We start from the raw sequence: 56213 nt of genomic DNA on the forward strand, positions 1-56213 counted from the left end.
CCCTGCGCCTCAAGCGCGACAGGAAGCACCGGCCCCGAACCGGCCAGCGGTCCTGACCGACTTCATCCGAAGTCCGCTCAACCATCCCCGTTTTCACCCCCCTTGGGACATGCCCGTCCCCCTGCCCATCTCAGGTGATGCCCATGAACCCCAGCACGCCCCAACTCGTCCTCGCCCAGGACCTGTTGACCCTCCTGCGCACGACCACCACCGAGCCCCGCCCCGACGAGCAGCTCGAAGCGCTCGCGCTCGCCGTCGCGGCCGATCTGCCCGTCCTGCTGTGGGGCGAGCCCGGCATCGGCAAGACCGCCGCCCTGACCCAGCTCGCCGACACCCTCGAACTGCCCCTGACGACCGTGATCGCCAGCGTCCACGAGCCGTCCGACTTCTCCGGGCTGCCCGTCCTGGGCGAGGACCCGGAGGTGCGCGGGGTGCCGATGGCGCCGCCGCAGTGGGCGGTCGAACTGGTGCGGGCCGGAAGGGGATTGCTGTTCCTCGACGAACTGTCCACCGCCACCCCGGCCGTGCAGGCCGCGCTGCTCCGGGTCGTCCTGGAGCGCAGGGTCGGCACGCTCCAACTCCCTTCGGGCGTACGGATCGTGGCCGCCGCCAACCCCCGCGCGTCGGCGGCGGACGGCTGGGAGCTGAGCCCGCCGCTGGCCAACCGGTTCGTGCATCTGCACTGGACGCACGACCGCGAGGTGGTGGTGCGCGGGCTGGGCGGCGTCTGGCCCCACGCCGAACTTCCGCGCCTCGTACCGGAGTTGCTGCCGGATGCCGTCGCTCTCGCACGGCGCACCGTCACCAGCTTCCTGCATGCCCGCCCGACCCTGATCCACCGCCTGCCCACCACCGAAACCCGGCGCGGCGGCGCCTGGCCCTCGCCCCGCAGCTGGGAGGCCGCGCTGACCCTGCTGGCCTTCGGTACGGCGGCGTCCGTCTCCCGCGACGTGCTGGCGCTGCTCGTACGGGGCGCGGTCGGGGACGGTCCCGGGCTCGAACTCCTCGCCCACATGGACCGGTTGGACCTCCCCGACCCGGAGACCCTGCTCGCCGACCCGGCCCGTGCCGAGCTTCCGGAGCGGGGCGATCTGCGGCAGGCGGCGCTGGAGGCGGTGGTCGCCGCCGTGGGGGCCCGGCCGGAACGGCCGCGCTGGGAGGCCGCCTGGGCGGTCCTGGTCCGGGCGCTGGAGACCGGCGCCCCCGACCTCCTGGTCGCTCCGGCTACGACCCTGGCCGCGCTCCGGCGCGACGACTGGGACGTACCGGACGCGGTGGAGCGGCTGGCCGGGGTGATCGGCCTCGCCCGAGGGGCCGACCGGTCGGTGGAGCGGGTGGCCGTGGCGGCGGGGGCGCGGAGCGCTGCGGGGGCACGCCGATGACGGGGGCCGCGAAGAGCCCGAGGACCGGCACGAACGCCGCGTCCGCCGCCGCGAAGCGCCCCGTACCGCGCCCGATGCCCCCGCCACCCCGTCCCGTGAACCCCGTAAGCCCCACGAACCCCGCACCCCCCACCGACCCCGCGCTCTCCCTCCCCCTGGACCTGCCCAAACTCCTCACCGCCCGCCTCCACGCGGTCAAGGTCCGCCCCTATCTCGCCGACGCCCTCTTCGCGCTGCATGTCGTGGCGGACCGCTCGGTGCCGACCATGGCGGTGGACCCGCACTGGCGCTGCTACGTCTCCCCCGCCTTCGTGGCGCGCACCCCCGTGGAGGAGCTGGCCGGGGTCTGGGTGCACGAGGTCTCCCATCTGCTCCGGGACCACCACGCCCGGGGTGAGCGGTACGCGCGGGAGCACGAGGCGCACGGCCCTGGCGAGCCGCTGCGGCGGAACATCGCCGCCGACTTCGAGATCAACGACGACATCTACGGCGAAGGGCTCCCGAAACCCGCCGGGGCCGTGCTCCCTGGACTGCTGGACCTGCCCGCCGATCTGCTGATGGAGGAGTATCTGCGCACGGCCTCGCTGTCCGGGCTCACCTCGGATCTGGCCTGGCTGGACTGCGGCAGCGGTGCCGACGGGCGGGTGCGGCCGTGGGATCTGGGGCCCGACGGGGCGTACGGGCTGAGCCGACAGCAGCGGGACGCGGTGCGGTTCCGGGTCGCGGAGGGGATCAAGGGCAGGCCGGGCACCGCGCCGGACGGCTGGCGCCGGTGGGCGGACGAGGCGTTCCATCCGCCGCAGCCGTGGCGGCAGTTGCTGGGGGCGGCGGTCCGCTCGGCGGCCTCCGCGCCGGGCGTGGGCGAGAACCACACCTACCGGCGTCCCTCCCGCCGCTCGGCCAGTGTCCCCGGGGTGGTGCTGCCGAGTCTGCGCCGTACGCCGCCCCGGGTCTGCGTGGTGATCGACACCTCCGGGTCGGTGAGCGACACCGAGCTGGGCAGTGCGCTCCTCGAGGTGGCGGCGATCTCCCGCGCGGTGGGCGGCCGGCGCGACCTGGTCTCGGTGATCTCCTGCGACGCGGCGGCCGGGATCGCCGTACCGCTCTGCCGTGCCGAGAGCATCGAGCTGATGGGCGGTGGCGGTACGGATCTGCGGTCCGGGTTCGCCCGGGCGCTGCGCGCGCGACCGCGCCCGGACGTGATCGTGGCCCTGACCGACGGCCAGACTCCCTGGCCGTCGGCCCCGCCGCCGTGCCGTACCGTCGTCGGCCTGTTCCCGCGCCCGCCCCGGGCGCAGGACGAGAAGGACCCCGACTACGTCCCGGAGGGGCCGCCCGCGTGGGCCCGGGTGGTCACCATCGGATGACGGTGACCGGGCCTCGGTGACGGCTCAGCCGACCGTCAGGTTCTGCGCGACCGTGTTCCCGGCGAAGCCGTTCACCCCGAACAGCCCACTGGCGTACGTCGAGTCGGTCGCGTCGATGACCGGATCGGTGCCGTTGCCGAGCCAGACACGGATGCGGGCGCCGTTCGTCTGCACCTTGAGGTGATAGGTGCGGCCCTCGACGACGGTGGTCTTGTACGTGGCGATGTCCTTGCCGGGGCGCCAGAGTTTGACGACGCCGCTGGTGTCGATGTTCGCGGTGTACCCGGCGCCGGACGCGTCCGCGCGGAAAGTGAGCCCGGTGGCGGTGCCGTTGGTGACGGACAGGTCGCCCTGGTAGGTGAAGTCGGTGCCGGTGCGGTCGCTGAGGTAGAAGCCGTCCTGGGCGGTGCGGCCGTGCAGCCCGTCGGGGCCGGTCGTCCAGGTGCCGCCGCGCGGTGTCCACCGTCCGGCGGGGAAGGAACTGAAGCCGCCCGTGCCGGTGTTGAGGTTCTGCACGGTGGCGGTGCCGCTGTAGACGTTCGCGCCGAACACCCCGCTGGCGTACGTCCCGTCGGTCGCGTCGATGACGGGGTCGGAGCCGTTGTCGAGCCAGACGCGGATGCGGTCGCCGTTCGTCTGCACCTTCAGATGGTGGGTGCTCCCGGCCGCGATGGGCGTGGCGTACGTCGCGATGTCCCGGCCGGGGCGCCAGAGTTTGACCACTCCGCTGGTGTCGATGTTCGCCGTGTACCCGGCGCCGGAGGCGTCCGCGCGGAAGGTGAGGCCGCCCGCCCGGGCGGAGTCGAGGCTGATGTCGCCCTGGTAGACCGCGTCCCCCGCGCTGGTGGCGCTGAGGTAGAAGGCGTCGCCGGAGGCGGAGGCCCGCTTGCCGCCGCCGACGTCGCTCCAGGTGCCGCCGGAGGCGTGCCAGGGGCCCTTGAGGTTGCTCAGGAGGGTGGACTGGCCGGTGCCCCAACTGGTGTTGAGGCGGGTGAAGGTCGCGCTGTCCAGGGTGACCTTGCCGTCGAGCGCGAAGAGTCCGATGCCCTGGCTGTCGGCGCCGGAGTCGAAGTAGGCGTTGTCGGACAGGGAGTAGAGACCGCCGTCGGCGAACAGCTCCAACTGGCCCCGGTCCACGAGGAGTCGCAGGGTGACCTTGCCGTTCCGCGGCTTGAGCGGCTTGCCCTGGAGCGTCTGGGCCTTGAGGTCGTAGACGACCCGGCGGTCGGCGGAGCCGTCCGAGCGCAGATGCAGATCGAAGCCGAACCGGGAGGCGGTGGCGCCCTTGACGTCGAACTGCGCGGTCAGTTCGTAGGTGTCGGCCTTGATGCCGTCGAGCAGGTTGCCGGACCTGGCGGTGTCGATCGTCCGGTTCTTCCAACTGCGGCTGTCCGAGGCGAGGGTGGACAGTTCGGTGACCGGGGTGCGGGTGATGCGGGGTCCGTCGGGGGTGGTCACCAGGGCCAGGGTCGCGGGGAAGGTCGCGTTGCCGGTCCAGGTGCTGCCGTAGTTGCCGCCCTGCCAGGCCATCTGCACGGTACGGCCGTCGGGGGTGTTGGTGAAGGTCTCCGCGGCGTAGAAGCTGCCGCCCGCGTAGGTGGTGCCGAGGTCCATCTGCTGGGGCTGGGTCCAGTCGGTGCTGAAGGTCTTGCCGTCGAAGGAGCCGACGACGTACTGGCTGGAGGCGGAGGTGAGGATCCACTTCTGCTGGCCGGACTTGCCGTCCAGGTTCAGCGGGTACATGTCCGGGCACTCGAAGAGCCAGGGCGCGCTGAAGCGGCTGGCGAACGTCCAGTCCAGGAGGTTGGGCGACGTGTAGATGTTCACGCCGTTGCCGCCCTGCGAGGACCACACCACCATGGCCCAGCGGTGCCGGGCCGCGTCCCAGAACACCTTGGGGTCACGGCTCTCGTCCGGGATGTCGATGACCTTGCGGCCCTTGTCGTAGGACTGGAAGCTGCGCCCGTCGTCGTTGCTGTAGAAGACGCTGACGCCGTTGGTGTTGGAGAAGACCACAATCGGGTCCAGTGAACCTGTCTTCAGGCCCGAGGTGTTGTCCTTGTCGACGACACCGCCGCCGGAGAAGAGCGTGCCGGGGTGGACGCCCGGCTCCAGCGCGATCGGCTTCTGGGTCCAGTGGACCAGGTCGGGGCTGGTGGCGTGGCCCCAGTGCATGGTGTCCCAGGCCAGGCCGTGCGGGTTGTGCTGGTAGAAGAAGTGGTAGAGCCCGTTGGCGTAGACGAGGCCGTTGGGGTCGTTCATCCAGCCGGACTGCGAGCTGAAGTGGAACTGGCCCCGGTACGGCTCGCTGTAGGTGGTCGGCGGGTACGGGAACTCCGGGTAGTCCTGCACCGTCCCGGCTGCCGCGGGTGTGCCCGGCAGCATCGCCGCCAGGAGCGCGATCAGGGAGACGAGCAGGGCTGCGGCTCTTCGACGCACGGGAAACCACCCTCACCTGGGGACATGTGCATGTCATCGTTGACATCGTTATCGGCGCGCGGTCGATCAGATGATGGGGCCACGGGGTCAACTCGTCAACGGACAGGGCGAGTTCGGTTCAGCCGACCCTCCAGGCACCGTCCCGCATGAGGACCCTGCCCCGCAGCTCGGACACCCCTCGCCAGGCCAGCACGGTGCCCAACTCGACGCGCACATAGGCGAACGGCCCTTCCTCGCTCCGGGGATCCCACCCGAACTTCCCGGCGAACCCGTCCGCCGCCTCCCCGGGCACCTCGTCGTCCGGGAAACACCGCGCCTCGCCGCGCAGCAGAACGACGTCGAAGCTGTCCGGCAGCGCCAACTGCACGCGTGGCTCCGCACGGAGGTTGCGCACGGTCGCGGAGTCCCCGCTCGTGCACATCCACAGGGCCCGGCCGTCCCACCAGAACCACAACGGCACTTGGTGCGGGCCGTGTTCGGGGTGAGCGGTCGACACCCACACGTCCCGCTCCTCGGTGAGCCGTCTGATCGTGTCGTTCCGTCGCCGCGCCGTGTCCCGGCGGCTGGTGTTCGTGGTCTGCATGCCGATCAACCTAGCCAGCGGTGGGGGCGTGCGCCTGAGGCATTGGGCCTACGACCTGCGACCGAAGGCTGGGCCGAGGTGGCGGGTTCAGGGCGCTCAGGGTGCGGTGAAGAGGGCGGGGAAGCGGGGCGCGAGCCAGGGCTTGCGGCCCCAGGCGAGCACGCCGCCACGCGCCATGGCCTGCCAGGGGCCCAGGCGGCCCAGTGCGATGAGGAGGAAGGTGACCGGCTCGGTGAGGAGGGTGCAGTCGGACCGCTCCGGCGGCCCGGGCAGCACCTCGACCGTGCCGTCGGCGAAGGTGACGCCGAACGCCTCGCCGCCCCGGACGCGCAGGGTGTAGCGGGCCGTCACCCCGGCGGCGGCATTCGCGTCGGCGACGCGCGGCATCGCCGTCTTGAGGAACGGCAGGCACAGGGCGACCCGCGTCCGGTCGATCATGTGCGGGCGGCGCAGGGCGCGGGCGAGGTCGTAGCCGTGGCCGAGCATGTGGGTCAGCAGGTAGGAGGCGAGGACGGCCTGGTTCATGGGCCCGAGCGGGGTCAGGAGCGTCCGGCCGGCGGTCCCGTCCGGCGCCCCGCGCTCCACCGCGTCCAGGAACGCCTCGGCCCGCTCCACGATCATCGTGGCCAGCGGCTCCGCCCCGCGCTCGGGGAACTCGGCCAGGCTCCGCGCGTTGGCCGCCGCGAGGCTCTGCGGGGTGCCGTCCCCGTAGCGCCGTTCCTGCCCGGACGCGAGGTCGGCCATCAGCCCGTTGGCCAGCGCGAGGTGCGCGGCCGTCTCCCCGACGGTCCACTCCAGGCCCGGCACCGGCCCGGCCATGTCCGTCGCGCCGTCCAGGAGCGCGGCGATGTCCCCGGCGGTCTCCCGTATCGCCCGCCCGAGCCCTTCCGGCAGGGCGCCCCCGGTGCCCGTCTCCGCTTCCCGCTCCACGCCGTCCGCTCTCCTCGTCGCTCCGTGATCACGCCCTCGTAGCGCGGTACAGAACCAGACGGCACCGGGCCGGGACAAGGGCGCGGGGCGGTGAGGTGGTCCGGCGTGGTCGGCGGTACGGCTCAGACCGCCCGCAGGGCGCCGGGGCGGCGGCCGGTGAGCCGGTCGAGTGCGGCGGCGCTCGCTTCGTCGGCCGGCAGATGGACGACGAGCTGCTGGTCGTCGTCGGCGGTCAGGCCGAGCGTTTCGTACCACAGCCGCAGCTCCCCCGCCTTGGGGTGGACCATGCGCACCACGCCGTTCGCCCGGGGCAGCCCCGGCAGGGTCCGCAGCCGGGCGGCGAAGGGTTCCCCGGCGGACACCGTCAACTCGTCCATCAGGGCGCCGACATGGACATCGCTCTGCCCAGGACCCTGCTTGAGGGCCGCGACCTGTTCGTCGGCGACCGTGTCCCAGTCGGGGTAGACCGTGCGGGCCCGTGGGTCGGTGAAGACGAAGCGGGCGAGGCTGGGCCGCACGCCGTCCAGCAGGCCGAGCGGTCCGGCCAGCCGCCGGTAGCCGTCCGTGTGGGCCAGGATCTCGCTCAGCCGGTTCACCAGGACGGCGGGCGTCGGTTCCAGCCGGTCGAGGAGCGCCCGCATCGTGGGCCGGACCGCCCGGTTCGGTCCCGCCGCACCCCGGCAGCTGAAGCCGGGGTCGGCGCCCTTGGCGAGCCGGTGCAGATGGACCCGCTCACCGGGGGCGAGCAGCAGCGCGTCCGCCAGGGCCGCCAGCACCTGCACCGAGGGCCTGCGGTCACGCCCCTGCTCCAGCCTGGTGACGTACTCGACGCTCACTCCGGCGAGCGTGGCGAGTTCCGCGCGGCGCAGTCCCGGCGTACGGCGACGCGGCCCGGCGGGCAGTCCCACCTGGGCCGGGGCGACGGCCTCCCGGCGCAGGCGCAGGAAGAGGCCCAGCTCGTTGTCGCTCATTCCTCGAACGTAACACCGGCGGCGACGGCGGATCGTGGCCCTGCCCCTACCACCCTTCGCCCGGTCTCCCTCGTCCGCCGCGCGCCCGGCACCGTGGAGCGCACGTCCCGTCGGCCCGTCCTCAGGAGAAGCCCCGCATGTCCAGTGCACGACTGAATCTCGTGGTGATCATCAGCAGTGTCCGGGAGGGCCGCTTCGGCCCGGTGGTGGCCAACTGGTTCGTCGAACAGGCCAAGCGTCACGACCAGTTCACGGTCGACCTGGTCGATCTGGCGGACATCGACCTCCCGCTCGCGCTGCCGCCCACCTCACCGGCCCGGCAGCCCGACCCGGAACGGCCCGCGGGCATGGCCGAGTTGACCCGGCGGCTCGACGCCGCCGACGCGGTCGTCATCGTGACGCCCGACTACAACCGCAGCTTCCCGGCCTCCCTCAAGGCGGCCATCGACTGGCACTACACCCAGTGGAAGGCCAAGCCGATCGGCTTCGTCGGCTACAGCGGTCTCAGCGGCGGCCTGCTGGCGATCGAGCAACTGCGGCAGGTCTTCAACGAGTTGCATGCCCACACCGTGCGCGACTACGTCTCCTTCCCCCGCTACTACCTCCTCTTCGCCCCCGACGGCACGCTCCAGGACCCGCAGGGCCCCGAGGACGCCGCCAGGGCCATGCTCGATCAGCTGCTCTGGTGGGGCGCGGTGCTGCACGACGCCCGTCGGGACCGCCCGCTGTAGCGCCTACGGGTGGGCGGCGTCAGCGCGTGGCGTCCGATGCCTACGGGTGCGCGGCGTCCGGTGCCGGGAAGCCCGTGAGGGCCGCCGCTCGGGTCAGCAGGGAGGCGTGCAGAGCGCGGACGGCTCTCGGCACGTCGCCCTTGCGGCGTTGCAGGACGACTACGACGTGTGTGGTCTCGCCGAGAAGCGGGCGATAGGTGATCAGCCCCGCCCGCTCCAGCGGGTCTCCCGCCACGCTGAAGTCCGGCAGCAGTGTGGCGCCCAGGCCCTCGGCGACCAGGACCTTGCCGAGTTCGGCGCCGTCCGTGGAGTAGGCGAACCGGGGGGCGGTGCCGCTGAACAGGCGGTGGGCGTAGCGGTGCATGGCGTATCCCGCGCGCATCCCGATCAGCGGTACGCCCGCCAGGTCGGCGGGGGTGAGGGCGCTCCGCTCGGCCAGGGGGTGGTCGGTGCGCAGGCACACGACCGGGCGGCCCCGCAGCAGTTCGGTGGTCTGGAGGTCGGGCGGGGTGTCGTCGCCGTCGAGGTAGTTGACGAGTCCCAGGTCGAAGCGGCCTTCGCGCAGGCCCCGGTGGATGTCGTCCTGCTGTGAACCGACCATCTCGACCTGGGTCGCCGGGTGCTCCGCGCGGAAGTCGCGGACCGCGGGCACCAGGAGCGGGACCGTCGCCGCGTTCACGGTGCCGACGCGGACCATCCGGCTGCTGTGGTGCTGGTCGTGGGCCGCGCGGCGCAGCCGGTCCACGGATTCCAGGACGCCGATGATGTGGGGCAGCAGCTCGCGCCCCTCGTCGCTGACCTTGGCGCCCGAGCGGTGCCGGTCGAGCAGTTCGACGCCCAGCTCGCGCTCCAGATTGCGGACGGTCTCGCTCAACGCGGGCTGGGAGATGTGCAGTTCGGATGCCGCGCGGCGCAGCGAGCCGAGCCGGGTGACCGCCTCGATGTACTCCAGCTGTTCGGTCCGCACTCCGGATCCCCTCACCGTCGCAGGCGCACAGCCACTCTCACTCTGACCCGCATGAAAGGGAAACCCTATCAGGGTCTCGTGATTACCGACTCGACGGACCGGCCGGACGGCTGCTTGAATCGAGTCATGGACGCAGGGCGACAGAACCTCACGCGGCGACGTCACGTCGACCTCGCGCGGGTCTGCAGTGCCACCTGTCGCCGCTCCCGCTGAGCCCTTTCGCGGCTTCTCGCACCCGAACCCCTCCCGCTCGTGCGGCGGTCGAGGCCGACCCTGTGTGCGACTCGATCCTCTGCCGCTGACTGCCGCGGCGTACCCGCAACCGCCCCCGTCGCGTACGCCACGCGCTCCGACTCGCTGATTCAGCAAAGGACTTACCGTGGCCTTTCTCCTCACCCGCACAGCCCATCTCGTCGCGCACCTGGGGCGGCGCTTCGTCGACGACGGCCACGAGGTGCGCCACGTCGACGTACGCAATCTGCCCGCCGAGGCACTGCTGCCGCTGGCCACCGGCGGCTCCCCCGCGCACGTCCTCGCCGTGGACTACGCGCTGCGCCCCGTCCTCACCTCGCTGGGCGCGGAGGTCGCGCACGGCTGGTTCGTCCTGGACCGGCACATCGGCGTCGACGCCGACCGCGCCGTCACGCTCGCGCCCGAGGCGCACGACGCGCTCACCCCGGTCGTCGAGCGGTTCCGCGCGGCGCTGCCCGGCCGCTCCCGGCTCGCCGCCGCCTGATCATGGCTATCGGCTTTCCCTTTCACCTCGCCGTCCCCCATTCCGCGGAAGGGCCCCCGCCATGACCACCGCCACCCGCTCCACCGGCTCCCCTCGTGTCACGCCGTTCGGGCCGGACACCACGGACGCCGAAGTACTGTCCGTCGTACGCGAGTTGGCCGCCGCGTTCCGTACGCGGGACGCCCGGCGCGACGCCGAGCGGATCCTGCCGTACGACGAGATCCGCACCCTGGGCGAGGCGGGCCTGTTCACGCTGACCGTGCCCAAGGCGCACGGCGGCCCCGAGCTGTCGACGCGCACGCTGGGCGAGGTGTTCACCGAGCTGACCGCGGGGGACGCCAGCATCGGGCAGATCCCGCAGAACCACTACTTCTTCGTCAACGTCCTTGCCTCGGCCGGGACTCCGGAGCAGCAGGCGTTCTTCTACGAGGAGATCCTCCAGGGGCGCCACTTCGGCAACGCGCTGTCCGAGCGCGGCTCGCGCACCGCCCGCGGCTTCGAGATCGGCTTCGCCCGGCAGCCCGACGGCAGCCGCATCGTGCACGGCACCAAGTACTACGCCACCGGCGCCCTGTTCGCCCACTGGATCCCCGTCTACGCCACCGACGAGGAGGGCCGGGTGCACGCGGCCTGGATACCGGCCGACGATCCCGGCGTCAGCGTCGAGGACGACTGGAACGGCATGGGGCAGCGCACCACCGGCAGCGGCACCGTCCGCTTCGAGCACGTCCGGGTGGCCGCCGAGCGGATCGTGCCGGTGTACACGATCTTCGAGAGGGACGAGGTGTTCGGTGCGTTCGGGCAGTATCTGCACGCGGCCATCGACACCGGTATCGCGGTCGCGGCGCTGCGCGACGGCAAGCGGCTCATCCACGAACTGGCGCGCCCCCGCAAGGAGACCGGTCTCGACCGGGCCGCCGACGAGGAGGCGGTCATCGACCTCTTCGGCGAGCTGGCGCTGCGGGTGCGCACGGCCCGCGCCCTGCTGCGGGAGGCGGGCGAGGCCGTGGACGCGGCCCGCGCCGACCTCAACACCCGTACGGCGGCGGAGGCTTCGGCCGCCGTCGCCGCGGCCCGTGCCCACTCCGACGAGGTGTCCCTGAAGGTCTCCAGCGGCATCTTCGAACTCATCGGCACCCGCGCCGCCGACCGCGCCCTGCGTCTGGACCGGCACTGGCGCAACGCCCGCACCCACACCCTGCACGACCCCCGCCGCCTGAAGTTGCGCCATCTCGGCGGCTGGGAGCTGAACGACACCCCGCCGCCCGCCAACGGCCTGGTCTGATCGGCCCCGCACAGGACTGAGGATCACCATGTCCCTGACCTTCCACTGGTTCCTGCCCACGAACGGCGACAGCCGCCACATCGTCGGCGGCGGCCACGGCGTCCCCACCGGCTCGGCCGGCGGCGACCGTCCCGCCTCACTCGCCTACCTCGGTCAAGTCGCCCGCACCGCAGAACAGTTGGGCTTCGAGGGCGCGCTCACCCCGACCGGCGCCTGGTGCGAGGACGCCTGGCTGACGACGGCGATGCTCGTCCAGCAGACCGAACGTCTGAAGTTCCTGGTCGCGTTCCGCCCCGGCCTGGTCTCCCCCGCGCTCGCGGCGCAGATGGCCGCCACCTATCAACGGCACTCGGGCGGGCGGCTGTTGCTCAACGTCGTCACCGGCGGCGAGGACCACGAGCAGCGCGCGTACGGCGACTTCCTCGACAAGGAGGCCCGCTACGCGCGCACCGACGAGTTCCTGCACATCACCCGGGCGCTGTGGCGCGGCGAGACGGTCGACTTCGACGGCGTCCACGAGCGGGTCGCCGACGCCCGGCTGACCCGCCTGCCCGACCCGGTGCCGCCCGTCTACTTCGGCGGTTCCTCGAAGGCGGCGGGCCCGGTCGCCGCCTGCCACAGCGACGTCTACCTCACCTGGGGCGAGCCGCCCGCGCAGGTCGCCGAGAAGATCGGCTGGATCCGGACGCTGGCGCGGGCCGAGGGCCGCGAGGTGCGCTTCGGGATCCGGCTGCACGTCATCGCCCGCGACACGGCCGAGGAGGCGTGGGCGCAGGCCGGGCGGCTGCTGTCCGGCATCGATCCGCAGGTCATCGCCAACGTCCAGGCGGGGCTTGCCCGTTCGGGCTCCGAGGGGCAGAAGCGGATGCTCGCGCTGCACGGCGGTTCCACGGACGGTCTGGAGATCTACCCGAACCTGTGGGCCGGGGTCGGCCTGGTACGCGGCGGCGCGGGCACCGCCCTCGTCGGCTCGCACACCGAGATCGCGGACCGGATCGCCGAGTACCACGCCCTGGGCATCGACGAGTTCGTGCTGTCCGGCTACCCGCACATCGAGGAGGCGTACTGGTTCGGCGAGGGTGTCCTGCCGGTCCTCGCCGAGCGCGGCCTGTGGCGCCACCCGGACGCGGCGGCCCTGGACCGGACACCGTCGGCGGTGCCCTTCGCCTCGTGACCCGCGTGTGAGGCCCCCGGGCGGCTCCGGGGGCCTTTCGCGTGCCGTCGGCCGCATCGGTGCCGCGCCGAAGGTTCCGCACCAGCCCCTCGGGGCGCCACGGAAGGCATGCGCTGCTGACCGAAGCGGCGCCGCCGAGCCCACAGGGGGCCACCCGTGTGAATCCCGTGCGGAATTCCGGTCGGCAGGAATCGACGCGGGACCGTGAGTCGTTGGCCCGGGTATGAAGGCAATCACCGTCGCCGCTCCTGGCGACACACCACAGCTCACCGAACAGCCGGACCCCAAGGTCGGCCCGGACACCGTGCTCGTACGCGTCAAGATCGCCGGAGTCAACCCGGTGGACTGGAAGGTCGCGGCGGGCCGTCTCGACCCGATCCTGTACGTCTACCTTCCGCTGATCCCCGGCTGGGACGTGGCGGGGGTCGTGGAGCGGGTGGGCCCTGCCGTGACGGAGTACGCGCCCGGTGACGAGGTGATCGCCTACGCCCGGACGGACACGGCGCAGCACGGTACGTACGCCGAGCTGGTACCGGCGCCCGTCCGTTCGGTCGCCCGCAAGCCCGCCTCGCTCACCTGGCAGCAGGCGGGAGGGCTGCCGCTGGCGGGGCTGACCGCCCTCCAGTCGTTGCAGGCCGCGGAGGTCACCAAGGGCGACACCGTGCTGGTGAGCAACGCGGCCGGTGGCGTCGGTTCCTTCGCCCTTCAGATCGCGGCGGCCACCGGGGTCCGCGTCATCGGTACGGCGAGCGAGGCCAAGGCCGACTACCTGCGCTCGCTGGGCGCGGAGCCCGTGACGTACGGCGAGGGGCTCGTCGAGCGCGTACGGGCGCTGGCACCCGAAGGGGTGGACGCGGCCCTCGACTTCTACGGCGGTCCGGCCACCGTCGCCTCCCTGGAGCTGACCAAGTCCCCGTCCCGGGTCGTGTCCATCGCCGACCCCGGCATCCGCGAGCGGGGCGGCCGTTACGTCTTCGCGCGTCCCGATCACGCCGGGTTGACGAAGCTGGGCGACCTAGCGGACGCCGGGAAGCTCACGGTCCATGTCGACCGTGAACTGCCGCTGGCGGAGGCCGCCCAGGCATGGCGGCTCAGCCAGGAGGGGCACACCACCGGAAAGATCGTCCTGCGGGTCTCCTGACGCGGAAGCCGATCGAAGGCACCAGAGAGCCGGGACAACCGGTTCCCTGCTGCCGAGCTGTCTGATGCCCCCTATCCATCTGATAGGGGGCATCAGACAGCTCGGCGGCAGGTCGGCATGAGTTCTGCTGAACGTGGTTACGGATGACCGCGGGTGCACACGGGCAGGATTCTGTTTCTCCGCGTCGGCCTGCGGGAACTGCGGTCACCAGTGGATCTGCCGAAGTGAGGGACGGGCCGTGTTCTACAACCTGCTCAAGTACGTTCTGCTGGGGCCGCTGCTCAGAGTGGTGTTCCGGCCGCGGATCGAGGGTCTTGAGAACGTCCCCGAGGACGGGGCGGCGATCGTCGCGGGGAATCATCTGTCGTTCTCGGACCATTTTCTGATGCCGGCGATCCTCAAGCGGCGGATCACGTTTCTCGCGAAGGCCGAGTACTTCACCGGGCCGGGGATCAAGGGGCGGCTGACCGCCTTCTTCTTCCGGAGTGCGGGCCAGATCCCGGTGGACCGGTCGGGCAAGGAGGCGGGGCAGGCGGCGATCCGGGAAGGGCTCAAGGTGCTGGGGCGGGGCGAGCTGCTGGGGATCTATCCGGAGGGGACGCGGTCGCACGACGGGCGGCTGTACAAGGGCAAGGTCGGGGTGGCGGTGATGGCCCTGAAGGCGGGGGTGCCGGTCGTGCCGTGCGCGATGATCGGGACCTTCGAGGCGCAGCCGCCCGGCAGGAAGCTCCCCCGGCTGCGGCCGGTGGCGATCCGGTTCGGCAAGCCGATGGACTTCTCCCGCTTCACCGGGATGGAGGGCGAGCGGGCGGTGCTGCGGGCGGTCACGGACGAGATCATGTACGAGATCCTCGCGCTGTCCGGGCAGGAGTACGTCGACGAGTACGCGGCCGTCGTCAAGGAGAGCCAGGGCGAGCGGCAGCGCAGATTCCCCCGCGCACCACTCAGCTGACCCACGCCGCCCGACCGACCCGCGCCACTCAGCTGACCTGCCCCGCTCGGCCCACCCACACCCGCCCCGCCCCCGTCCCGCTTCCGCTGTCGGCGGACTCCGCTCTCGGCGCAAGCACGCGTCAACCCCCCTGCGCACGGCCAAGATCGCCCCATGAAGCGAGCTGTGGTGATCGGTGGCAATGGGCAGATCGGGCGTCCCGTGGTGGACGCGCTGGTCCGGGACGGATGGGAGGTGACGGCCGCCACGCGGAGCGGCGGCCGGAGCGCGGCGTGGGACGCGGGGGTGCGCGCGGTCCCGCTGGACCGTGCCGACGACGCCGCGCTCGGCGCCGTGGTGGGCGACGGCTGCGATCTCGTGGTGGACCTGGTCGGCTACGACGCCGTCCACGCACGGCAGTTGACCGCTCTCGCGGGCCGGATCGGTTCGGCCGTGGTGATCTCCACGGTGGCGGTGTACGCGGACGACGCGGGACGCGGTTTCGACACCATGGACGAGCCGGACGGCTGTCCGGACTTCCCGGTGCCGATCCCGGAGACCCAGCCGACGGTACGGCCCGGCGACGCGACCTACGCCACCCGCAAGTCCGCCCTGGAGCGTGAACTCCTCACCAACGAGGCCGGGTTGCCGGTGACCGTCCTGCGTCCTGGCGCCGTCCACGGGCCGGACAGCCCACTCCCCCGCGAGCTGTACTTCGTCAAGCGCAATCTCGACGGGCGCCGCGCACGCGTGCTGGCCTTCCGGGGCGAGTCCCGGTTCCACACCGCGAGCGTCCACAACATCGCGGAGCTGGTCCGGCTGGCCGCCGCCCGGCCCGGGACGCGGGTGCTCAACGCCTGTGATCCGCAGGCGCCGACGAGCGAGGAGATCGGGGCCGCGATCGACGCGGTCATGGGGGTGAAGACCAGGACGACACGACTCGACGGGCCGCCACGAGAGGGCTCCGTCGGCCTCAACCCGTGGGCGGTCCCCCGGCCGGTGGTGTGCGACATGTCCGCCGCCGAACGGGAGTTGGGCTACCGGCCGGTGGTGTCGTACGAGGACAGCCTGCCGGAGACGGTGGAGTGGCTGACGGCCGAACTGCGCGCCGGTAGCTGGGACGAGCGCTTCCCGCTGCTCGCAGGGGCCTACCCGGAACTCTTCGCCTATGCGGCGGAAGACGCCCTGTCGGGCGCGGAGAAGGCATGAGAAGAGGGGCGGCCGGAAGGCTCCGGCCGCCCCTCCGTCTCGTACCGGGTGTTACGGCTCCGGCGTCGCGTGCGGGGCGCACGTCACGTCGGAGCGGTCCAACTGGCCCTTGAGCAGGTAGGCGTCGACCCGCTCGTTGATGCAGGGGTTGACCAGGCCGGTCACGCCGTGCGAGCCCGCGTCCCGCTCGGTGATCAGGCGCGAGTTCTTGAAGCGCTTGTGCAGCGAGACGGCGCCCTCGTACGGGGTGGCGGCGTCGTTGGTGGACTGCACGATCAGGACCGGCGGAAGACCGCGGTGCGTCGTGACCTCGACCGGGGTGTGCTGCTTGGCCGGCCAGGTGGCGCAGGGCAGGTTCATCCAGGCGTTGGCCCAGGTCATGAACGGGTAGTCCTTGTTGAGCCGGGTGTTGTCCCGGTCCCAGGTCTTCCAGTCCGTGGGCCACTTGGCGTCGGCGCACTCCACGGCGGTGTAGACCGCGTTGCCGTTCTCGGAGGACGCGTTGCCCGCCGTGTCCGACAGGTCCGGGGCCGCCGCGTCGACGAGCGCCTGGGTGTCACCGGCGACGTACTTGCTGAACACCGTGGCGACCGGCACCCACGACGAGTCGTAGTACGGCGCGCTCTGGAAGAAGCCGATCAGCTCGGCCGGGCCGACGACCCCGCCCAGCGGCTGCTTCTTGGCCGTCGCGCGCAGCTTCAGCCACTTGGCCTGGACGGCGGCGCGGGTGGTGCCGAGGTGGAAGGCGGCGTCGTTGGCGGCGACCCAGTCCTCCCAGTCCTTCCAGCGGCCCTCGAACGCGATGTCCTGGTTCAGGTTGGCCTGGTACCAGATGTTGTCGCGGTCCGGGTTGACCACGCTGTCCACGACCATGCGGCGCAGGTGACCCGGGAAGAGGGTGCCGTAGACGGCGCCCAGGTAGGTGCCGTACGAGACGCCGAGGTAGTTCAGCTTCTTCTCACCGAGCGCGGCGCGGATGACGTCCAGGTCGCGGGCGGTGTTCGGCGTGGTCATGTGCGGCAGCATGGCGCCGCTGCGCTCGCCGCAGCCCTCGGCGTACTCGCGGGCCAGCTTGCGCTGGGCACGCTTGTCGGCCTCGGTGTCGGGCACCGGGTCGGCCTTGGGCGCCTTGACGAACTCCTGCGGGTCGACGCAGGAGATCGGCGCGGAGTGGCCGACGCCGCGCGGGTCGAAGCCCACGAAGTCGTACGCCTTGGAGACGTTCGTCCACAGCGGGTTCTTCGTGGTGACGCGGGTCGGGAAGCGCATCCCGGAGCCGCCGGGGCCGCCCGGGTTGTAGACCAGCGCGCCCTGGCGGTCCTGCTTGGTGCCGGTGTTGCCGATGCGGTCCACGGCGAGCTTGATCTGCTTGCCGTGGGGGTGGGCGTAGTCGACCGGCACGGTGACCCAGCCGCACTGGATGGGCTTGGCCAGCCCCCAGTCGGCGGGGCAGTCCTGCCAGTCGATGCCCCGGTGGGCGGCGCGGGCGGCGGCGATCGCGGCACCGCGCGCCTCGCGGTCCTGCCCGTGCCGGCTGTCGGCGGTGGCAGCGGGGGCCGCCACCGCCCCGGCTATCAGGCTGGCGACGAGTGTTCCGGCCGAACTCAGCGCCAGAATAAGGTTCTTCGGTCTGTTCTCCCTCAAGGAGCCCCTCCCCGTGCCTGATGGACATAGTCAGGCGGGGATCCTCTCGGCTGTGAGCCGTCTGAGAACAGGGTCTGCGGATCTTCTTTACCAATCCGATAAACGGATCACCGCATACCGGTGAGCGAGCGACCCCGTGCGCTGCTACGCCAGCACCGCCAGCGCCTCGTCCAGCCGCCGTCGCAGGGCCAGCGCGTCGGGGGCCACGGCGCTGACGAGGACGGCGGGACCGGCGAGCGGCATCAGCGCGGCCCCCTCCCCCAGCAGCCGCGCCTCGGGCCGCTCCTGAGCGAACTCCGGCCGTACGACGACCAGTTGACCGACAGCTCGCATGCCGCCGAGGACCGCGGGGCCGTCCCAGCCACCCGGTGCATCGGGGCCGCAGGACAGCTCCTGATCGAGGACGGTGGTCCCGGCGATCCGTACGGTGAGACGGCTGGTGAGCCTCCCGGGGTCCTCGCCGACGCGGCCGAGTACCTGCTCCTCGCGCAGCACCAGCCGTGCGTCTGGGGCGAGTTGGACGCGCGTGGTGACGTACAGGTCGCTTCCGGCGGCCGAGATCAGCTGTTCGGGGAGCCAGTGCAGCTCGCCGCCGTCGGACACGTCGAGCCGTACGTCGTAGCGCGCCTCGTGCTTCGTCTGGCCGGGCAGCGCGATGGTGGCGGCGGCCGAGCCCAGGTGCAGCCGGGCGCCCTCCCCCACCTCGGCCGCCACGGTGAAGTGGTCGCCGCCGAGGGGGCCGCTCATCGCGCCGACGAGCAGGACACGCGCCTCTCCCCCGCGCGCCCGGGTGCGCCGGAGGGCCAGCGGGCCGTCGCCGTCCAGGACCGGGAGCGCGGTGCCGCCGCGCCCGTCGGCACGGGCGGCGATGCGGGCGTGGGCGCGAACACCATTGGCGCGCAGGCCCGTTGCGGTCGGGCCGCCCACCCCGGCCGCTCTGGTCACCCCGGCCACCTCGGTCGCGGCGTCACGCATCACGCATTCCACGCCGCGAGCCGCCCCCGCACCCACTCCGCCACGTCCGTGACGCCCGCCTCGGTGCGCAACGACTGGAAGACGACCGGCAGTTCGGCACGCTGCGCCTTCGCGTCGGCGGCCATCCGGGCGAGGTCGGACCCCACGTACGGCGCGAGGTCGGTCTTGTTGACGACGAGCAGGTCGGCGGTGGTGACGCCGGGCCCGCCCTTGCGCGGGATGTCGTCGCCGCCCGCCACGTCGATCACGAAGACCTGCGCGTCCACGAGCCCCTTGGAGAAAGTGGCGGTGAGATTGTCGCCGCCGGACTCGACGAGGATGAGGTCCAGTGGCCCCACCGCGTCCTCCAGATCCTCCACGGCTTCCAGGTTGGCGGAGATGTCGTCGCGGATCGCGGTGTGCGGGCAGGCGCCGGTCTCCACGGCCGTGATCCGCTCGGGCGGCAACACGGCCTCCCTGAGCAGGAATTCAGCGTCCTCGCGGGTGTAGATGTCGTTGGTGACGACAGCGAGGGACAGCTCGTCGCGCAGCGCCCGGCACAGCGCGGCGACGGTCGCGGTCTTGCCGGACCCGACGGGACCGCCGAGCCCGATGCGCAGCGCACGCCGCGTGCCGTCGGGCCGTCGGGCGTCGGCGCTGACGGCGGACGGGCCGGTGTGGGTGTGGTCGAGATGCATGAGCGGCTCCAAGTTCGGTGCGGGGTGAGGCGCTAGGAGGCGAAGAGACGGACGGGCCAGGCCGCGTGCCACTCGGCACCGGTCTCCAGCAGGGGTGCCGAGGCGGCGGGCAACGCGTCGGTTCCCTCGGTCACCGCCCGCCGGGCCGCCTCCACCGCCCGGTCCACCACGCGGTCCAACTCCGGTGCCAGGCGGGCCAGTACGCCGGTCGCGTCGAAGGGGTCGAGACTCAGCAGCCGTACGGTGGCCGTCGCGGGGCCGCTCACGCTCTCGTACGCGGCGCAGTACGCGGCGTCCTCGGGCGCGAGACCGGCGGCGCGGGCGGTGAGCCCGAGGACGACCGGTTGATGGGCGCCCTTGGGGAACTCGGCCGCCAGAGCGTCGAGTTCGGGCGACGGCCAGGCGGCACGGGCGGCCCGCGTCAGCTGGCGACCCAGTCGACGTGCGGCGGTGCGCAGCGCGGGCGACGGCGTACGGGCGTCCGCCGCCGCGTCCAACTCCCGCGCGGGCAGCCCCCGTACGGCCGCCGCCGCGAGCGCCGCCGCGACCAGTCCCGAGGTGTGCAGCCGTCCCCGGCAGAACTCCTCCAGGCTCGCGGCCGAGGTGATACGGCCCGCCTTGACCGCGGCCTCGGCCCCGCCGGAGTGCGCGTGCCCTCCGGCGGGGAAGCGGCCGTCGGCCAGGACGAGGAGCGCGGCTCGGGACATCAGAGACCTCAGAAGAGGAAGTAGCGCTGGGCCATGGGCAGTTCGACCGCCGGTGTCGCCTCCACCAGCTCCCCGTCGATGTGCACGGCGAAGCTGTCGGGGTCGATCCGGACGTCCGGCATGGCGTCGTTCTCGCGCAGATCGGCCTTGGTGACCGCGCGGGTGGACTCGATGGCCACGAACCGCTTGCCGAGCCGGAGGCGTTCGGGCAGGCCGTCCTCGATCGCCAACGGGGCCACGAAGTTGACCGAGTTGGCGGCCGGGGCACGCCCGATCGCGCCGTACATCGGGCGGGGCAGGATCGGCTGCGGGGTGGGGATGGAGGCGTTGGCGTCGCCCATCTGCGCGTAGGCGATCTGGCCGCCCTTGAGCACGAGCAGCGGCTTGACCCCGAAGAACGCGGGCTCCCACAGCACCAGGTCGGCGAGCTTGCCGGTCTCGACCGAGCCGATCTCGGCGGCAAGGCCCTGGGCGAGGGCCGGGTTGATCGTGTACTTGGCGACGTAGCGCCGTACCCGGTGGTTGTCGGCGCGGCCGTCGCCGGGGAGCGCCCCGCGCCTGCCCTTCATCACATGCGCGGTCTGCCAGGTACGCAGGATCACCTCGCCGACGCGGCCCATGGCCTGGGAGTCGGAGGAGATGATCGAGATCGCGCCGAGGTCGTGGAGGATGTCCTCCGCGCCGATGGTGGACGGCCGGATGCGGGACTCCGCGAAGGCCAGGTCCTCGGGGACCGCGGGGTTGAGGTGGTGGCAGACCATCAGCATGTCGAGGTGTTCCTCGGCGGTGTTGACGGTGAACGGCCGGGTCGGATTGGTCGAGCTGGGCAGCACGTTGGGCTGCGAGACGACCGTCATGATGTCGGGTGCGTGCCCGCCGCCCGCGCCCTCGGTGTGGTACGAGTGGATGCCCCGGCCCGCGATCGCGGCGAGGGTGTCGCCCACGAAACCGGCCTCGTTGAGGGTGTCGGTGTGGATGGCGACCTGGATGCCGGTGCGGTCGGCCACGGTGAGCGCCGCGTCGATGACGGCCGGGGTGGAGCCCCAGTCCTCGTGCAGCTTGAGGCCGACGGCGCCGCCCCGGATCTGCGAGAGCATCGCGTCCTGCGAGACGGTGTTGCCCTTGCCGAGGAAGCCGACGTTGACGGGGTACGCCTCCATCGCCTCCAGCATCCGGGCCAGGTGCCAGGGGCCGGGGGTGACGGTGGTGGCCTTGGAGCCCTCGGCGGGTCCGGTGCCGCCGCCGACCAGTGTGGTGACGCCGGAGGCCAGCGCCTCGTCCGCGATCTGCGGGCAGATGAAGTGGACGTGCGCGTCGATGGCGCCCGCCGTGAGGATGCGGCCGTTGCCCGCGATGACCTCGGTCTCGGGGCCGATGACGAGGTCGGGGTGGACGCCGTCCATGGTGTCCGGGTTGCCCGCCTTGCCGATGCCGGTGATCCGGCCGTCGCGGATGCCGACGTCGGCCTTGACGACGCCCCAGTGGTCCACGACGACGACACCGGTGATCACGGTGTCCGGGGTGCCGTCGGCACGGGTCGCCCGGGACTGGCCCATGGACTCGCGGATGACCTTGCCGCCGCCGAACACCGCCTCGTCGCCGGAGCGGCCGGGGCCGCCGGAGCGGTCCTCCTCGATCTCGATCAGCAGATCGGTGTCGGCGAGCCGGATGCGGTCGCCGGTGGTGGGGCCGAACAGGTCGGCGTAGGCGGCGCGGGAGATCTCAGGCATCGAGGGCACCTCCGGTCTCGCCGCGCAGTCCGGGGACGATGCGGGCGCCGGTGAGCGGGACGAGTTCGACCTCCACGGGGATGCCGGGCTCGAAGCGGACGGCGGTCCCCGCGGCGACGTTCAGCCGCTTGCCGTGGGCCTGCGGACGGTCGAAGTCCAGGCCGGGGTTGGCCTCGGCGAAGTGGTAGTGGGAGCCGACCTGGACGGGCCGGTCGGCGGCGTTGAGCACGGTGAGCCGGGTGATCTCACGGCCCTCGTTGCAGACGATCGGGCCGTCCGCGAACAGCGTCTCTCCGGGAATCATCGCAGGCCCCCTCAGACGATCGGCTCGTGGACGGTGACGAGCTTGGTGCCGTCCGGGAAGGTCGCCTCGACCTGTACGTCATGGATCATCTCGGGCACGCCCGCCATGACGTCGTCCCTGGTGAGGACCTTGCGCCCGGAGGACATCAGCTCGGCGACGGTGCGGCCGTCGCGGGCGCCCTCCAGGATGTGCGACGTGATGAGCGCGATGGCCTCGGGGTGGTTCAGCTTCAGCCCTCGGGCCCGGCGCCGCTCGGCCACGTCCGCCGCGACATGGATCAGCAGCCGCTCTTGCTCGTGCGGGGTCAGTTGCACGTCCCACCTCACAGTCCTCGCTCCGGACCGTGCGGGGCCCGGTTGCCGCCGCCACCTCGTGGCTCCGCCGGCTCGGCCGGAAAAGCCCTGGTGGCGTGGAGGGGAAGGCTAGTTCGCGAGCGTTTCGGCGAGGTTAACCGGCACCCGTTCGGCGCGTCCGGCCGCACGGCCCCTCACGAGGCCCCCGACCCTCGGTGCTCCGCCGCGATCCCGAACCGCTGCCGCACCCCCGCACCGCCCTCGTGCACCCGCGACACCGAACTGACAACCCGCTCCTGCTCCGCCGCGTCCAGCGCCTCCAGCCGCTCCAGATCAGCGGCCGACACCAACGCGACCAGCGGCTTCCCGTGCCGGGTCACCACCACCCGCTCCCCGCCGTACACCACCCGGTTGATCAGATCTGCCAGCTCAGCCCTGGCTTGCGTCACCGGAATCTCATAGGCCATGGGGGCAAGTGTAGGCACCGCCCGAAATGGGGTGATCAGACGGCGCTCGGTTGACGAGGTCCGCCGGGCGGACTGCCGTGGCTGCGCCGCTCAGCCCCGTGCCGCGTCGGCCCGTGCGCGGAACGTCGTGCGGTACGCCTTCGGGGACACCCCGATCACCGCGTGCAGATGCTGGCGCAGCGAAGCGCCCGTCGCGAACCCGACCTCGCCCGCGATCCGGTCGACGGACAGGTCGGTGGTCTCCAGGAGGTGGCAGGCACGACGCACCCGCTGCTGGATCAGCCAGCGGCCGGGGCTCGTGCCCGTCTCGTCCTGGAAATGCCGGGCGAACGTACGCGGACTTGTGCGCGCGTGCGCCGCCAACTCGGCCAGGGACAAGGGGCGTCGAAGGTTCTCCAGGGCCCATGCCTGGGTGGCGGCGGTGCCGCTGGCGCCCTCCTGCGGCACCGGCTGTTCGATGTACTGGGCCTGGCCGCCCTCCCTCCACGGCGGGACGACGCACTGCCGGGCGACCCGGTTGGCGACGGCGCTGCCGTGGTCGGAGCGGATCAGATGCAGGCAGACGTCGAGTCCGGACGCGGCGCCCGCGGAGGTCAGGAGGTCGCCGTCGTCGACGAACAGCACGTCCGGGTCCAGGGCGATGTGCGGGAACATCCGGCGGAACTGATCGGCCAGCACCCAGTGCGTGGTCGCGGGCCGACCGTCGAGCAGTCCCGCCGCGGCGAGCGTGAACGCCCCGGAGCAGATGGAGACGATGCGCGTGCCGGGCCGGATCCGGGCGAGAGCGGCGCGCACCGGTTCCGGCAACTCGGCCGAGATGCAGGCGGAATCGTAGGGCGGCACGATGACGGTGTCCGCGCTCTCCAGCGCTTCGGGCCCGTGTCCGACGGTGATCGTGAAGTCGGCGTTGGTCAGCACCGTGCGGTCGTCCGTCACCGCGCAGCTCACCACCTCGTACGCGCCCTCGACGTAGGGGAACACCCGGTTCGGGATGCTCAGCTCGAAGGGGTAGACGCCGTCGAGCGCCAGGACGACGACGCGGTGGACGGGGGGCGTACGGAACTCCGTGGCGGCGTCGGCAGTGCGGGGGATCGAGGCCATGTCCTGATTCTATCGTTTACTGTCCATCTTGCCATTGCCCAGGTCAGAGCCACTGCCGCACGCTGATTCCATCCCCTCCCGGAAAGGCGTTTCCCATGGCCAGGCAGATTCAGTTCGACCGGCTCGGCGGCCCCGAGGTTCTTCATGTGCGCGAGGTGGAGACCGGCGCCCCCGGCACCGGGGAGGTGCTTGTCCGCGTGGACGCGATCGGCCTGAACCGGGCCGACGCCATGTTCCGCGAGGGCAGCTACTTCCTCCAGCCGTCCTTCCCCAGCTCCCTCGGCTACGAGGCCGCCGGAACCGTCGAAGCGCTCGGCGAGGGCGTCACCGGCCTCGCCGTCGGCGATCCGGTCGCGGTGGTCCCCGCCTTCTCCCTCACCGACTACGGCACCTACGGCGACCACGTGATCGTCCCCGCCTCCGCTGTCGTCCCCCGCCCGGCGGCCCTCGACCCGGTCACGGCCGCCGCCGTCTGGATGGCGTACCTCACCGCCTACGGCGCGCTCATCGACGAGGGCGGGCTGCGCCCGGGTGACCACGTCCTGCTCACGGCGGCCTCCGGCGGCGTGGGCCTGGCCGCGATCCAGACGGCCCGTCGCATCGGTGTGACACCGATCGCCACCGTCCGCGGCACCTCCAAGCGCCAGGCTCTCCTCGATGCCGGGGCGGCCCATGTCATCGACACCGAGAACGAGGACCTGGTCGCCCGCGTCAAGGAGATCACCGGCGGCCGGGGCGTCCAGCTGGCCTTCGACCCGGTGGCGGGCCCCGGCGTCGACACCCTCGCCCAGGCGATCGCCCCGGGCGGCAAGCTGCTGGTATACGGCGCCCTCGATCCGCGCCCGACCCCGCTGCCCAACGCCGCGTTCTACCCGGACCTGCTCACCGGCATGTTCACCATGTTCCGGATCACCGCGGACCCCGAACGCCTGCGCCGCGCGGTCGCGTTCGTCGACGCGGGCCTGAGCGACGGCTCCCTCGCACCGGTCGTCGACCGCACCTTCGACCTGGACGACGTCGCCGCCGCCCACCGCTACATGGAGTCCAACGCCCAGACGGGCAAGATCGTCCTCACCGTCGGCCATGACACCGACGCCTCCTGACTCCGGTCGTCGTCGCCGGTCACCGCACGACAGGAAGGAGCCCCGGCTCATGCGCGCGATCGTTCAGCACACCTACGGAGGGCCCGACATCCTCACCGAGACCGAGGTGCCGCTTCCCGAGCCCGGCGTGGGTGAGGTCCGCATCCGCGTCGCGGCGGCGGGTGTCAACCCCACCGACTGGAAGCACCGCGACGGCACCATCCCCTACGACCACGGCCTTCCGGCCACCACCGGCTGGGACGTGGCCGGAACCGTCGACAAGACCGGCCCCGGCGTCACGATCTTCGAGGAGGGCGACGAGGTCTTCGGGATGCTGCCCTACCCGTACGCGCCCGGTAGTTACGCCGAGTTCGCGACCGGCCCGGCCCGCGCCTTCGCCGCCAAACCCGGCACCATCGACTTCGCCCAGGCCGCCGCCCTGCCCCTGGCCGCGCTCACCGCCTGGCAGGCGTTGCACGACACCGCCGGGCTGAGAGACGGTCAGCGCGTCCTGATCCAGGGCGCGGCGGGAGGGGTGGGGCACCTCGCCGTGCAGATCGCCCGTCACCTCGGCGCCGAGGTCACCGCCACCGCGTCCGCCGCCGACGCCGACTTCGTACGCTCCCTGGGCGCCGCCCAGGTCTTCGACTACCGCACCACCAGCATCAGCGACGTCCTCTCGGACGCCGACGCGGCCCTGGTCCCCTTCACCGGGCAGACCCGCCTGGACTCCCTGCGCGCCGTTCGTCGCGGCGGTGTCCTCGTCTCCCTGCTGGGGGCCGACGAGGAAGCCCTCACCCTGGCCGGTGAACGCGGCGTGCGCTACCGGAGCCTGATGGTCCAGTCCGACCACGCCGGGATGCGGGCCATCGCCGACCTGGCCGCCGAGGGGGCGCTGCGTGCCAAGATCCACGCGACGCTCCCGTTGTCCCGGGCCGCCGAGGCCCACCGTCTGGGCGAGGACGGGCAGATCGACGGCAAGCTCGTCCTCCTCCCCTGACCGGGGCACACGCGGACCTGCCGACCCCGGGCCGGGGTCGGCAGGTCTTCTCGGCGGGCGGGTGGGTGCGGAGCTACTGCGCGATCCTCACCAACTTGCGGTTGAGGAATTCCCCGATCCCCAGTTCGGCCAGCTCGCGGCCGAATCCGGAGTTCTTGACGCCTCCGAACGGCAGGCTCGGCGAGTCGGCGAAGCAGGAGTTGATGTACACCATCCCCGCTTCGACACGGGCGGCCACCTGCTGGGCGTGCTCGACGTCGGCGTCGAAGACGTAGCCGCCCAGGCCGAACCTGGTCGCGTTGGCCAGCCGTATCGCCTCGTCCTCGCTGTCCACGACGTAGAAGGACAGCACGGGCCCGAAGGCTTCCTCGTGGAAGAGCGGGTTGTCCTCGGTGATGTCCGTGATGATCGTCGGTTCGAGGTAGAAGCCGGGGCGGTCGACCCGGTGGCCGCCGTGCACGATGCGACCGCCCGCCTCCTCGGCCTCCCGGATCTGCCGGAGCAGGCCCTCCAGGGCGCGCTCGCTGGACAGCGGGCCGACCTGGGTCTCCTCGTCCTTCGGGTCGCCCACCTTGATCGCCGCGAAGCGCTCTTCGAGCGCGGCGAGCATCTGCTCGCCTCGGTCCCTGCCGACCACGATCACCCGCTTGATGTTCACGCAGCCCTGACCCGAGTTGTAGGTCCGCCCCCTCACCACCTGCTCGACCGCGTGGTCCAGCGGCGCGCCTTCCAGGATCAGGGCCGGGTCGCTGCCGCCCAGCTCCAGGACCGCCTTCTTGAGGTTGCGGCCTGCGCGCTCGCCGACGGAGGCGCCTGCCCGCTCGCTGCCGGTGAGGGTGACGCCGCGTACCCGGAAGTCGTCGATCAGCCTGCCGATCTGGTCGATGTCGCAGAAGAGGTTCGGGTAGGCCCCCTCCGGCGCGCCCGCCTCCTCGAAGAGACGGGCGAAGGCCAGGGCGGACTGCGGGACGCTCTCGGCGTGCTTCATCAGGACCACGTTCCCCGCCACCAGCTGGGACGCGGCGACCCGGGCCGGCTGGTAGTAGGGGAAGTTCCACGGCTCGATCGCGAGGATGACGCCGATGGGTTCGGTGATCAGCTTCGCGCCGGGCTCACCGGGCAGTTCCTGTGCGGCGAGGAACCTCTCCCCGTGCTCGGCGTAGTAGTCGAGGATGTCGGCGACGAGATCGACCTCGAAAGAGCCGAAGCGGGTGACCTTCCCCATTTCGAGGGTCAGGTATTCCACGTACTCGTCCCGCCTCTCGCGCAGGATCTCCGCCGCGCGGGCGACGATGCGGGCCCGCTCCGCGACCGGCCGGAACCTCCAGTCCTCGCGATAGAGCCGGTCCGCGGTGTCGAGCGCCGCGAACACCTCGTCGTCCGACTGGAACGGGAATTCCTTCACGAATTCACCGGTGGCCGGGTTGATCGTCTGAAAGCTCATGATCTGCTCCTTCGTACCGTGTGGGTCGCGCCGCTCCTTCGCGTCGCCGTCGAACCGCGCCCGGTGCGCGCCCGGCTCGACCCAGTCCTGAGCGCGGCGCAGCCATACCTCGGCGGACGGTTCGAGCCCGGTGGGGTCGTCGAGGGTGCCGGCCTTGACGATCATGAGATCGGGCCTCTCGTGCAGGACGGTGAAGATTGGCGTGCCGCAGTCTCCGCAGAAGAGCCGGTCGCGCGGGTTGCCGTTCTCCGCTCCCGTGGTCCGGTACGACCTGGGCGCTCCCTCGATCTCCAGGGAGTCGCGCGCGACCAGGACGTTCACCGAGAACGCGGAGCCGGTGTGGCGCTGGCAGTGGCCGCAGTGGCATACGACGACCGCCTCGGGCTGGGCGTCGAAGCGGTAGCTGATCGCGCCGCACAGGCAGTGTCCGGTTCGTGTGCGGTGGGCGGGGGGCGTATCGGTGGTGCTCATGTCTGTGTCACATCCATGGTTCGGGTGCCTGACGGGTCGGGGAGCCGCCGATCAGGACAGTTCGACAATCCGTCGGGCACGCCCCGTTAGCCAGACACCCACTTCGTCTACGTCTCGTGGAGCTGTCACTGGCAGGGACAGGCTGAGCTGCGGGAACCGCGCCATACTCGATATATGGCAACCGATCACGCCGCCCGCACAGGCGCTTCGAAAGCGTCGGCATCGGCCCCGCGTCCGGGGCCTCGGGCGCAGCCGCACGAGGTCCTGGACCCGCGCGCGGAGCTGAGCGAGTTCCTGCGCACCCGCCGTGATCGCCTCAAGCCGGCCGATGTGGGGCTCACCGACTACAGCCGACGGCGCCGTGTCCCGGGCCTGCGGCGCGAGGAACTGGCCCATCTCGCCGGAGTCTCCGCGGCGTACTACACGCGGTTCGAGCAGGGGAACGCCCGCAACGTCTCGCGCGAGGTGGTGGACGCGATCTCCCGCGTCCTCAGGCTCTCCGACACCGAGCACGCGCACCTCCTGGAGCTGGCGCAGCCCAAGCGGCGTCAGGGGAGGCGCAGCGACCCACCGCGCCAGCAGGTCAGGCCCGAGGTGCGCGAACTGCTGGCGGCGATGGAGGGAATCCCAGCCTACGTGTGGGGGCGCGGGTCCGATGTGCTGGCGTGGAACCAGACCGCGTCCGCCGTCTTCGGGGACTGGGCGGCGCGCGCCCCGCAGGACCGGAACTGGGCCAGGGTCACCTTCCTCGATCCCGCGTCACGGAGGCTCTTCGCCGACTGGGACGCCAAGGCCCAGGACGTGGTGGGACAGCTGCGGCGGTGGGCGGGGCTGCACCCGGACGACACGCGGCTCGCCTCGCTGATCGGTGAACTCTCCATGAAGAGCGCGGAGTTCCGCGCGCTGTGGGCCGCCCACGACGTCAAGAAGAAGACCCACGGCACCATGCGTCTGACGCATCCCCTCGTGGGTGAGCTGACCCTGCGCTACGAAACACTCGCGCTCCAGGGCGACCAGGACCAGTACCTGAGCAGCTACCACGCCGAACCCGGGTCGGCCTCCGAGCAGGCGTTGCGCCTGCTCGCCAGTTGGGGCGTGGACGCGCTCCAGGACCGCTCCCCCGACGCGTCGCACTGACCGCCCCGCTGCCCCCTCCCGCTCTCGAAAATGACACCTCGTCAACCACACCCGGCGTACGTCCTGTACATTTTTTACAGAAGCGAGGGCCCATCACCGGCCCGCTCGTCAGGAGGGGTACGCCCATGTCCCGTTCGTCCGCCCGCTATGTCCTGCCCGAGTTCACCGAGCGCGGTGCGACGGGGCCGCGCACGCTCGATCCGTACGCGAAGTTGTTCGAGGGGCGGATCGTGTTTCTGGGGACGCCGTTGGACGACACGGCGGCGGCGGATGTGATCGGGCAGCTGATGCAGCTGGAACACACCGCGCCGGAGCGGGACATCACGCTGTATCTGAACAGCCCGGGCGGCTCGTTCCACGCGATGACCGCCGTGTACGACACGATGCGGTACGTCTCGTGCGACGTGGCGACGTACTGCCTGGGCCAGGTCGCCGCCGTCTCGGCGGTGCTGCTCGCGGCCGGGACGCCGGGGAAGCGGTGTGTGCTGCCCGGGGCGCGGGTGGTGCTGGAGCAGCCCGCACTGGGTGAGCCCGTGCAGGGGCAGCCGAGCGATCTGCTCATCCAGGCCGAGGAGCTGGCACGCACGCGCGCGCTGATGGAGGACATGCTCGTCCGGCACACCGGGCGGGACGCCGCGCGCGTGCACGCCGATCTGGAGCGGGAGCTGGTGCTGGACGCGCGGGACGCCGTCGCGTACGGGCTCGCGGACGAGGTCGTACAGCGCCGCGCCCCCGGCGCCCGGTGAGCGCGCCGTGCTGCCGGACCTGCCGCCGCTGCCCGCGCTGACCCGCGCCGAGGGCGAGCTGATCGACCGTTACCTGGAGGCCGCCGAGCTGCTGGGGCGGATCAACCCGGCCCGGCAGGAGGACACGTACAGCGGTCTGCGGGCCGCACAGGCCCTCGTGCGCAAGGCGACAGAGCTGCGGGACGCACTCACGCTGATGCACCAGCGGGGCGAGACGGAGCTGCACGGGAGCACGCTGACACGCGCGCTCCGCGTACTGGACGGCGAACGCCGCACCGCGCGGGTCGTGCTCCCGGCGGACGACGGGACGTGACCCGACGCGCCGGAATACCGCCCGGTGTCCCCCGGCCCGGCACGCCCGCCGCTCCCGCCCCCGCCGCGCTCCCGCCCGACCACGACCCCGCGCCCGGACATCCGGCACCCCCGACGGGCGCGGCGCGTCGAGCACTCCCCCACTCGGGGAACCGAAACGGGCCGAACGTGGTACCGCCGACCGTGGTATCTCCGCCCGGGTTTCCGCGGCCTCCGACTTGCGCAGCACGGGGACGACGGCGCCGCCCAGGACCCTCGCGCCCCAGGTCCGGGGCTACGCCCGGGGGCTGACGGAAGTTCGGAAACGGGACTGTCCACCCGAACGGGTGAGTGGTGAGTAACACCACAAACCGCCGATTCCATTGGGATTTTCGGTCGGTAGTACGTGAAGATCCCTGTCTGACGACAAGCCCCCGCCACAGCGGCGGGGCGGTCCGGGCGGACGCCGAGTCCTGCCGCCGCCCGGATGACCGGTCGACAGGAGTGCATCGGCAGGAGTGGAGGACCCGAGCAAGACGGGTCGCCGGGACGGACGTTCGCGCACCGCGGGCGGTCGTGCCGAGTGGCCCTTGGGGTGAAGCCGTGGCGACACGGCCGGGCAACTTCGCCAGCCCGAATCCGACAGGTCATCCTTCACAGGCGGCTGACGAAGGGTTGCGCATGACTGCGCTCAATCGTGTCCCGTCGCTGATGGCCCGGGCCGGAACCGCCTCGGCCCTCACCCTGGCCGCCGTCGGCGGCTCGATCGCGGTACCGGGACTGGCCACCGAGGCCTCCGCCGCGACCACCGCGACGAAGGCGCTCCAGATCGCGGCGTCCAAGAAGGGCTCGCCGTACAGCTACGGGGCCACCGGACCGCGCCGGTTCGACTGCTCGGGGCTCACGCTCTACTCGTTCAAGAAGGCGGGCAAGAAGCTGCCCCGCACCGCCGCCCAGCAGTACAACAGGACGCACCACATTTCGTCCGGCCACCGCAAGGCGGGCGACCTGGTGTTCTTCCACTCGGGGTCCAGCGTCTACCACGTCGGGATCTACGCCGGTAAGGGCAAGATCTGGCACGCCCCGAAGACCGGGGACGTGGTGCGCCTGCAGAAGATCTGGACCAAGAGCGTCTGGTACGGCCGGGTGAACTGACCCGGCGCGAGCGCCTACGGCTCCTGACGCGCCGCCGCCGTCAGGGGCCCGGCCGGTGCCGTCCAGGGCAGCTCGACCGCGACCGTCTTGCCGCCCTCGCGGGTGGAGCGCACCCGGAGCCTGCCGCCGCACTCGGCGGTCAGGTACCGGATGATGACCATCCCGCGCCCGTTGTCCTGCTGCACGGCCGCGGGCAGCCGCCTGGGGAAGCGCGGGTGGCTGTCCGTCACACCGATGCGCAGCCACTCGTCCCGCACCAGGACGAGGTCCACGGTGAACGTGGGCGACTGCCCGAAGGTGTGCTGCACGGCGTTGGTGGCCAGCTCGGAGAGGATGAGCCGTACGGTGTCGGCGGCCTCGGCGTCCGCGGGCAGACCCCACTCCGCCAGCACGCCGAGGACGTAGGTGCGGGCCGTGGCGACCGAGGCGGGCTCACTCGGAAGAGTGACGGATGCTTCCAGATGGTCTGCCATGGCGACGTCGTCCCTTTCCACGCTGGGCGGTCAGCCTGCCACCACCTGAGGGGCCGGGGGCACCAACCCCCGATATATGCACATATCTATCGCCCGATGCGGTGAACTCTGCGACGCGAGAACGGATTTGGGGTTCACGACACGCTCCGGCGCACGCCCGGCTCACTCCGGCCCGCGCCGGGCCTACGGCCGCGTCCCGCCGATCACCCGCACCGCCCGCGCGATCTCTTCCCCGCTCAGATCCGCCCGCGCCGTCAGCCGCAGCCGGGAGACCCCGTCCGGCACCGACGGCGGCCGGAAGCACCCCACGGCAAGACCGGCGGCGCGGCAGCGGGCCGCCCACTCGACGGCGCCGGACGCGGAGGGGGCGCGCACGGAGACCACGGCGGCGTCGGGACGTACCGCGTCCAGGCCCTCGGCGGTCAGCCGCGTGTGCAGCTCGGCGGCGACCGCACGGGCCCGCGCCGCCCGCCCGGGCTCGCGGCGCAGCAGCCGCAGCGCGGCGAGGGCGGCGCCGACGGAGGCGGGGGCGAGGCCGGTGTCGAAGATGAACGTACGGGCCGTGTTCACCAGGTGGGCGATCACCCGCTCCGGGCCGAGCACCACACCGCCCTGGCTGCCGAGCGACTTGGACAGGGTGGCCGTGGCCACCACGTCACCGGCGCCCGCGAGGCTGGCCGCGTGCGGCGCGCCCCGGCCGCCGTCGCCCAGGACGCCGAGCCCGTGGGCGTCGTCCACCACCAGGCCCGCGCCGTGCGCCCGGCAGGCCGCCGCGAGCGCGCCGAGCGGGGCCGCGTCGCCGTCCACGGAGAACACCGTGTCGGAGACCGCGACGGCGGCGCCCCGGTGGGTGCCGAGCGCCTTGTCGACGGCCTCCGGGGCGGCGTGGGCGACGACCTGGGTGGTGCCCCGGGCCAGTCGGCAGCCGTCGATGAGCGAGGCGTGGTTGCCCGCGTCGGAGACGATCAGCGAGCCGTGCGGGGCGAGCGCGGTGACGGCGGCGAGGTTGGCGGCGTACCCGGAGGAGAAGACCAGGGCGGCCTCGAAGCCGCAGAAGGCGGCGAGTTCGCGCTCCAGGTCGGCGTGCAGCTCGGTGGTGCCGGTGACCAGACGGGAGCCGGTGGAGCCGCCGCCCCAGGCGCGGGCGGCGCGTACGGCGCCCTCGACGGTCTCGGGGTGGCGGGCGAGGCCCAGGTAGTCGTTGCTCGCGAGATCGAGCAGCGGGGAGTCGGACGGACGGGGGCGCAGGGTGCGTACCAGTCCGGCACGGTGGCGGGCCCCGGCCTCCTCGTCGATCCAGCCGAACGCCATGGGTCCTCCGGTGCTTTTGTAGGTAGCGGACAGACACTAGCGGCCCGCACGGCCGCCCATGATGTGGCAATACCCACACTCCGAACGGCTTCTGTTGTGTGAAGTCTCCTTGGCCCGGGGCGGTGCCGTAGGACAGGATCGGGCCCCATGGACCTCCTGAACACGCTGGTGGACAAGGGACTTCGACGCGAGACGCCGACGCGGGCCGAGGCGCTCGCCGTGCTGGCCACCTCCGACGACGACCTGCTCGACGTGGTGGCGGCGGCCGGACGGGTGCGTCGGCACTGGTTCGGGCGGCGGGTGAAACTCAACTATCTGGTCAACCTCAAGTCCGGCCTGTGCCCGGAGGACTGCTCCTACTGCTCGCAGCGGCTCGGCTCGACGGCGGGCATCCTCAAGTACAGCTGGCTGAAGCCGGACCAGGCGTCCGAGGCAGCAGCCGCCGGGCTCGCCGGGGGTGCCAAGCGGGTGTGCCTGGTGGCGTCCGGGCGCGGGCCGACGGACCGGGACGTGGACCGGGTCTCGGAGACCATCAAGGCGATCAAGGACCAGAACGAGGGCGTGGAGGTGTGCGCCTGCCTCGGCCTGCTCTCCGACGGCCAGGCCGAGCGGCTGCGCGCGGCGGGCGCGGACGCCTACAACCACAACCTGAACACCTCCGAGGCGACCTACGGCGACATCACCACCACCCACACGTACGCCGACCGGGTGGACACGGTGCACAAGGCGCACGCGGCGGGGCTGTCCGCCTGCTCGGGGCTGATCGCGGGCATGGGCGAGAGCGACGCGGACCTGGTGGACGTGGTGTTCGCGCTGCGCGAGCTGGACCCGGACTCCGTTCCGGTGAACTTCCTGATCCCGTTCGAGGGCACCCCGCTGGCCAAGGAGTGGAACCTCACCCCGCAGCGCTGTCTGCGCATCCTCGCGATGGTCCGGTTCGTCTGCCCGGACGTGGAGGTGCGCATCGCGGGCGGCCGGGAGGTCCATCTGCGCACGCTCCAGCCGCTCGCGCTGCACCTCGCCAACTCGATCTTCCTGGGCGACTACCTCACCAGCGAGGGCCAGGCGGGCAAGGCCGACCTGGAGATGATCGCGGACGCCGGGTTCGAGGTGGAGGGCGCGGACGAGGTGACGCTGCCGGAGCACCGGGTGGCGGGCGGGGGCGGGTGCGGTCCGGGCACTGCCGGGGAAGGCGGCTGCGGTGCGCACGGTGTGTGCGGTACGGCGGACTCCGCACCGGCGAAGACCCCGGCCCAGGCGACCGCCCCGGACGAGACGACAGCCCCGGCCGACGCCGAGCCCGCCTCCGGCACCCCCCGCACCGACCTGGTCGCCGTCCGCCGCCGTGGCGCCGGAACCGACCTCGCACCCAATGCCTGACCTCGGCACGGCCGACCTGCTGGACCTGGACCGGCGGCACGTCTGGCATCCGTACGGCCCGATGCCCGGGCGCACCGAACCGCTCGTCGTGGAGTCGGCGAGCGGGGTCCGGCTGCGACTGGCCGACGGCGGGGGCGAGTTGGTCGACGGCATGTCGTCCTGGTGGTCCGCGATCCACGGCTACCGGCACCCGGTGCTGGACGCGGCGGCGCGGGAGCAGCTGGGCCGGATGAGCCATGTGATGTTCGGCGGGCTCACGCACGAGCCCGCCGTACGCCTGGCGAAGCTCCTTGTCGACATGTCCCCCGAAGGCCTTGAGCACGTCTTCCTCGCGGACTCCGGCTCGGTGTCCGTCGAGGTCGCCGTCAAGATGTGCCTCCAGTACTGGCGCTCGCTCGGCCGCCCCGCCAAGCGGCGGCTGCTGACCTGGCGCGGCGGCTATCACGGCGACACCTGGCACCCGATGTCGGTGTGCGACCCGGAGGGCGGGATGCACGGGCTGTGGTCCGGGGCGCTGCCGCGCCAGGTGTTCGCGGACGCGCCGCCCGCCGCGTACGAGGAGGCGTACGCGGAGCATCTGCGCGCCCTGATCGAGCGGCACGCGGACGAACTGGCCGCCGTGATCGTGGAGCCGGTGGTGCAGGGCGCGGGCGGGATGCGCTTCCACTCCCCCGCGTATCTGCGGGTGCTGCGCGAGGCGTGCGACGCACACGGTGTGCTGCTGGTGTTCGACGAGATCGCCACCGGCTTCGGCCGCACGGGCACGCTGTTCGCGGCGGAGCACGCCGGGGTGAGCCCGGATGTGATGTGTGTGGGCAAGGCGCTGACCGGCGGCTATCTGACGATGGCGGCGACGCTGTGCACCGCGCGGGTGGCCGACGGCATCTCGCGCGGCGAGGTCCCGGTGCTCGCGCACGGGCCGACCTTCATGGGCAACCCGCTCGCCGCCCATGTGGCCTGCGCCTCCGTCGAGTTGCTGCTCGGGCAGGACTGGCGGGCGGAGGTCAAGCGGATCGAGGCGGGGCTGACGGAGGGTCTGGCGGAGGCGGCCGGGCTGCCCGGCGTACGGGACGTGCGCGTGCTCGGCGCCATCGGGGTGGTCCAGCTCGACCACGAGGTGGACATGGCGGCGGCCGGCCGGGCCGCCGTGCGGGAGGGCGTGTGGCTGCGCCCGTTCCGCGATCTGGTCTACACGATGCCGCCGTACGTCACGGACGACGCGGACGTGGCACGGATCGCGCGCGCGGTGTGCGCCGCCGCGCGGGAGGGATGACATGCCGGTACTGGTGATCACGGGCACGGGCACGGAGGTCGGCAAGACGGTCACGACCGCCGCCGTCGCCGCGACCGCGCGCGCAGCGGGGCGTTCGGTGGCCGTGCTGAAGGCCGCGCAGACGGGTGTACGGCCCGGCGAGCGCGGGGACGCCGACGAGGTGGCCCGGCTCGCGGGCCCGCTCACGACGGCCGAACTCGCCCGCTATCCCGAGCCGTTGGCGCCGGGTACGGCCGCCCGGCGGGCCGGTATGGCACCGGTACGGCCGCAGGAGGTGGCCGAGGCGGCGGCCAAGCTGGCCACCGAGCACGATCTGGTGCTGGTGGAGGGCGCGGGCGGGCTGCTCGTACGGTTCGACGCGGCGGGCGGCACGCTGGCGGACGCGGCGGTGCTGCTGGGGGCGCCGGTGCTCGTGGTAGCTCCGGCGGGTCTCGGGACACTCAACTCCACGGAGCTGACGGCACGTGAACTACGGCTACGACAGCTGGAGTTGATCGGTGTGGTGATCGGCTCCTGGCCGAAGGACCCTGATCTGGCCGCCCGTTGCAACGTGGCCGATCTGCCGGAGGTGGCCGGGGCGCCGCTGCTCGGGGCGATCCCGGCGGGGGCGGGCACGCTGACCCCTGCCGACTTCCGTGCGGCGGCGCCGAGTTGGCTGTCGGCGCGGCTGGGCGGGGAGTGGGACGCGGGGGCCTTCCGGGAACGGCAGGCGGCGTTCTAGCGGCGGGGTACTCCACAGCCGGGTGCGCGAGGTGGCCCCTGTCGCCGCGAGGGCGGGACATTCCGCGCGTCCTCGGGAAGAATCGTCCTGTAGGCGGGACCGTTCCCCGGGAGGCTGCCATGCGACTGTCCTCGACCCGCTCCGGCCGGGCGGCGGGGCCCGACGGCGTCCACCATCCCCTGTTCGCCCGCTGCTGGGCCCACCTCAGCGCGAGCGCGGACACCCGGCTCGGCCTGGCCGCGCTGCGCGAGCGGCTGCTCGCGGGGCTCTCGGGGCGGGTGATCGAGATCGGCGCGGGCAACGGGCTGAACTTCGCCCGCTATCCGGCGGCCGTCTCGGAGGTCGTGGCGATCGAACCGGAGCCGCTGCTCCGGCGGTTGGCCCTCCAGGCGGCGCTGCGGGCGGACGTGCCGGTGGACGTCGTACCGGGGACGGCGGAGGCGCTGCCGGTCAAGAGCGAGTCGTTCGACGCGGCCGTGCTGTGTCTGGTGCTGTGCAGTGTGCAGGACGTGCGGCGGGCGCTGGCGGAGGTGCGGCGGGTGCTCAAGCCCGGCGGCGAGGTCCGCTTCCTGGAGCACGGCCGGGGCGGCGGGCGGCTGATGCGGTCGGCCCAGCGCGCCCTGGACCGCACGGTGTGGCCCCGCCTGGCCGGAGGCTGTCATCTGTCCCGGGCCCCGCTGACGGCGCTGCGTGAGGCGGGCTTCACCGTCGGACCGTACGAGCGGGTGAGCCTCCCGGACCGGGGTCCGAGGCTGCCGTGGTCGTACGGGGTCCTGGGGACGGCCCGGCGGCCGGGGCCCGCGACCTAGGGACGGCCCACCCGGAAGGGTCAGTGCCGTACCCGTCGCGGCCGGGGCCCTGGCCCGTCATGGCGAGACCACCCCGCCCCGCGCGGCCGGGGTTCCCGCGCAAAGGCTCGCCCCCGATCTCCCCTGTCGCCGGTGCCGCGAAGCGGAGCGGATGTGGGGCCGGTCACACTAGGCTCGGCTGGGGAGTCGGGACGTCTAGGTGACCTGGAGGCGGTCTTGTTCACATCTGCCGAGGAGAACGTGCCGGGGGCCGAGCCGGGGCGGGGCACCGCGGCCCGGGCTCGCGGGCTGACCAAGGCGTACGGCTCGGGCGAGACCGCCGTGATCGCGTTGGACTCGGTCGACGTGGACATCGCGCGCGGCCGGTTCACCGCCGTGATGGGCCCCTCCGGCTCGGGCAAGTCCACGCTGATGCACTGTCTGGCGGGCCTGGACACCGTCTCGGCCGGTCAGGTGTGGCTCGGGGACACCGAGATCACGGGGCTGAAGGACAAGGAGCTGACCCGGCTGCGGCGCGACCGGATCGGTTTCATGTTCCAGTCGTTCAATCTGATCCCGACGCTGAACGCGGCCGAGAACATCACGCTGCCCATGGACATCGCGGGCCGCAAGCCCGACGAGCAGTGGCTGGATCAGGTGATCGACACCCTGGGGCTGCGCGGCCGTCTCAAGCACCGGCCCTCGCAGCTCTCGGGCGGTCAGCAGCAGCGGGTGGCGTGTGCACGGGCGCTGGCCTCGCGGCCCGAGCTGATCTTCGCCGACGAGCCGACCGGGAACCTGGACTCGCGGGCGGGTCTGGAGGTGCTGGGCTTTCTGCGCCGCGCGGTGGACGAGCTGGGGCAGACCGTCGTGATGGTCACCCACGACCCGGGCGCCGCCGCCCACTCCGACCAGGTGCTCTTCCTGGCCGACGGCCGGATCGTGGACCGGATGGAGCGGCCGACGGCGGACGCGGTGCTGGAGCGGATGAAGGCGTTCGACATCGTGCGGGGCCGGATCGGCGGCGACGCCGTGGCACAGGAGGACTGATCCGGTGCTCAGGGCGACGCTGAGGAGCTTCCTCGCGCACAAGGGACGCCTCGCGCTGTCCGCACTGGCCGTCCTGCTGTCCGTGGCGTTCGTCTCGGGCAGCCTGATCTTCTCCGACACGGTGAGCCGGACCTTCGACCGGCTCTTCGCCTCGACGGCCGCCGATGTGACGGTGAGCCCGAAGGAGGACCTGCGCTCCCCGGTGCCGGGCGGCACCGTGCAGACCCTCCCGGCCGCGCTGCGGGACAAGGTGGCCGAGGTGCCCGGGGTGGCGAACGCCCACGCGGACGTGTCCGTGCAGAACATCGTGGTGGTCGACAGCCGCAACAAGTCCGTCGGCCCGACGACCGGCGCCCCCACCATCGCCATGGCCTGGCACCTCACCGACCGCAGCCCGGTCGAGCTGACCTCGGGTCACGCGCCGCGCGGTGCGGGCGAGGCGCTGCTGGACGCGGACACCGCGAGCAAGAAGCACGTACGGGTCGGGGACACGCTCACCGTGCAGGCGCAGCCGGGCACCTTCCAGGTCCGGGTGGTCGGCATCGCCACGTTCACCACGACCAACCCAGGGGCGGCCCTGGTCTTCCTGGACCCGGCGGTGGCCGCGCGCGAGCTGCTGGGCTCGGACACCCGGGCCACCGCCATCTCGGTGGACGCGGCCCCGGGCGTCGACGACAAGGTGCTCAAGAGCCGGGTGGCGACGGCGGTCGGGCCCGGGAACTACGACCTGAAGACCGCCGGTGAGCAGGCGAAGTCGGCCGCGGCGAACCTCGGCGGCTTCCTCGACGTGATCAAGTACGTGATGCTGGGCTTCGCCGGGATCGCCGTCCTGGTGGGCATCTTCCTCATCGTCAACACCTTCTCGATGCTGATCGCGCAGCGCACCCGCGAGCTGGGGCTGCTGCGCGCGCTGGGCGCCGACCGGCGGCAGGTGCGCCGCTCGGTGCTCCTTGAGGCGCTGCTGCTCGGTGTGGTCGGCTCGACGCTGGGTCTCGCGGCCGGGATCGGCGTTGCCTTCGGGCTGATCCGGCTGATGAGCGCGTTCGGGATGAACCTGAAAGCCACCGAGATGGTGATCGGCTGGGGCACGCCGGTCGCGGCGTACGTGGTCGGCGTGGGCGTCACCTTCGTCGCCGCGTATCTGCCCGCCCGGCGCGCGGCGACCGTCTCCCCGATGGCCGCGCTCTCGGACGCCGAGATCGCGGGCGTCGACAAGCCGCTGACCGCGCGGGCGATCGCGGGCGGAATCGTCGGGGTGGCCGGTGCGGCGGCGCTGGCCGGATGCGTGGCGTCGGACAAGGCCGGTACGGCGGCCTCGCTGCTCGGGCTCGGTGTGGTGCTGACGCTGATCGCGACGGTGGTCGCGGGCCCGCTCCTGGTCCGCCCGGTGATCCGGGTGCTCGGCGCGGCCTTCCCGGCGCTGTTCGGCTCGGTGGGCCGGATGAGCCAGCGCAACGCCCTGCGCAATCCGCGTCGTACGGGCGCGACGGCGGCGGCGCTGATGGTGGGCCTGGCGCTGGTCGGCGGGATGTCGGTGGCGAGCGCGTCGATGTCGGCCTCGTTCGACCGGCAGATCGACCGCACGCTGGGCGCCGACTATGTCGTGCAGAGCCAGAACTTCACGCCGTTCACCAAGGAGGTCACCCGCGCGGTGGAGGGCACCCCGGGCGTCGGTCTGGTCGTCCAGCAGCGGCTCACCCCGCTCGCGCTGCGGCTGCCGGACGGCAAGCGGGTGGAGACGGCGGCGGCGGGCTACGGCCCGCATCTCGACCAGGTCGCCCATCTGGCCTACACCCAGGGCGGGACGGCCGCCGCGCTGGCGGACGGGAATCTGGCGATGGACGCCGGGTTCGCCAGGGACCACCGGGTGAAGATCGGCAGCGTGCTCCCGGTGGAGTTCCCGGGCGGCCGACGGGCCGCGCTGACGGTGGGCGCGCTGACCAACCTGGACACGGGCGACGGCTTCGGCACCCAGGGCGGTGTCTTCCTGGGCCTGGGCACCCTGGAGAAATATGTGCCCGGCGGCCAGGACTCCTCCCTGTACGTCAACGCCTCCCCCGGCACCGACGCGAGCGCGCTGCGCGGCGCGCTGGACACGTCCCTGAAGCCGTTCCCGCAGGTCCAGGTGCGCGACCAGGCCGACTACAAGAAGCTGGTCCACGACCAGATCGCCGTCCTGCTCTACCTGGTCTACGCCCTGCTCGGCCTCGCCATCGTCATCGCCGTCCTCGGGGTGGTGAACACGCTCGCGCTCTCGGTGGTCGAGCGCACCCGTGAGATCGGGCTGCTGCGCGCGATCGGGCTCAGCAGGCGGCAGTTGCGCCGGATGATCCGTCTCGAGTCCGTGGTGATCGCGGTGTTCGGCGCGGTCCTCGGGCTCGCCCTCGGCCTGGTCTGGGGCGTGTGCGGCCAGCAGGTCCTGGCGCTGCGCGGTCTGAAGGAACTGGCCGTCCCCTGGGGCACGATCGTCGCGGTGGTGATCGGCGCGGCGGTGGTCGGCGTGGTCGCGGCGCTGCTCCCGGCGCTGCGTGCGTCGCGGATGAACGTGCTGGCGGCCATCGCGCACGAGTGAGCCACGCGTTCGGCCCCGGCCGGGCGCGCACCGTGATGGAATCGCGGGGTCAGCTCAACCAGCCGTAGGTGGAGGAGAGTTCATGCCGCGCCCGTTCCGGTTCGGAGTCAATCTGCTCACCCCGTCGCCCGGCGCCGAGTGGCGGGCGAGATGCCGGCTGGCCGAGGAGCTGGGGTACGACGTGATCCTGGTCCCGGACCATCTGGGCATGGTCGCGCCGTTCCCGGTGCTGGTGGCGGCTGCGGCGGTGACCGAGCGGCCCCGGCTCGGCACGCTGGTGCTCAACGCGGGGCTGTGGAACCCCGCCCTGCTGGCCCGCGAGGTCGCCACCACGGACGCGCTGACCGACGGGCGCCTGGAGCTGGGCCTCGGTACCGGGTACGTCCGGGCCGAGCACGAGCGGGCCGGGCTGCCGTTCGGTGCCCCGCAGGAGCGGGCGGACCAGCTGCGCCGCACGGTGGAGGAGCTGGAGCGGCTGCTCGGCTCCGGCGAGGCGGGGTTCCGGCCCGTCCAGGACCGGGTGCCGCTGCTGATCGGCGGCGACGGCGAGCGCACGCTGCCGCTGGGGGTGGCGCACGCGGACGTCATCGGCTTCACCGGGGCGCGGATGGTGGGCGGGCAGCTGCGGGCGATCCCGGCGAAGGAGGTGGCCGAGCGGGTGGCCCGCTACGAGGAACTGGCGGCGGGCCGTGCCGTACCGGCGGAGCGGAACCTGCTGCTCCAGACCGTCGCCGTCACCGACGATCCGGCGTCCGCGCTGGCCCCGCTGCTGGAGTGGCAGCCGGGGCTGACCCTGGAGGAGGCGCTGGAGCTGCCCGTCGTCCTGGTGGGCTCGCTGGACGAGGTCGTGGCGAAGGCGCTCGCGCTGCGGGAGCGGTACGGATTCTCGTATCTGACCGTGCTGGAGCCGTATCTGGAGGTGTTCGCACCGGTGCTGGAGCGGCTGCGGGCCGCGGACGCTTAGACCATTCGGGGTTTTCGTTCCGTTTCGGGACGGTATACATGCTTCCGTACCGCGTGACCCGCACGGGGTGCGCCCGGGCGCGGTGTGGAGCCGTACGGCCCGGACGCGGCCGTACGTCTTGCGGGCGGCCCGGCGCGCGTGCGCTCAGGGGCCGCCGGGCGCCCCCGCGACCGCCTTCCGGAAGAGGGATGCGCCATGACGACAGACACCGGCGACGGGCAGGTCGGCTTCGCCGATCTCGAACTGGCCCCCGAGATCGTGGGGGCGCTGACCGCGCTCGGCTACGAGGAGCCCACCCCGATCCAGCAGGAGGCGATCCCGCCCCTGCTCGCGGGGCACGACCTGCTGGGGCAGGCGGCGACGGGCACCGGCAAGACCGCCGCGTTCGCGCTGCCCCTGATCCAGCGCCTGGCGCGCGACGGCAAGCGCGGCGCGGGGCCCTCCGCACTGGTGCTGACGCCGACCCGCGAGCTGGCCATCCAGGTCTCGGAGGCGGTCCATCGCTACGGCACCGACCTGGGCGTACGCGTCCTGCCGGTGTACGGCGGCCAGCCCATCGGGCGCCAGCTGCGCGAACTGCAGCGCGGGGTGGACGTGGTGGTGGCGACGCCTGGCCGGGCGCTCGACCACATCGCGCGGGGCACGCTGAAGCTGGACGACCTGCGCACGGTCGTCCTGGACGAGGCCGACGAGATGCTGGACATGGGCTTCTCGGAGGACATCGACGCGATCCTGGAGCACCTGCCCGAGGAGCGGCAGACAGTGCTGTTCTCGGCGACGATGCCCGCGCGGATCGACTCCATGGCGCGCAAGCACCTCAGCGACCCGGTCCGGGTGCGCATCGAGCGGGAGGCGCCCGCGCCGGGCGAGGCACCCCGGGTGCGCGAGTCGGCGTACGTCGTCGCGCGCAACCAGAAACCGGCCGCGCTGGGGCGGCTCCTCGACGTGGAGTCGCCGGAGGCGGCGATCGTGTTCTGCCGCACCCGTGACCAGGTGGACCAGCTCTCCGAGACGCTGAACGGGCGCGGCTACCGCGCCGAGGCGCTGCACGGCGGCCTCAGCCAGGAGCAGCGGGACCGGGTGATGGGGCGGCTGCGCAACGGTACGGCGGATCTGCTGGTCGCGACCGACGTCGCGGCGCGCGGCATCGACGTGGAGCATCTGACGCACGTGATCAATTACGACGTGCCGTCGGCGCCGGAGTCGTACGTCCACCGGATCGGGCGGGTCGGCCGCGCGGGCCGCGAGGGCGTGGCGATCACGCTGGCGGAGCCGCGCGAGTCCCGGATGCTCAAGACGATCGAGCGGGTGACCGGGCGGAAGGTCCCGCTGGAGAAGGTGCCGTCGGTGGCGGACCTGCGGGCCCGGCGCCTTGAGCTGACGCGGGCGGCGCTGCACGAGAGTCTGCTGGACGACGAGGACCTGGAGCGGTTCCGGGTGGTGGTGGAGACCCTCGGGGACGAGTTCGACGTGATGGACGTGGCGCTGGCGGCGGTGAAGCTGGCGCACGAGTCGGGCGGGGCCGCGTTCGACGAGGAGGAGATCCCCGAGCTGGCGCCGAGGGACGACCGGGACCGCGGCCGGGACCGGGGCCGCGGGCGGGACACGCGCGGGCCCCGGGGCCCCCGGCGCTCCTCGCCGGGCATGACCCGGCTGTTCGTGAGCGCCGGGCGCAGTGCGGGCATCCGGCCGCAGGACCTGGTGGGTGCCATCGCCGGGGAGTCGCGGCTGAGCGGCCGGGACATCGGCTCGATCGAGATCGCCGACCGCTTCTCGCTGGTGGAGGTGCCCGACGCCGCGGCGGAGGACGTGATCCACGCGCTGCGCGGAGCGACGATCAAGGGGCGGCGGGCGCAGGTGCGGCGGGAGCGGGAGCAGCAGCGCTAGCCGGGGCACTCGCCTCGGCGGCTGTCGTGGCGCCCGTCTCGGCGCTGACGGAAAATTCCCTGGCCCGGCCGGACGGCGTTCTGGTTGGGTCGGGGGACATGAGCGATCTTCAGATCCGGCCCGCCGCCGTCCCCGACATCGACTCCGTGCTGGAGTTCTGGCGGGCGGCGGCGGAGGGCACGAGTATCAGTGACGACCGGGACGGCGTGGCCCGGCTCCTCGCGACGGACCCCGAGGCGCTGCTGCTCGCGGAGCGCGACGGGGTGCTGGTCGGGACGGTCATCGCCGGTTTCGACGGCTGGCGCTGCTCGGCGTACCGCCTGGCCGTGCACCCGGACCACCGCCGCCGGGGCATCGCGAGCGCCCTTCTTGAGGCGGCGGAGCGGCGGTTCGCCGCGCGCGGCGGGCGCCGGGCGGACGCGATGGTGCTGGTGCGCAACGAGACGGCGCACCATGCCTGGGGCGCGGCGGGGTACGCGCCCGAGGAGCACTGGCGCCGCTGGGTGAAGCCGCTGACGCCCTGAGGCCGGTCCGGCCCGGCCGTACGGACGCTTTGCGCTTCCTTTACCATTGAGGTGTCATCCGGTCCTCGATGAAAGGTTGTGAGCGTCCGCCCATGGGCGAGCCTCCCAGTACGCGACATCGCGCGTTCCGCGCCCCCGTGCCCGATCATGGGACGGGGGTGACCCGATGACCGAAGTGCTGCTTCTTCTGGTGGCGATCCTGCTGTCGCTCGCCTGCGGTGCCTTCGTGGCGGCCGAGTTCTCGCTGACCACGGTCGAGCGCGGCGAGCTGGAGCGGGCCGCCGCGCGCGGCGAACGCGGTGCCCCGGGCGCGCTGAAGGCCGTCCGCAATCTGACTTTCCAGCTCTCCGGCGCGCAGCTCGGCATCACCGTGACCAACCTGGTGGTCGGCATGCTCGCCGAGCCGTCGATCGCCAAGCTCCTTTCGGGGCCGTTCCGGGCGATGGGCCTGTCGGCGACCACCTCGAGTTCGGTCGCGCTGGTGCTCGGTACGGCCCTGTCGACGGTGTTCCTGATGGTCGTCGGCGAGCTGGTGCCGAAGAACTGGGCGATCTCCTCGCCGCTGGCCGTGGCCAAGCGGGTGGGTACGCCGCAGCGGTGGTTCAGCAATGTGTTCCTCCCGTTCATCACGCATCTGAACAACACGGCCAACCGCGTGGTGCGCCGCTTCGGCCTGGAGCCCGCCGAGGAACTGGCCTCGGCGCGCGGCCCGCAGGAACTGGTGGCGCTGGCCCGGCACTCCGCACGGCAGGGCGCGCTGGAGCCGGACACCGCCGAGCTGTTCGTGCGCACGCTGAACCTGGCCGACCTCACCGCGGAGAACGTGATGACGCCCCGTGTCCAGGTCGTCGCCCTGGACACCCAGGCGACCTGCGAGGACGTGGCCAACGCGACCCGGGCGACGGGGCTTTCGCGGTTCCCGGTGTACCGGGGCGGGCTTGACGCGGTGGTCGGCGTCGCGCACATCAAGGACGTGCTCGCGGTGCCCGCCGAGGACCGGCCGGTGCGCTCGGTCACCCAGATCATGCGCGATCCGCTGCTGGTGCCGGAGTCCCTGACCGTGGACCGGCTCCTCGACCGGCTCTCCGGCCGGCGCACGATGGCCGTCGTCATCGACGAGTACGGCGGCACGGCGGGCGTCGCGACGCTGGAGGACATCGTGGAGGAGGTCGTCGGCGAGGTCCGCGACGAGCACGACCCGCACGAGACGCCCGACCTCGCGCCCGACGGCAGTGACGACGAGGGGCGCCTGGTGTACGCGGCGGACGGCGCCGCCCGCACCGATCAGCTCGCGAGCGTCGGACTGCGGGTGCCCGAGGGGCCGTACGAGACGCTGGCCGGGCTCGTCGCGACCCGGCTCGGCCGGATACCCGAGGCCGGGGACCGGGTCGAGGTGGCCGGGTGGCGGCTGGACGTGACGGACGCCTCCGGGCACCGGGCCGCGCGGGTGCGGCTGCACGCGCCGTGGGGCGCGATCCGGGGCGGGGCGGAGCAGGGTGGCGCGGAGCACGGTGAGCGGACGGAGGGGGCGCGATGACCGCCGTACAGCTGTTGATCGGACTGGCGACCCTGGTCGTCAACGCCTTCTTCGTGGGCGCCGAGTTCGCGCTGATCTCGGTGCGGCGCTCGCAGGTCGAGCCGCTGGCCCAGGAGGGCGACAAGCGGGCCAAGCGGGTGGTATGGGGCCTGGAGCACGTCTCCGCGCTGCTCGCGGCGGCCCAGCTCGGGATCACCCTGTGCACGCTGGTCCTCGGTGTGGTCGCCGAGCCCGCGATCGCGCATCTGCTGGAGCCGGTGTTCCACGCGGCCGGGGTGCCCTCCAGTGCGGGGCACGTGGTGTCGTTCGTCATCGCGCTGACCCTGGCGACGTATCTGCACATGCTGCTCGGTGAGATGGTCCCGAAGAACATCGCGCTCGCGGAGCCGGTGCGCTCGGCGCTGCTGCTCGGGCCGCCCCTGGTGGCCCTCTCCAAGGCCCTCCGCCCGGTGATCTTCACCATCAACGCCTTCGCCAACGGGCTGCTGAGGCTGCTCCGCGTCGAGGCCAAGGACGAGGTGTCGGCCACCTTCACCGACACCGAACTCGCCGAGATCGTCAAGGACGCCAGCGAGGCGGGCCTGATCGACAACCGTGCCCAGGAACGCCTCAACGACGCCCTCGAACTCGGCAGCCGCCCGGTCCGCGACGTCGTCGTCCCCCTGGAACGCGTCGTCTACGCCCGCATCGGCATCACCCCGGAACAGCTCGAACGCCTCTCCGCCGAATCGGGCTTCTCCCGCTTCCCCGTCGTGGACGACGGCCGCCGCATCGTCGGCTACCTCCACGTCAAGGACGCCCTGGACGCCTCTCCCCGCGACATGCCCTTCCACCTCCGCGACATGCGCCCCATCGCCCGCATCCGCGAAACCAGCCCCCTGGACGACGTCCTCACCGCGATGCGCGGCAGCCGGACGCACGTGGCGGCGGTGATCGGAGAGGACGGGCGACTGGCGGGCCTGGTGACGATGGAGGACGTACTGCGGGAGCTGTTCGGGCAGACAGCGTGAGGGGTGCCGTCCGGCGGTCGGGCGGCGTGCGCTGGGGGCGGGTGTGCTGCGGGGCGGGGTCTGCATGCGGCGCTGGGCGGCGGTGCGCGGGGGCGGGGGGTACCGACCGGTGAGTATGCGGGGCAGGGATACCATCGCTGTCGCCATGCACACGAACTCCACGCCCCCCGCGCACGCCAGCCTCGTCGCCGTTGGTGACTCCTTCACCGAGGGGATGTCGGATCTGTTGCCCGACGGGTCCTATCGGGGATGGGCCGATCTTCTCGCCGCGCGGATGGCGGCGCGTACGCCGGGGTTCCGGTACGCCAATCTCGCGGTGCGGGGGAAGCTGATCGGGCAGATCGTCGAGGAGCAGGTGGATCTCGCGGCGGCGATGCGGCCGGATGTGATCACGCTGGTCGGCGGCCTGAACGACACGCTGCGGCCCAAGTGCGACATGGGCCGGGTCAAGGGCCTGCTGACGGAGGCGGTCGAGCGGCTGGCGCCGCACTGCGAGCAGCTGGTGCTGATGCGCAGCCCCGGCCGCCAGGGCCCGGTGCTCGAACGGTTCCGGCCGCGCATGGAGGAGCTGTTCGACTGCGTGGACGGGCTGGCGGAGAAGCACGGCGCGGTCGTGGTCGACCTGTATGCCGCGCCCTCGCTGGCCGATCCCCGGATGTGGGACGTGGACCGGCTGCACCTGACCCACGAGGGCCACCGCCGGGTCGCGGAGGCGGTGTGGCAGTCACTCGGCTACGAGCCCGAGGACGCCGCGTGGCACACCCCGATGCCGCCCACCCCGCCGCCGGGCTGGACGGCCCGCCGTACGGCGGACGTCCGCTTCGCCCGGCAGTACCTGCTGCCGTGGATAGGCCGCCGTCTGACCGGCCGTTCCTCGGGTGACGGCCGCCCCGCCAAGCGCCCGGAGCTGCTGCCGTACGAGGGCCCCGTGAGCTGAGCCGTAGCGCCCTTGTAGGTTCCTCCGAACACCCCCAGGGCGCTGGCCTGCACGAATTGCCAGTAAACTCGGTGCACGTGACTTCAGCGCCCGCCAAGCCCCGCATCCCGAACGTCCTCGCCGGACGCTACGCCTCCACCGAGCTGGCCTCGCTCTGGTCGCCCGAGCAGAAGGTGAGGATGGAGCGGCAGCTCTGGCTCGCCGTGCTGCGGGCGCAGAAGGACCTCGGCATCGAGGTGCCCGACGAGGCCATCGCCGACTACGAGCGCGTCCTCGACACCGTGGACCTCGCCTCCATCGCCGAGCGCGAGAAGGTCACCCGGCACGACGTGAAGGCCCGGATCGAGGAGTTCAACGCCCTCGCCGGTCACGAGCACGTCCACAAGGGCATGACCTCCCGTGACCTCACGGAGAACGTCGAGCAGCTGCAGATCCGCGTCTCCCTTGAGCTGATGCGCGACCGTACGGTGGCCGTCCTCGCCCGCCTGGGCAAGCTCGCGGCGGAGTACGGCGAGCTGGTCATGGCAGGCCGCTCGCACAACGTGGCCGCCCAGGCCACCACCCTCGGCAAGCGCTTCGCCACGGCCGCCGACGAGCTGCTGGTGGCGTACGAGCGCGTCGAGGACCTGCTCGGCCGCTACCCGCTGCGCGGCGTCAAGGGCCCGGTCGGCACCGCCCAGGACATGCTGGACCTGCTCGGCGGGGACGCCGCCAAGCTGGCCGAGCTGGAGCAGCGGATCGCCGCCCACCTCGGCTTCTCGCGGGCGTTCACCTCGGTCGGCCAGGTCTACCCGCGCTCGCTGGACTACGAGGTCGTCACCACGCTGGTCCAGCTGGCGGCGGCGCCGTCCTCGCTCGCGAAGACGATCCGGCTGATGGCGGGCAACGAGCTGGTCACCGAGGGGTTCAAGCCGGGCCAGGTCGGCTCCTCGGCGATGCCGCACAAGATGAACACCCGCTCCTGCGAGCGCGTCAACGGCCTGATGGTGATCCTGCGCGGCTACGCCTCGATGACCGGCGAGCTGGCGGGCGACCAGTGGAACGAGGGCGACGTGTCCTGCTCGGTGGTGCGCCGGGTCGCGCTGCCGGACGCGTTCTTCGCGCTGGACGGCCTCCTGGAGACGTTCCTGACCGTGCTCGACGAGTTCGGCGCCTTCCCGGCGGTCGTCGCCCGCGAGCTGGACCGCTACCTGCCGTTCCTCGCCACCACCAAGGTGCTCATGGCCGCGGTGCGGGCCGGGGTCGGCCGCGAGGTCGCGCACGAGGCGATCAAGGAGAACGCGGTCGCCACCGCGCTCGCCATGCGCGAGCAGGGCGCCGACCGCAACGACCTGCTGGACAAGCTGGCCGCCGACGAGCGTCTGCCGCTGGACCGTGCGCGGCTGGAGGCCCTGATGGCCGACAAGCTGTCCTTCACCGGCGCCGCCGCCGACCAGGTCGGTGTGCTGGTCCGCCGTATCGACGAGATCGCCGCCAAGCACCCGGAGGCCGCCCGCTACACCCCCGGGGCGATCCTCTGAGCCTCACCCAGGCGGAGCTGGAGGCCGCCCGCGACCGTCTCGTCCCCGACGTGATCGCGGACGGCCTCCACGTCCTGTTCTGCGGCATCAACCCCGGCCTGATGTCCGCCGCGACGGGTCACCACTTCGCCCGCCCCGGCAACCGCTTCTGGCCGGTCCTCCACCGCTCCGGCTTCACCCCCCGGCAGCTGAAGCCCGCCGAGGAACGCGACCTCCTCTCCTACGGCCTCGGCATCACCAACGTCGTCGCCCGCGCGACCGCCCGCGCCGACGAACTGAGGCCCGAGGAGTACCGCGAGGGCGGCCGGCTGCTGGCCGCCAAGGTCGAGCGGTACGCGCCGCGCTGGCTGGCCGTGGTCGGCGTGACCGCCTACCGCTCGGCCTTCGGCGACCGCACCGCCCGGATCGGCCCCCAGGACCGCACCATCGGGAACACCCGCGTCTGGGCTCTCCCCAACCCCAGCGGCCTGAACGCCCATTGGACCCTGGAGACGATGACGGAGGAGTTCGCGCGCCTCCGGGAAGCGGCGACCGAAGCGTAGCCGCCCCACCGCTCGTCGAACCGCACGACCCTCGCCTCCCGCAGCACGCACAGCTCCTCGGCCACTCGCTCAGGCGTCCCGGCGCCGCACGCACCACGCCCCTGCGAAAAGCGCCGCAGCCGACCACAGCGCGGTGACCGCGAGCCCGGACCAGGGGCCGAGGGTGCCGTCCCAGGTGCTGTGCAGGGCGATCTGACCGGCCCGGTCGGGCAGGTAGTCGGCCGCGCCCGCCGAGAGGTCGCCGATGACGAAGGACACGATCAGCAGGAAGGGGATCAGCAGGCCGAGCGTGGTGACGCCGCTGCGCAGGACGGCCGCGAGTCCGGCGGCGAGGAGCGCCATCAGCGTGAGGTACAGCGCGCTGCCGAGGGCGCCACGCAGCCCGTCGCCCCAAGGAGGCGCGTCCGCACCGAGGTTGGCCCGGCCCACCGCGAGGGTCAGCAGGCCGGTGACGAGGCCGGCCGCGAACACCGGGAGCGCGACGGCGACCGCCTTGGCGGCGAACCAGCGCGTGCGGTCCGGTGCGGCGGTCAGCGTCAGCCGCAGCGCACCGCCCCGGTACTCCCCGGCCACCGCCAGGGCGCCGAAGGCGATCGCCGCGATCTGGCCGAGGCTGACGCCGAAGAACACCGAGAACAGCGCGTCGGAGTGATCGGGATGCGCGGAGGTGACCGCCGAAAAGCCCACGGTCACAAGGAGGATGGCGGCGAGAGCACCCACCAGCGACCGCAGCGTACGGATCTTGAGCCACTCGGCGTGCAGCACAGGAACGAACGGCATGGTCAGACCTCCTGGGGCTGTGCGGTGAACTCGGCCTCGGCGGCCGTGAGATCGAGGTACGCCTCTTCCAGACTGGCTTCCTGGTCGGCGAGTTCGAGCACGGGCAGCCCGGCCTCGGCCAGCAGGTGCCCCAACTCCTCGGCGCGGGCGTGCCGTACGGTCCAGGCGCCGTCCGCGTCCCGCTCGGCCTCGTGGCCGTGGAGCAGGAGCAGCGCCCCGAGGGCGTCGGAGTCGGCCGTGCGCACCCGCACCCGGGGGCGCACTCGCGCGTCGATGAACTCCCGTACCGGGGTGTCCGCGAGGAGGCGGCCCCGGCCGAGGATCACCAGGTGGTCCGCGAACGCGGCCGTCTCGCCCATGAGATGGCTGGAGACCAGGACCGTACGTCCCTCGGCGGCCAGCTCGCGCAGCAGGGAGCGGACCCAGACGATGCCCTCGGGGTCGAGCCCGTTGGCGGGTTCGTCGAGCAGGATCACCTCGGGGTCGCCGAGCAGCGCGGCGGCGATCCCGAGCCGCTGGCGCATCCCGAGGGAGAAGGTCCGCACCCGGCGCCGGGCCACGGAGGCGAGCCCGGTCCGCTCCAGGACGGCGGTGACCCGCGCCACGGGGATGCGGTTGGTCGCCGCCAGCACCCTGAGGTGGTCGTGGGCCGTGCGGGCGCCGTGCGCGGCGCGGGCGTCCAGCAGGGAGCCCACCCGGCGCAGCGGCTCGGTGAGCCGGTCGTAGGGGCGGCCGTCGAGCGTGGCGGTGCCGGAGGTGGGCCGGTCCAGGCCGAGGACGAGCCGCATGGTGGTGGACTTGCCCGCGCCGTTGGGGCCGAGGAAGCCGGTGACGCGGCCGGGGCGGACGGTGAGGGTCAGGCCGTCGACGGCGCGTCGGCCGCCGTACTCCTTGGTGAGGTCGCGCAGTTCGATACTGGTCATGGCAGTGAGCCTCGCCGGGCGGGCGCCCCCGCGCCTCCCCCTGGCGTGGGGATCGCCTCCCCCGCGCGAGGGAGGTGGGTCACCGGTGCGGCCTGCGACGATGGCTCCATGGTCCGCTTCCTGCGCCCGCTGCTGCGCGGGACGACGTACACACGCCTGCTGCATCTGTGGGTGCCGATGCTGATCGTCAGCTGCTGGCTCTTCATCGACCCCAGGACGCCCTGGATGCCCGCGCTCCTGATCGCGCCGGCCGGTCTCGTGGCCGGGGTGCGGATGGGCGAGGGCGTGCAGGCGCGGCTGCTGCTGACGCCCGGCGAGAAGGAGCCGGGCATCTCCGCGGTCCCGGCGGCCTCCTGGCGCGACCGGTGGCGCACCGTGCTGTGGCTGGAGGCGCGGATGGTCCTCGGGGCGGCCTCGGTGTTCGCCTGCGTATGGCTGCCGACGCTGGCCTTCGACCTCACCAAGTACGCCTGGGGGAAGCCGCCTTCGGGCATCCCCCTGCTGGACCGGCTGCCCCCGCACCCGGCGTACGCGCTGCTGGCCCCGCTCCCGCTGCTCGTTCTGTACGGCGCGGTGGTCGGGCTCGGCGCGCTTGTCACCGCGTGCGCACGGCAGTTGCTCGGTCCCTCGGCCGCCGAACGCCTGGCCGCGCTGGAGGAGCGCACCGAGCAGCTGCTCGAACGCACCCGGATCGCACGGGAGTTGCACGACTCGATCGGGCACGCGCTGACCGTGGCCGTGCTCCAGGCGGGTGCCGCGCGGGCGGCGGGCGACGCGGAGTTCACCGGGCGCGCGCTGACCGCCATCGAGGAGACCGGCCGGGCCGCCCTCGACGACCTGGAGCGGGTGCTCGGGGTGCTGCGCGAGGCGGAACGGCCGGTGGGCGCGCGGCCCACGCTGGTGGACGCGGGACGCCTGCTGGAGTCGGCGCGGGCCTCGGGCGCCGAGGTGGACTCCGAGGTGACGGGTCCGGTGGAGGCGGTGCCGGGGCCGGTGTCCCGCGAGGGCTACCGCATCCTCCAGGAGGCCCTGACCAACGCCCTGCGGCACGCGGGCCCGGTGCCGGTACGGGTCCGGGTGGCCGTGGCGGAGCAGAGGCTCACGCTGGAGATACACAATCCCCTCCCGGCGGGACTCGCCGAGAGCCGGGGCGGCAGCGGACTGCGCGGCATCCGCGAGCGGGCGGCACTGCTCGGCGGCAGCGCCCTGACCGGGCCGTACGAGGGCCAGTGGCGGGTACGGGCGGAGCTGCCGCTCGGCTGAGGCCGCGCGGGCACTCGGCCGACGACCGGCACCGCCCGTACTGATCTACGCTGGCCGCATGCCGGTCACCGTCCTGCTCGTCGACGACGAACCCCTGGTCCGCGCCGGTCTGCGGGCCGTGCTCGACACCCAGCCCGACATCGAGGTGGTCGGCGAGGCCGCCGACGGCGCGGCCGTCATCCCGCTGGTGCGTCAACTGCGGCCGGATGTCGTGGCGATGGACGTGCGGATGCCCCTCCTGGACGGCATCGAGGCCACGCGCGCGGTGCTGCGCACGGTGGCCGAACCGCCCAAGATTCTCGTGGTGACCACCTTCGAGGACGACGCGTACGTGTAGGAGGCGCTGCGCGCGGGCGCGGACGGCTTCCTGCTGAAGCGGGCCCGCCCGGAGGAGATCGCGCACGCGGTACGGCTGGTGGCGGCGGGCGACTCGCTGCTGTTCCCGGCGTCCGTACGGCAGTTGGCCGCCCGCTACGGCGGGGAGCGGAGCGCCACCGATCCCCTCTCGGCGGCCCGGCTGACGGAGCGGGAGGCGGAGGTGCTGCGGCTGATGGCGCGGGGGCTGACGAACGCGGAGATCGCCGCCCGCCTGGTGGTCGGCGTGGAGACGGTGAAGTCGCATGTGAGCGCGGTGCTGGCCAAGCTCGGGGCGCGCGACCGGACCCAGGCGGTCATCGCCGCGTACGAGTCGGGGTTCGTCGCGCCAGGATGACCCCGGCCCGGCCCTCGCCGGGAGGGGCGGGCCCGAGTACGATCCGCCCCACGACGCCCGCGAGCTGGGAGGACGGACCGTGGGGCAGCTGACCGGTGGCGATCCCTCGCTGCTGCGGAGGATCAACTCCGCGGTGGTGCTGCGCGCGCTGCGCGACACGGAGTGTGCGACGCTCACCGAGATCACCCGGGTGACCGGGCTGTCCCGGCCCACCGTCGAGGGGGTCGTGGAGGGGCTGGCCGAGGCGGGGCTCGTGGTGGAGACGGCGGCCGAGGAGGGGACGGCCCGGCGGCAGGGGCGCCCGGCGCGGCGGTTCAGGTTCCGGGCCGAGGCGGGGCATCTGCTGGGCCTGGAGATAGGAGCGCACCGGGTGGTGGCGACCCTGTCCGACCTGGACGGGCGGGTCCTCGGCACCCAGACCAGACCCGTCGACGAGAAGGCCCCGGCCGACGAGCGCCTGGAGCGGCTGCGCGGCACGGTCGCCGAGCTGCTGCGCCGGGCCGGGGTCGCCCGTGGCTCGCTGCGCGCGGTCGGGGTGGGCACGCCGGGCATCGTGGAGGCCGACGGAACGGTTCGCCTGGGGACGGCGCTGCCCGGCTGGACGGGGCTGCGCCTCGGTGACCGGCTGAGCCGTTCCTTCAAGTGCCCGGTCCTGGTGGAGAACGACGCCAACGCGGCCGTCGTGGCCGAGCGCTGGAAGGGCGCGGCGGCCAAGAGCGACGACGTGGTGTTCGTACTGGCCGGGCTCAGCCCGGGCGCGGGTGCGCTGATCGGGGGGCGGCTGCACCGGGGGTTCGGCGGGGCGGCCGGGGAGATCGGGGCGCTGCATCTGCTGGGCCGCGAGGCCACCCCGGAGACACTGCTGTCCACCACGGGCGAGCCGCTGCCCCCGCTGGACGAGCAGGCGGTCACCGAGGTGTTCGCGCTGGCCCGCGAGGGCGACCGGGCGGCCCAGGCCGCCGTGGAGCGCTTCATCCAGCGGCTGGTGCACGACGTGGCCGCGCTGGTCCTGGCCCTCGATCCCGAACTGGTCGTCATAGGAGGCTGGGCGGCCGGTCTGGACGGCGTCCTGGACCCCCTGCGCCGCGAGCTGTCCCGCTACTGTCTACGCCCGCCGGGCGTCGCCCTCTCCCTCCTGGGCGAGGCGGTCGTCGCGATGGGCGCGCTGCGGCTGGCGCTGGCGCATGTGGAACGGCAACTGTTCGCGGTGGAGGGGGCGGTGGGGGCGGCGGACTGAGCCCCCCCCCCCCCGGCCGAAGAACACTGAGCCACCCCGGCCAGAAAACACCGCACGCCCCGCCAAGTCGGCGGAGCGTGCGGTCAGTTCACAGCGTCCGTCAGGACGCCCGCCGCGCCGGATCCTCGTGTATCTCCACGTCCGGCGAGTCCCCGAAGGTCAGCCGGCACGTGTCCGCCCGGTACGTCGCCACGGAGAGCGCCGCCGTGCGGCCCGCCGCGTGGAAGCGGGTCGTGAGGACCAGGACCGGGGAGCCCGGCAGCCGGTCGAGTTCGCGGGCGTCGTCCGCCCCGGCGGAGCCGAGTTCGACGGCGCGGTCCTGCCCGTCGAGTTCCAGCCGGTGCAGCTCGCGCAGGACCGCACGCGCGCGGGACGGGCCCGAGGGCGCGTCGATCGCGGTGAGGTCGGGCACCGAGGCGGCCGGGACGTAGAGCAGTTCGGTGGCGACGCTGCGGCCGTGCGAGGTGCGGGAGCGGCGCACGGTGTGCACCTCTTCGCCGCCGGTCTCCAGCGTGGCGGCGACGGAGGCGGGCGGCACGGACCGTACACAGTCCACGGGCTGCCAGGCGTCGTCCCCGGCCCCCGGCCAGGTGTGCCGCGAGGTGCCGACGGCGACGCCCATGCGCGGCGGCGCGACGGTGGTGCCGACGCCCCGGCGACGCTGAAGGCGGCCCTCCAGCTCCAGCTGCTCCAGGGCCTGGCGCAGCGTGGCGCGGGCGACGCCGTAACGGGCCGCGAGGTCGCGTTCGTTCGGCAGGATCTCGCCGACCGAGAACTCCGAGTCGAGCGCCTCGGTGAGCACGGTCTTGAGATGCCAGTACTTCGGTTCCGGCACCGATTCCAGTTGCGTGGTCCCCACCCTGTCCTCCGCAAGCCGTTGTCCGGCGGTTTTGGCGCCCTTGTTTATTAAAGGTTGTTGCAGTTATCAGTGACCATAAAACGGACCTGACCCTTGGTCAAGACCAATCCTCTCTCCGGGGCCCATATCGGCGGGCCCCGGACACCCGGGCGTTCACACGGTGTTCGCGAGAGAGCGCAGCTTGTCCGGGTTGCGAACGATGTAGACCGTGCTGACGAGGCCGTCCACGATGTCCACCTGGAAGACCGAGTCGGGCTTGCCGTCGAGCAGGACGAGCACCGCGACGCCGCCGTTGACCTCGATGAACTCGTACGACATGCCGGGTACGACGCCCTTGCCGACGGCGCCCGCGAGGAAGCGGCCGACCTTGTCCGCGGTGTGCAGCTCGCGCACCGGCGCCTTCGCCTTGCCGCCGCTGTCGCCGACGAGCCGGGCCTCGGGGGCGAGCAGTGACATCAGCCCTTCGAGGTCGCCCTCGGTCGCGGCGGCGAGGAAGCGCCGGGTGAGGTCGCGGCGCTGGGCGGGGTCGACATCGTAGCGCGGGCGCCGCTCCTCCACGTGACGGCGGGCGCGTCCGGCGAGCTGGCGCACCGCCGCCTCGCCGCGGTCGAGGAGTTCCGCGATCTCGGCGTACGGGTAGCCGAACGCCTCGCGCAGCACGAACACCGCGCGCTCCAGCGGGGAGAGCGATTCCAGGACGACGAGGACGGCGAGGGAGACGGAGTCGGCGAGCAGGGCGCGGTCGGCGGTGTCGGGGACGGTGTCGCCGAAGTCGGTGACGTAGGGCTCGGGCAGCCAGGGGCCGACGTACGCCTCGTCGCGCGCCTTGACCTGGCGCAGCCGGTCGATGGCGAGGCGGGTGGTGACGCGCACCAGGTAG

Annotated in this window: 53 protein-coding genes, 1 pseudogene and 1 riboswitch (2 of these 55 only partly in view); of the genes and pseudogenes, 33 read left to right on the forward strand and 21 right to left on the reverse strand. The window is 72.8% G+C overall.

From position 1 onward, the window contains the following. The 3 genes from B079_RS0114990 to B079_RS0115000 form a co-directional block, all read left to right on the forward strand. Window positions 1-56 carry the 3' end of a hypothetical protein gene (locus B079_RS0114990; protein WP_026248713.1) on the forward strand. It extends 1336 nt beyond the left edge of the window, so the window shows 56 of its 1392 coding nt (coding positions 1337-1392); the start codon falls outside the window, past its left edge; its stop codon occupies window positions 54-56. Window positions 57-143: 87 nt separating this feature from the next. Next, window positions 144-1382, forward strand: coding sequence for an AAA family ATPase (locus B079_RS0114995; RefSeq protein ID WP_018546640.1), 1239 nt, complete (start codon window positions 144-146; stop codon window positions 1380-1382). Between the two features lie 161 nt (window positions 1383-1543). Continuing rightward, window positions 1544-2749 (forward strand): DUF2201 family putative metallopeptidase, encoded by a 1206-nt coding sequence (locus tag B079_RS0115000; protein WP_026248715.1) that lies wholly within the window; start codon window positions 1544-1546, stop codon window positions 2747-2749. 24 nt (window positions 2750-2773) lie between these two features. Here B079_RS0115000 and B079_RS0115005 read toward each other — a convergent pair whose 3' ends face one another. The 4 genes from B079_RS0115005 to B079_RS0115020 all read right to left on the reverse strand — a co-directional run bounded on the left by B079_RS0115005 (window position 2774) and on the right by B079_RS0115020 (window position 7672). Continuing rightward, entirely contained in the window at window positions 2774-5188 is a 2415-nt protein-coding gene (locus B079_RS0115005; protein ID WP_018546642.1) for a glycoside hydrolase family 32 protein, read from the reverse strand. Window positions 5189-5306: 118 nt separating this feature from the next. After that, window positions 5307-5771 (reverse strand): pyridoxamine 5'-phosphate oxidase family protein, encoded by a 465-nt coding sequence (locus B079_RS0115010; RefSeq protein ID WP_018546643.1) that lies wholly within the window; start codon window positions 5769-5771, stop codon window positions 5307-5309. A 96-nt stretch (window positions 5772-5867) separates the two neighbouring features. Then, entirely contained in the window at window positions 5868-6701 is an 834-nt protein-coding gene (locus B079_RS0115015) for a maleylpyruvate isomerase family mycothiol-dependent enzyme (RefSeq protein WP_018546644.1), read from the reverse strand. Window positions 6702-6823: 122 nt separating this feature from the next. Continuing rightward, window positions 6824-7672 carry a helix-turn-helix domain-containing protein gene (locus tag B079_RS0115020; protein ID WP_018546645.1) on the reverse strand — a complete coding sequence of 283 codons (849 nt, stop codon included), beginning with the start codon at window positions 7670-7672 and terminating at the stop codon, window positions 6824-6826. Window positions 7673-7809: 137 nt separating this feature from the next. Between B079_RS0115020 and B079_RS0115025 the strand changes: the two genes are divergently transcribed. Further along, on the forward strand, window positions 7810-8403 hold the full coding sequence (locus tag B079_RS0115025; protein ID WP_026248716.1) for an NADPH-dependent FMN reductase: 594 nt from the start codon (window positions 7810-7812) through the stop codon (window positions 8401-8403). 40 nt (window positions 8404-8443) lie between these two features. Here the strand turns inward: B079_RS0115025 and B079_RS0115030 are convergent, their stop codons facing one another. Continuing rightward, the gene (locus B079_RS0115030; protein ID WP_018546647.1) at window positions 8444-9370 is read right to left on the reverse strand and encodes a LysR family transcriptional regulator; all 927 of its coding nucleotides are present in this window, start codon (window positions 9368-9370) and stop codon (window positions 8444-8446) included. A 379-nt stretch (window positions 9371-9749) separates the two neighbouring features. On the opposite strand from B079_RS0115030, the gene B079_RS0115035 reads away from it, so the two are divergent. The 6 genes from B079_RS0115035 (at window position 9750) to B079_RS0115060 (ending at window position 15846) form a co-directional block, all read left to right on the forward strand. Beyond that, window positions 9750-10106, forward strand: coding sequence for a hypothetical protein (locus tag B079_RS0115035; protein WP_018546648.1), 357 nt, complete (start codon window positions 9750-9752; stop codon window positions 10104-10106). Window positions 10107-10167: 61 nt separating this feature from the next. Beyond that, window positions 10168-11391 carry an SfnB family sulfur acquisition oxidoreductase gene (locus tag B079_RS0115040; protein WP_018546649.1) on the forward strand — a complete coding sequence of 408 codons (1224 nt, stop codon included), beginning with the start codon at window positions 10168-10170 and terminating at the stop codon, window positions 11389-11391. A 28-nt stretch (window positions 11392-11419) separates the two neighbouring features. Further along, window positions 11420-12565, forward strand: a complete 1146-nt coding sequence (locus B079_RS0115045; RefSeq protein WP_018546650.1) for an LLM class flavin-dependent oxidoreductase — start codon at window positions 11420-11422, stop codon at window positions 12563-12565. 223 nt (window positions 12566-12788) lie between these two features. Beyond that, entirely contained in the window at window positions 12789-13706 is a 918-nt protein-coding gene (locus B079_RS0115050; RefSeq protein WP_018546651.1) for an NADP-dependent oxidoreductase, read from the forward strand. A 238-nt stretch (window positions 13707-13944) separates the two neighbouring features. After that, window positions 13945-14658: a lysophospholipid acyltransferase family protein gene (locus tag B079_RS0115055; RefSeq protein WP_018546652.1), complete on the forward strand. Its 714-nt coding sequence runs from the start codon at window positions 13945-13947 to the stop codon at window positions 14656-14658. Between the two features lie 153 nt (window positions 14659-14811). Next, on the forward strand, window positions 14812-15846 hold the full coding sequence (locus B079_RS0115060) for an NAD-dependent epimerase/dehydratase family protein (protein WP_199779910.1): 1035 nt from the start codon (window positions 14812-14814) through the stop codon (window positions 15844-15846). 51 nt (window positions 15847-15897) lie between these two features. Here the strand turns inward: B079_RS0115060 and B079_RS0115065 are convergent, their stop codons facing one another. The 9 genes from B079_RS0115065 to B079_RS0115105 all read right to left on the reverse strand — a co-directional run bounded on the left by B079_RS0115065 (window position 15898) and on the right by B079_RS0115105 (window position 23744). Then, window positions 15898-17490, reverse strand: a complete 1593-nt coding sequence (locus B079_RS0115065; protein ID WP_026248717.1) for an alpha/beta hydrolase — start codon at window positions 17488-17490, stop codon at window positions 15898-15900. 144 nt (window positions 17491-17634) lie between these two features. After that, window positions 17635-18393, reverse strand: coding sequence for an urease accessory protein UreD (locus tag B079_RS0115070; RefSeq protein ID WP_026248718.1), 759 nt, complete (start codon window positions 18391-18393; stop codon window positions 17635-17637). Between the two features lie 71 nt (window positions 18394-18464). Further along, window positions 18465-19142, reverse strand: coding sequence for an urease accessory protein UreG (gene ureG / locus B079_RS0115075; RefSeq protein ID WP_018546656.1), 678 nt, complete (start codon window positions 19140-19142; stop codon window positions 18465-18467). Window positions 19143-19174: 32 nt separating this feature from the next. Beyond that, window positions 19175-19849, reverse strand: a complete 675-nt coding sequence (locus tag B079_RS0115080) for an urease accessory protein UreF (protein WP_018546657.1) — start codon at window positions 19847-19849, stop codon at window positions 19175-19177. Between the two features lie 8 nt (window positions 19850-19857). Continuing rightward, window positions 19858-21579, reverse strand: a complete 1722-nt coding sequence (locus B079_RS0115085) for an urease subunit alpha (protein ID WP_018546658.1) — start codon at window positions 21577-21579, stop codon at window positions 19858-19860. Next, the gene (locus tag B079_RS0115090) at window positions 21572-21883 is read right to left on the reverse strand and encodes an urease subunit beta (protein WP_018546659.1); all 312 of its coding nucleotides are present in this window, start codon (window positions 21881-21883) and stop codon (window positions 21572-21574) included. Before B079_RS0115090 ends, B079_RS0115085 begins: the two co-directional genes overlap by 8 nt. Window positions 21884-21894: 11 nt before the next feature. Next, window positions 21895-22197, reverse strand: coding sequence for an urease subunit gamma (locus tag B079_RS0115095; RefSeq protein WP_018546660.1), 303 nt, complete (start codon window positions 22195-22197; stop codon window positions 21895-21897). 173 nt (window positions 22198-22370) lie between these two features. Continuing rightward, complete coding sequence (locus tag B079_RS0115100) at window positions 22371-22643, reverse strand: type II toxin-antitoxin system Phd/YefM family antitoxin (RefSeq protein WP_018546661.1); 273 nt, start codon at window positions 22641-22643, stop codon at window positions 22371-22373. 90 nt (window positions 22644-22733) lie between these two features. Beyond that, on the reverse strand, window positions 22734-23744 hold the full coding sequence (locus tag B079_RS0115105) for a GlxA family transcriptional regulator (protein ID WP_018546662.1): 1011 nt from the start codon (window positions 23742-23744) through the stop codon (window positions 22734-22736). 95 nt (window positions 23745-23839) lie between these two features. Between B079_RS0115105 and B079_RS0115110 the strand changes: the two genes are divergently transcribed. After that, the gene (locus tag B079_RS0115110) at window positions 23840-24847 is read left to right on the forward strand and encodes a zinc-dependent alcohol dehydrogenase family protein (RefSeq protein WP_018546663.1); all 1008 of its coding nucleotides are present in this window, start codon (window positions 23840-23842) and stop codon (window positions 24845-24847) included. Between the two features lie 49 nt (window positions 24848-24896). Continuing rightward, complete coding sequence (locus tag B079_RS0115115) at window positions 24897-25826, forward strand: NADP-dependent oxidoreductase (RefSeq protein ID WP_018546664.1); 930 nt, start codon at window positions 24897-24899, stop codon at window positions 25824-25826. A gap of 73 nt (window positions 25827-25899) precedes the next feature. Here B079_RS0115115 and B079_RS0115120 read toward each other — a convergent pair whose 3' ends face one another. Further along, complete coding sequence (locus B079_RS0115120) at window positions 25900-27741, reverse strand: aldehyde dehydrogenase family protein (protein ID WP_018546665.1); 1842 nt, start codon at window positions 27739-27741, stop codon at window positions 25900-25902. Between the two features lie 174 nt (window positions 27742-27915). Between B079_RS0115120 and B079_RS0115125 the strand changes: the two genes are divergently transcribed. The 4 genes from B079_RS0115125 (at window position 27916) to B079_RS0115140 (ending at window position 31070) form a co-directional block, all read left to right on the forward strand. Then, the gene (locus B079_RS0115125; RefSeq protein WP_078495940.1) at window positions 27916-28878 is read left to right on the forward strand and encodes a helix-turn-helix transcriptional regulator; all 963 of its coding nucleotides are present in this window, start codon (window positions 27916-27918) and stop codon (window positions 28876-28878) included. A 125-nt stretch (window positions 28879-29003) separates the two neighbouring features. After that, complete coding sequence (locus B079_RS0115130; protein ID WP_018546667.1) at window positions 29004-29624, forward strand: ATP-dependent Clp protease proteolytic subunit; 621 nt, start codon at window positions 29004-29006, stop codon at window positions 29622-29624. 7 nt (window positions 29625-29631) lie between these two features. Beyond that, complete coding sequence (locus B079_RS0115135) at window positions 29632-29937, forward strand: hypothetical protein (protein ID WP_018546668.1); 306 nt, start codon at window positions 29632-29634, stop codon at window positions 29935-29937. 432 nt (window positions 29938-30369) lie between these two features. Then, window positions 30370-30593: riboswitch (cyclic di-AMP (ydaO/yuaA leader) on the forward strand. A gap of 3 nt (window positions 30594-30596) precedes the next feature. Beyond that, window positions 30597-31070 carry a C40 family peptidase gene (locus tag B079_RS0115140; RefSeq protein WP_026248721.1) on the forward strand — a complete coding sequence of 158 codons (474 nt, stop codon included), beginning with the start codon at window positions 30597-30599 and terminating at the stop codon, window positions 31068-31070. Between the two features lie 14 nt (window positions 31071-31084). On the opposite strand, the gene B079_RS0115145 is transcribed toward B079_RS0115140, so the two are convergent. Together B079_RS0115145 and B079_RS0115150 are read right to left on the reverse strand one after the other, a co-directional pair. Beyond that, complete coding sequence (locus B079_RS0115145) at window positions 31085-31543, reverse strand: ATP-binding protein (RefSeq protein WP_018546670.1); 459 nt, start codon at window positions 31541-31543, stop codon at window positions 31085-31087. A 183-nt stretch (window positions 31544-31726) separates the two neighbouring features. Further along, window positions 31727-32854 (reverse strand): 8-amino-7-oxononanoate synthase, encoded by a 1128-nt coding sequence (locus tag B079_RS0115150; protein ID WP_018546671.1) that lies wholly within the window; start codon window positions 32852-32854, stop codon window positions 31727-31729. A gap of 147 nt (window positions 32855-33001) precedes the next feature. Here B079_RS0115150 and bioB point away from each other — a divergent pair, with 147 nt between their 5' ends. From bioB to mug, 14 genes are all read left to right on the forward strand, one after another. Further along, on the forward strand, window positions 33002-34234 hold the full coding sequence (bioB, locus tag B079_RS0115155; RefSeq protein ID WP_018546672.1) for a biotin synthase BioB: 1233 nt from the start codon (window positions 33002-33004) through the stop codon (window positions 34232-34234). Next, a complete protein-coding gene (locus B079_RS0115160; RefSeq protein ID WP_018546673.1) occupies window positions 34227-35507 on the forward strand; it encodes an adenosylmethionine--8-amino-7-oxononanoate transaminase in 1281 nt (426 codons plus the stop codon). Before bioB ends, B079_RS0115160 begins: the two co-directional genes overlap by 8 nt. A gap of 1 nt (window position 35508) precedes the next feature. After that, a complete protein-coding gene (gene bioD / locus B079_RS0115165) occupies window positions 35509-36228 on the forward strand; it encodes a dethiobiotin synthase (protein ID WP_018546674.1) in 720 nt (239 codons plus the stop codon). A 119-nt stretch (window positions 36229-36347) separates the two neighbouring features. Further along, entirely contained in the window at window positions 36348-37037 is a 690-nt protein-coding gene (locus B079_RS0115170; protein WP_018546675.1) for a class I SAM-dependent methyltransferase, read from the forward strand. A gap of 216 nt (window positions 37038-37253) precedes the next feature. Next, window positions 37254-38066 carry an ABC transporter ATP-binding protein gene (locus B079_RS32110; protein ID WP_037801505.1) on the forward strand — a complete coding sequence of 271 codons (813 nt, stop codon included), beginning with the start codon at window positions 37254-37256 and terminating at the stop codon, window positions 38064-38066. A gap of 4 nt (window positions 38067-38070) precedes the next feature. Continuing rightward, window positions 38071-40638, forward strand: a complete 2568-nt coding sequence (locus B079_RS0115180) for an ABC transporter permease (RefSeq protein ID WP_018546677.1) — start codon at window positions 38071-38073, stop codon at window positions 40636-40638. An 82-nt stretch (window positions 40639-40720) separates the two neighbouring features. Next, window positions 40721-41602, forward strand: coding sequence for a TIGR03621 family F420-dependent LLM class oxidoreductase (locus B079_RS0115185; RefSeq protein WP_018546678.1), 882 nt, complete (start codon window positions 40721-40723; stop codon window positions 41600-41602). A gap of 195 nt (window positions 41603-41797) precedes the next feature. Continuing rightward, window positions 41798-43489 carry a DEAD/DEAH box helicase gene (locus B079_RS0115190; protein WP_018546679.1) on the forward strand — a complete coding sequence of 564 codons (1692 nt, stop codon included), beginning with the start codon at window positions 41798-41800 and terminating at the stop codon, window positions 43487-43489. Between the two features lie 98 nt (window positions 43490-43587). Further along, window positions 43588-44013 (forward strand): GNAT family N-acetyltransferase, encoded by a 426-nt coding sequence (locus B079_RS0115195; protein ID WP_018546680.1) that lies wholly within the window; start codon window positions 43588-43590, stop codon window positions 44011-44013. A 166-nt stretch (window positions 44014-44179) separates the two neighbouring features. Continuing rightward, the gene (locus B079_RS0115200) at window positions 44180-45550 is read left to right on the forward strand and encodes a hemolysin family protein (RefSeq protein ID WP_018546681.1); all 1371 of its coding nucleotides are present in this window, start codon (window positions 44180-44182) and stop codon (window positions 45548-45550) included. Beyond that, window positions 45547-46560, forward strand: coding sequence for a hemolysin family protein (locus B079_RS0115205; RefSeq protein WP_018546682.1), 1014 nt, complete (start codon window positions 45547-45549; stop codon window positions 46558-46560). Before B079_RS0115200 ends, B079_RS0115205 begins: the two co-directional genes overlap by 4 nt. A 145-nt stretch (window positions 46561-46705) precedes the next feature. Then, window positions 46706-47497, forward strand: a complete 792-nt coding sequence (locus B079_RS0115210) for an SGNH/GDSL hydrolase family protein (protein ID WP_018546683.1) — start codon at window positions 46706-46708, stop codon at window positions 47495-47497. A 77-nt stretch (window positions 47498-47574) separates the two neighbouring features. Continuing rightward, the gene (gene purB / locus B079_RS0115215; protein ID WP_018546684.1) at window positions 47575-49017 is read left to right on the forward strand and encodes an adenylosuccinate lyase; all 1443 of its coding nucleotides are present in this window, start codon (window positions 47575-47577) and stop codon (window positions 49015-49017) included. Between the two features lie 50 nt (window positions 49018-49067). Then, the gene (mug, locus tag B079_RS0115220) at window positions 49068-49559 is read left to right on the forward strand and encodes a G/U mismatch-specific DNA glycosylase (RefSeq protein ID WP_018546686.1); all 492 of its coding nucleotides are present in this window, start codon (window positions 49068-49070) and stop codon (window positions 49557-49559) included. Window positions 49560-49628: 69 nt separating this feature from the next. Here the strand turns inward: mug and B079_RS0115225 are convergent, their stop codons facing one another. Next, entirely contained in the window at window positions 49629-50339 is a 711-nt protein-coding gene (locus tag B079_RS0115225; protein WP_018546687.1) for an ABC transporter permease subunit, read from the reverse strand. Between the two features lie 2 nt (window positions 50340-50341). Next, a complete protein-coding gene (locus B079_RS0115230) occupies window positions 50342-51262 on the reverse strand; it encodes an ATP-binding cassette domain-containing protein (RefSeq protein WP_018546688.1) in 921 nt (306 codons plus the stop codon). Window positions 51263-51370: 108 nt separating this feature from the next. On the opposite strand from B079_RS0115230, the gene B079_RS0115235 reads away from it, so the two are divergent. The 3 genes and pseudogenes from B079_RS0115235 to B079_RS0115245 all read left to right on the forward strand — a co-directional run bounded on the left by B079_RS0115235 (window position 51371) and on the right by B079_RS0115245 (window position 54474). Further along, window positions 51371-52525: a sensor histidine kinase gene (locus tag B079_RS0115235; protein ID WP_018546689.1), complete on the forward strand. Its 1155-nt coding sequence runs from the start codon at window positions 51371-51373 to the stop codon at window positions 52523-52525. 58 nt (window positions 52526-52583) lie between these two features. Beyond that, a pseudogene (locus B079_RS32115) lies at window positions 52584-53237 on the forward strand (response regulator). Between the two features lie 79 nt (window positions 53238-53316). Continuing rightward, window positions 53317-54474, forward strand: a complete 1158-nt coding sequence (locus B079_RS0115245) for an ROK family transcriptional regulator (protein ID WP_018546692.1) — start codon at window positions 53317-53319, stop codon at window positions 54472-54474. A 100-nt stretch (window positions 54475-54574) separates the two neighbouring features. Here B079_RS0115245 and B079_RS0115250 read toward each other — a convergent pair whose 3' ends face one another. Both B079_RS0115250 and B079_RS0115255 read right to left on the reverse strand, forming a co-directional pair. Beyond that, window positions 54575-55333 carry a GntR family transcriptional regulator gene (locus tag B079_RS0115250; protein WP_018546693.1) on the reverse strand — a complete coding sequence of 253 codons (759 nt, stop codon included), beginning with the start codon at window positions 55331-55333 and terminating at the stop codon, window positions 54575-54577. A 153-nt stretch (window positions 55334-55486) separates the two neighbouring features. Then, window positions 55487-56213, reverse strand: the 3' portion of a protein-coding gene (locus B079_RS0115255; protein WP_026248722.1) for an RNA polymerase sigma-70 factor. The gene runs 164 nt beyond the window's last position; only the last 727 of its 891 coding nucleotides appear in the window; the start codon falls outside the window, past its right edge — the gene reads right to left on this strand; the stop codon is at window positions 55487-55489.

It is taken from the genome of Streptomyces sp. LaPpAH-108 (assembly GCF_000373625.1).
Lineage (GTDB): Bacteria > Actinomycetota > Actinomycetes > Streptomycetales > Streptomycetaceae > Streptomyces.

Excerpts from the sequence above, each read along its gene's own strand:
- B079_RS0114995 (WP_018546640.1), top strand. The coding sequence starts at position 144 with ATGAACCCCAGCACGCCCCAACTCGTCCTCGCCCAGGACCTGTTGACC.
- B079_RS0115010 (WP_018546643.1), bottom strand. The coding sequence starts at position 5,771 with ATGCAGACCACGAACACCAGCCGCCGGGACACGGCGCGGCGACGGAAC.
- B079_RS0115020 (WP_018546645.1), bottom strand. The coding sequence starts at position 7,672 with ATGAGCGACAACGAGCTGGGCCTCTTCCTGCGCCTGCGCCGGGAGGCC.
- B079_RS0115025 (WP_026248716.1), top strand. The coding sequence starts at position 7,810 with ATGTCCAGTGCACGACTGAATCTCGTGGTGATCATCAGCAGTGTCCGG.
- B079_RS0115040 (WP_018546649.1), top strand. The coding sequence starts at position 10,168 with ATGACCACCGCCACCCGCTCCACCGGCTCCCCTCGTGTCACGCCGTTC.
- B079_RS0115045 (WP_018546650.1), top strand. The coding sequence starts at position 11,420 with ATGTCCCTGACCTTCCACTGGTTCCTGCCCACGAACGGCGACAGCCGC.
- B079_RS0115050 (WP_018546651.1), top strand. The coding sequence starts at position 12,789 with ATGAAGGCAATCACCGTCGCCGCTCCTGGCGACACACCACAGCTCACC.
- B079_RS0115060 (WP_199779910.1), top strand. The coding sequence starts at position 14,812 with ATGAAGCGAGCTGTGGTGATCGGTGGCAATGGGCAGATCGGGCGTCCC.
- ureG (WP_018546656.1), bottom strand. The coding sequence starts at position 19,142 with ATGCATCTCGACCACACCCACACCGGCCCGTCCGCCGTCAGCGCCGAC.
- B079_RS0115080 (WP_018546657.1), bottom strand. The coding sequence starts at position 19,849 with ATGTCCCGAGCCGCGCTCCTCGTCCTGGCCGACGGCCGCTTCCCCGCC.
- B079_RS0115085 (WP_018546658.1), bottom strand. The coding sequence starts at position 21,579 with ATGCCTGAGATCTCCCGCGCCGCCTACGCCGACCTGTTCGGCCCCACC.
- B079_RS0115090 (WP_018546659.1), bottom strand. The coding sequence starts at position 21,883 with ATGATTCCCGGAGAGACGCTGTTCGCGGACGGCCCGATCGTCTGCAAC.
- B079_RS0115100 (WP_018546661.1), bottom strand. The coding sequence starts at position 22,643 with ATGGCCTATGAGATTCCGGTGACGCAAGCCAGGGCTGAGCTGGCAGAT.
- B079_RS0115105 (WP_018546662.1), bottom strand. The coding sequence starts at position 23,744 with ATGGCCTCGATCCCCCGCACTGCCGACGCCGCCACGGAGTTCCGTACG.
- B079_RS0115110 (WP_018546663.1), top strand. The coding sequence starts at position 23,840 with ATGGCCAGGCAGATTCAGTTCGACCGGCTCGGCGGCCCCGAGGTTCTT.
- B079_RS0115115 (WP_018546664.1), top strand. The coding sequence starts at position 24,897 with ATGCGCGCGATCGTTCAGCACACCTACGGAGGGCCCGACATCCTCACC.
- B079_RS0115120 (WP_018546665.1), bottom strand. The coding sequence starts at position 27,741 with ATGAGCACCACCGATACGCCCCCCGCCCACCGCACACGAACCGGACAC.
- B079_RS0115125 (WP_078495940.1), top strand. The coding sequence starts at position 27,916 with ATGGCAACCGATCACGCCGCCCGCACAGGCGCTTCGAAAGCGTCGGCA.
- B079_RS0115130 (WP_018546667.1), top strand. The coding sequence starts at position 29,004 with ATGTCCCGTTCGTCCGCCCGCTATGTCCTGCCCGAGTTCACCGAGCGC.
- B079_RS0115140 (WP_026248721.1), top strand. The coding sequence starts at position 30,597 with ATGACTGCGCTCAATCGTGTCCCGTCGCTGATGGCCCGGGCCGGAACC.
- B079_RS0115145 (WP_018546670.1), bottom strand. The coding sequence starts at position 31,543 with ATGGCAGACCATCTGGAAGCATCCGTCACTCTTCCGAGTGAGCCCGCC.
- B079_RS0115150 (WP_018546671.1), bottom strand. The coding sequence starts at position 32,854 with ATGGCGTTCGGCTGGATCGACGAGGAGGCCGGGGCCCGCCACCGTGCC.
- bioB (WP_018546672.1), top strand. The coding sequence starts at position 33,002 with ATGGACCTCCTGAACACGCTGGTGGACAAGGGACTTCGACGCGAGACG.
- B079_RS0115160 (WP_018546673.1), top strand. The coding sequence starts at position 34,227 with ATGCCTGACCTCGGCACGGCCGACCTGCTGGACCTGGACCGGCGGCAC.
- bioD (WP_018546674.1), top strand. The coding sequence starts at position 35,509 with ATGCCGGTACTGGTGATCACGGGCACGGGCACGGAGGTCGGCAAGACG.
- B079_RS0115170 (WP_018546675.1), top strand. The coding sequence starts at position 36,348 with ATGCGACTGTCCTCGACCCGCTCCGGCCGGGCGGCGGGGCCCGACGGC.
- B079_RS0115185 (WP_018546678.1), top strand. The coding sequence starts at position 40,721 with ATGCCGCGCCCGTTCCGGTTCGGAGTCAATCTGCTCACCCCGTCGCCC.
- B079_RS0115190 (WP_018546679.1), top strand. The coding sequence starts at position 41,798 with ATGACGACAGACACCGGCGACGGGCAGGTCGGCTTCGCCGATCTCGAA.
- B079_RS0115195 (WP_018546680.1), top strand. The coding sequence starts at position 43,588 with ATGAGCGATCTTCAGATCCGGCCCGCCGCCGTCCCCGACATCGACTCC.
- B079_RS0115200 (WP_018546681.1), top strand. The coding sequence starts at position 44,180 with ATGACCGAAGTGCTGCTTCTTCTGGTGGCGATCCTGCTGTCGCTCGCC.
- B079_RS0115205 (WP_018546682.1), top strand. The coding sequence starts at position 45,547 with ATGACCGCCGTACAGCTGTTGATCGGACTGGCGACCCTGGTCGTCAAC.
- B079_RS0115210 (WP_018546683.1), top strand. The coding sequence starts at position 46,706 with ATGCACACGAACTCCACGCCCCCCGCGCACGCCAGCCTCGTCGCCGTT.
- B079_RS0115225 (WP_018546687.1), bottom strand. The coding sequence starts at position 50,339 with ATGCCGTTCGTTCCTGTGCTGCACGCCGAGTGGCTCAAGATCCGTACG.
- B079_RS0115230 (WP_018546688.1), bottom strand. The coding sequence starts at position 51,262 with ATGACCAGTATCGAACTGCGCGACCTCACCAAGGAGTACGGCGGCCGA.
- B079_RS0115235 (WP_018546689.1), top strand. The coding sequence starts at position 51,371 with ATGGTCCGCTTCCTGCGCCCGCTGCTGCGCGGGACGACGTACACACGC.